Source organism: Syntrophorhabdaceae bacterium, from assembly GCA_035541755.1.
Classification (GTDB): Bacteria; Desulfobacterota; Syntrophorhabdia; order Syntrophorhabdales; family Syntrophorhabdaceae; genus PNOF01.
This window is the reverse complement of the sequence record DATKMQ010000167.1, coordinates 57,672-112,177: the sequence shown is the minus strand read 5'-3', so window position 1 is coordinate 112,177 and position 54,506 is coordinate 57,672. Positions and strand designations below refer to the sequence as shown.

Here is a 54,506-nt window from a genome sequence, read left to right as displayed (position 1 = left end):
GCCGATTAAGATAGGGGTGTGCGTGGGGGCCAGATGCTAATTGTTCTATTTCTTTGGACGTTTTACCTTTCATCATTTCTTTAAGCCTCTGCGCTGTGCTGTACTTCTTTCCATCCAATATGTAGGTACGTGAAAAATTCTCTAAATGATTATCGTTGGGATTTTTCTTTGCTTGAAATGGACTCACCTTATAACGCTTCAAATCACTCCCATGCAACCTTCGTATGCAATATTCAATCGTGTGTTTCTGCTTCTCCTTATCCACAGGTTTTTTATTCATAGAAAGATCAGTCTCTTCAGCCTGCATGATAAGCTTTTGTAGAAATTTAGGCCATTCCTCAAAGTTCCTTTTTTGCCAGTACGAAAAATATTCACTCAAAAGACCTGACTCTCTTTTTAGCGTATCTATAAAGCGTCTTCTCTTGCCAGGATACTCTTCAGAAATTGCATTTATAATTACCGTTTCAAATTGTTCTGCGAATTGTTCAGGATAGGCTGAAACAAATTCCTGCAATCGCGGCCATTCCTTTTCGTGTACCTCCATGTAAAGACTTATGGGTTCATCTTTAACTACGATGAAACGCTTTTCTTTTTGAAGTAATGCCACCTTAAAGGGGATAAGCATACCCCTAACTTTCATTTGTTTCTTTCTTGTTGGCCCTGAAATTTTACCGGGTACAATCCGAGATATTTTGGCTTTGTCAATTTTCATATCCGTTTCCTTTTTAATTTCTCGATACGAGAACGCATCTTCGTCCTTGTTTATCCGTCCGGTTCTGCCTCGCTTATTCTTTGCTCTTGCATAGAATCTTATGAAGTGTCTCAGCGTTTGATCCTGCGCTGATAGAACCCCAAGCACTCTCATGGGATTCGTTGGTCGCCATTCCATCTTTGTCGTATTGAATTATTGAGAGGATTCTAATAGCTTTTTCTCTGCAATTTATTTCGAACAAGATTTTCATTCTTGGCTTACTATCGGCGTCATTGGCTGTTTCTTCCCAGGCAATCACGTCGATGAAAGTCTCGTGGTTTGTATAGTTCTTTGCCTCGATTACAAAATACGGTGGCTGATACCCCTTGGCCAGCTTCTTCGCTGCTTTGTCTATGACTTCTTTCTTGCCTTCTATCCGGTGAAACTCGGAAAGGTTGGTGAACATTGTCGTCCACACCTTGATATTCTGGTTAGATAAACGTTCTATGCCTTCGGCATCGTAAAATCCTATCCCAAACTCGTCTTTTAAATGAGGCGCGCCTCCAAAGAATTTCCAATCCGTTGCATGTGCTTCTAAGTCACCAAATCCCGTGACTAAGAACACGGCTATCAACAAAGCAACTCTTCCCATTCCTAACCCCCTTGCGAGTTTCACTCTTCCATATAGGGCTTAATCATCTTATCCCATTCCGAAACTGAGTGGCACTCTATGTCTGATACGAGGCAGATAGTCTTATTGCCTTTCATAACAAATAAAGACAGGTCCTTAGGGTTTGTTCTATCAGCCCTAAAGATGCAATGCCCATACACTTTATTGTTTTCGTTAATATCCAAGAGGTCTTTATTGACCAAAGTAAAATCATTCTCGTCTTTTGACAAATAAATGATTTCCTGCAAGACGAGGCATTTGTTTAGTTTTCTATTATAATGATTTGTGTAATAAATAATCGTTGAAGACCCATCATCATTCTTAGCTACTGATTGCTCACCCCAAGTGTTTCGATACCACTCGATGGAACTTTTGTGACATCGTTCTTGTAATCCATATTCTTCCGTTTTCGATGCTGCGTGTGCCATGGAGAAGAAAATAAGAACCATCAATAGTACTCCTAGTCCCTTCATCCTCCACCTCCGCGAAGGTTGTCTACTTGACAGATATTCTATATCTGACCCTATGCAAAACAATACCGCTGCTACAATTTCCTCCCCATAACAATTACTAACGTGAACCACCTCCATGCAAACAATCAATATTTCTTATTAGTAACAAACTCATTGATCCATTTTTGCGAACCATCAACGTCCGGCTTCTAAAGTTGTATTGCTGGCTTAGGGACTCTTGGTAATGCAATACCGAAAATAGCCGCGATTATACCCACGACAAGGGAACCAAGAATAAGCAAGATGATAAACGCCGGAATAGCGGCAATCGCCCATTTCACCATAAATATCACCATGGAAAAAAAGGGCATTTTGATATCGACAACAGAGACCCTTTGATGATTGGCGAGATGTTGGGTGCCCTCATCGGGCCTACCACATTGATTGCAATACATTCCACCCTCTACCATGACCGCGCCGCATGATGGACATTTCTTTGGTTCATCCATAAAGCCCCCTTAATGATTAGGCGTATCAGTTTTTCTTTCCATTATCCTTCTTTCGGCGTCTCTCGTCAACATTTCTTATGGTGTTGAGCGTCTGACCGCAAGCGGCGAAGTAACCGTCTCAGGCGACAAGATCACCCTCACCGCCCCAGCGAAAAGCTTAGCCGCCACTCGTCCTGGCTGATCTCTTTACCACATTCCCCGCACATGTCGGGGTGGCCGTCTTCGGGATGTGGGGGGGGGTTGGAGACGCGGTCAGTTCCAGATGTGTAGTAGTGGTAGTGGTCGGGACCGACCGCGTCTCGGAGGGTTTGTGGGAGCATCTCCGGTACGGCGAAGATGCAACCGCGTCTAAAACGCTTCGAGGGTTTATGCCCTCTCAATACAACCTTTCATGATTTTTCCTCCACCATGAACGGACGGGATACTTCAATGGACCCCTGTATCAATATATTCGGCAGGGCGCAGTCAAACTTAACTGCCTTGCCCCTCCCTCCGCCTATTAAACCCGTTTCAGGGATAGCAAATCCAGGGGAAAAATTGTCGCTGATTTGCGTGGAACAACCAGAGAGAAGAATTAACTCACCGTTCTGATTCGCGTGATGAGTATTGGATTTACTCCTGAGAGCCTCTCCGATCGAGCCTTACGTATCGTGAGCCGAGCAATATATCCCATAGCGGAGTCGTAACACCAAAGTTGGTTTCGGCGTGGTAGTGATGGATGTGATGATTGGCCGCCCAGTTTCTGGCGAAAGCCTGACGGAATCGGTGGTGATGAATGCTGAAGTGGCTTAACCCATAGGTGGTATATCCTAACGCTATAGTGCCGGTCAGCAGAAACGCATAATTCGTGGGGACGATTGAGACACACATACCGATTATCCCCATGAGCATAAACGCGGGCAAAAAGAACGGCAGGCCGTCATAGTTCAAGGGGTTCTCGTGATGTGCGCGGTGACCCCGTACTATGAACTGCACCGATCCGTGGAGCAGCCGGCGGTGAATGAAATATTCAATAAAGGTAAAAAGAAACAGGCCCAGTAGGATGGTCAGAATAGCCATTGCGGAATTAAGGTCGCCATGATGGAGACCCGCGTAGATCAGCACCACGCCTAACGGAATATCAACAACGAATTCGGCCCAGTAATTGAGTGGAGTCTTTGACATCTTCAATATGCCGTTGAGCGCACTATCAGTCAGCTGCTTTATTGTGTGGCGTTGCACGGAAAACCTCGCTGTTGACTCGATTGTCACAAAAACATCATGACTCCCAAGAGACAATGGAAAAAGCCTCCCTTATTATGGGAGGCTTTCAGACACAATATGAGGTTCAGACCTTATAGCTTACGAACATCCGCGGCAGCTGGGCCCTTAGGGCCTTTGACAACCATGAAACTGACACGGTCACCCTCGGCCAGCGATTTAAACCCTTCTCCCTGGATGGCGGAATGATGTACGAATACGTCGTCGTCGCCTTCCCGCTCGATAAAACCAAACCCCTTTGAATCGTTAAACCATTTAACTCTTCCTTCTGCCATTCTTGTTCTCCTTTGTATGTTGGGTTCTCCGCGAACTCATTTACAGTAATGAGTATAATTACTCTTTTCGAAAATGCAAGGTTATTCTCCATTTGGGACTGACTTCATAACAAACACGTCCTCTTACCTGTGATTTCCAACGATCTGAAAGACTGTTGAATTTGGAAGGCTCGCCACGTGATGTTCAGGACACTGGCAAGCGTCGAGTTCACCTACAAGTCGCGCATTGGGTATGTGATAAAGAACTGAGGATTACGGGTTGAAACGTAGCTCAACACAGAGTTCACCCGCAAGTGTAAGGAGTTGCCTGCATGGTTAGGGTGATGGTTTACGCTTTTCATGTTGCCCACCGTCAATAGCTGCCCCGCTAGTACGCATGTACATAACCGGCTTTCACCACAACGGTCGAGAACCATAACTACTGAGCAGAACCTTACCATCTTTCAGCATTGTCAGCCTTACGCGCTTATCCTTAGCAGCACGATATTCTGTGGAGGTGACGATAAAGTCATCGTCCTCGTAAATGAACCTGTCGGTCAAACGCAATGTTTCAAGCACTTGCACCCGTGATTGGCCAGAACTAATAATTAACGGTGGAGTCTTTGGACCTTCCGGTATCACCGAGGCGTCCCTTAAGGGCACCCGTTTTACTGCTGTAAGTTTGTTATCCGTGAAAACGAAAACCCCAATCGTCCTGTCATCAAGTGGCCCCGCCTTGGTTACTGTGACCCAACATTCAGGCTGGGGATAATCCAAGATATGGAGATTCTTTTCTATCTGGCGTGGAAGAACAGTGAATCGATTGTGCCCGACAATCCGATCGGTGACTGAGACCGATTGAAACACCGCCTGTTTTGACATGCCTTTAGATATTGCTGTCGGTGTGTCGTTAGGGGCTACGGGACGAATCATCGCCTCACACAATTGTACTCTTTCATTAAGGTATGTCCTATGGACCTCTAATGACTGGTTTTGGTGCTCGGCAGTTGCTATTCGTCCCGTAGGGTCCAGCATAACGCCTACAATCCCTGAAGTGAGGAATGTTAACCCTACCTGTGCCATTACTGAATTTCCTACCATATTCGCAAGAGCCACCCGGTATTCGGGGAGTGCTTCCGGAAACCGTCCGTCGATGAATAGGATATCTGCCTTCGTACTGTGAAAGATACCTGACTGAGGACCGTTCTGAGCCAGAGAGATGGCGGCGTCAAGGTCCGCAAGAGCGCGCTCGGCCTCCCCGAGCCAGTTGTAAGCAGTGGCGCGGTTGAAATAGCCGACGGGGTCGCGTGGCCGAAGCCTTATGACATCAGCGTAGTCCGACAGGGCCGCAGTGAAGTCCGTCTGCCGATAGATTAGAGCTCGAAACTGGTAGGCATCCGCGTAATTTGGATCAAGTGCGATTGCTCTTGAGAATTCGCGCATAGCGTTATCGAACTGCCCTTGCGTAAAGAAGCGGAGACCCAGTTGGTGATGGTCCTTCGCGGTAACAGGGTTGTCCGGGACCGGCAGCCGGGTTGCACAGCCGGCAAAAAACACTGCGATGCACAGCATGGCAACACACCATGAAAGGAATGCGCTTCGAAAAAGTGTTGAGTTTATGTTTCTGGTCGTTATGATCTTCAGGTTCTTGGCGCCATCATTGCTGCCGTATTTATCCATCTTCCTCTCCTTCTGTCAGCTTGCCGTTGTGCCAGACGCGTATCTCGCCCAAGGTTGTCGTCTTGTCGGGTACCATCCTCTGGTCATGATCTACTGTCTACTGGTTGTCTCATGTCAGCAGTTGGCCGTTCGTCCCTTTACCCTAATTTCCTCCAAAACTGCACCAACTTTGTCGGGGTCCAGAGGCCAGTATGGTGATTTCCGGAGAGCCTCTATTAACGAAAGCCAATTCTGATGATTCCACAAGTAGCGGTGTTCTTCAACCCATTCTTTCGGCGCGCCTGAAGTCTGCCAACGCTGAAGGTTGCTTTCCTTGTCGTTTTCACCCGATGCGTGGGCTGGCTCGAATAGGTTTGTAGCCGGGGCCGCATAGCCTCTGTCTCGAAGTAACTCGTAGGTTTCATTATGCCCATTACTTAATGCATAGTCACGCGAAGCATAGTAAATCGCAGTATTACCTCTATTATCCTTTACGTCCATATCAGCACCTCCGTCCAGCAGAAGCCGCACTGTCTTGTTGCGACCTTGAATCGTGGCGACGATCAAAGCGGACCAACCCATATCTTCTCTCGCATTGATATCTGAGCCTCTATCAATCAACAACTTCACGGTTTCGTCGTGTCCTCCCATCGCAGATAGCATTAGCGCTGTACTATTATGGTCACCCCTTGCATTGATATTCGCGCCTTTGTCCAATAGAACTTTAACTGTTTCCGTGTGCCCATTCATTGCAGCAAGTATTATGATGGGATAGCCTTTGCCGTCCTTCACATTAACGTCCAGGCCTTTTGCGAGAAGCATATTAACCGTCTCGATGTTGCCCCCTCTTGCTGCAGATACCAAATCTGAGGGATGTATGGGTGCTTCTATTTGTTCCTCCGATTGTCCTGCTTTAAAGACCTCTTGGTCAATTATGGAACCATCCTTTTCTGGTTTCCATAAACCTTTTTTGAATAAATCGAATATTCCCATTTTCATCTCTATTGGTGATTAACGTAGCGTACGACAATTATCGTACGCTACCCTGTCTCCACTTTCGCGCAATGTTCCTGATCGAAAAAACTCCCTATTGAGTCCCGTTTCTTGAAACCCATTCTTGCCATTTGCCCTTTTCTTTGTTGCCATATGCTTCACCGGTAATCTTGCGAAGGGAATCGGCCGCCCACTCGCCGCCATCATCATCTAACTTGCTAATGAGATCGTTCACCGACCCGGCTGCATACGTGCCTAGGTCACCTAAAACCCGTGCTGCCCTTATCCATATCTCAGCGTCGTTATCCTTGAGAGTCTGACACAACGGGGAAAGGCCGACTTCTGCCATACGCTTCCGTGTGGTGTCATCACTTAGCCGAGCGATGTCTTCAAGAGCGCAAATCACAGGCATTCTGATGTCTCTCTTTTCGCTAAGACTGCGCACCAAGAATACGAGGAGAGCATCATCCAGAGCGAAAGGCGCTATTTTCTGGAGAGTCCAAAATGCTATTCTACGTAATTCGGTTTCTTTACCGCGTGTGTTTTCGATAATTGCGATCAAACTCGGAACAGCATGACCAGAGATAGCGGACAATCCGCGACTCGCACCGGAATGAAGAGTAGGGTGATTGGAAAACTGGATACTTTTGTCAATAATAGTCCCCAATTTGGTTAGAGAGCTTTCGCGCACTTGAATAGATGCGCCATCCGTAGCGGTGTCCAATAGTGACTGTGAAATAGCCATTTTATCACTCGTATCGGTGGCTTTTAAAAAAAGCGACTCAAGCTTGGTCAGCCCAGCATGCTGTTCATTGTATGAGGATGAAACGGATTGCACTTGCTTTACTGCGGCAATTATCGCGGGGTTTTTTGTCGGTAGTTTTTTCGATTTAAGAAATCTGTCAAATAGACCCATCTAGAATTCCCCTTCTCCGCACCCTTCGACAGGACAGAACTATCTCACAATCAGTTTTCTGGAGCCATCCGAGTTAACGACAACTGCCTCGGCTTTTGACCTAAATGTTCCAATCTCTTTCCGTTTTCCTCCATCCACCAAATATATTGTTGCCTTTATCACTGGCTGCGATTTGGGCTCAATTGAATATGTGCGCGGAAGGATAACGAATTTCTTGCCATCATACTGTTGCATGAGAAAGACTTCAAACTCCGGTATGTAGACCACAGCGAGACAATCGGGGACTGATTTAGCGGATATTTCCATTTGCTTAGGAAACAGGTGTTCCTGCGTGGCGCTAGTTATGATTACCTTCTTTGCTATGTTCCAGAAGTCTTCAGCTTTTTTGAAATTAGGATCGGTGTCAGTTGCGTAAACCGTTGCCAAAAAGACACAGAATAAATATGCCGCGGGCGCTATTACAAGCGATGCTCTTTTCATTCGTCTCCTCTTTGGTTTTTGTTCAACGAGCTAAAACAGTCACCACGCCATCTTTGACTCCCCGGTCCCCAGCGGAACGATGGGATCCAACGTCTATTTGTGGGGTGATTCTTCGCTTTCTGGCAGCCCGATTTCGATAATCATTTTCAACCATCCTCAAAGCTTAGCCTTAAGAATGTCAATGCTTTTTTGTGCATCGTTCCCTGCAGCGGTATCCCTGAACCTTGTAACAACTTCTTGATACTTAAATAACGCGTCATCAAGCTTACCCTTCACTTCAAGGCGAGCTGCCTCACTGAGTAAAGAATACGCATCTTCTTCGGTTCCGGAACCACAACGGATCCTTAGGTCCCGCATCTGTCGCTCGATCGGCCACTCACTTACGCCATATTTCACTAACATGGCTATGTTCGCGATAGGCACGAACATAAGCAGACTCATGCCCCCGGAATAGCGATAACCGGCTTTTCCGAAGATGGCATCGAAGAAGCCAACGACAAGGATAACGCCGATCAGATAATAAATGCCTCGTACACTCCCTTCAAGGACTATGTACACAAGACTTGAAACGATTAAAATGCCCCAACCCCAGTAAGACCACTTGCGCTGAAAGGCCAGGAATGCCGTTGGGCTACCCCACCTTTTCCTTTGCCATGCCCACTCGTTTCCCTTGATCCCCAGGATAATGGCCATTATAACACCGACCAGGGGTATCAGGGCAAGAAGACCCAAAAATACGCGATGCACAATTGCCCAGACTGGCGCTAAGAGAAAAGCCCCCCAATTCCACTGTCTGATTTCATCAGGAATAGCGACAGGTATAGCGACGTCAGAATCGTCTATCATCCTGATTCTCCTTGTGTATTTGGCTTATCTTTAAACTCATTGGCAATAATCAAGTATGAACAATTCTTCTTGGAAATGCAATATTATTTCCTGACAACCATGCGCAGAGATCAAACATCTGAAGTTCCGTAACTGATCACGCTCAAGGCCCAGGCAGAACACTCGGCCATGGCGTCTCGCATCTATACGATGCTGGAATACTGAAGAAGGATTGCGCATCATATCACCCTCCTTAGATTTCAATTTATCCAAAAATTTTTGAAGCCATTATTACCATTCATAAATACAATAACGGTACTTTTTTGCTGGCGTTGTCCTGTCACCAACAACAGCCTCATTTCTTCTTTCTTAGAATTAGCCCATAACTACTTCCCTCGTCCACGGTATATGCTTGACGAAGTATATATTTCTTCAGTACAGGGGACTGCGGTTGCGGCACTTCAATCGTCAGTTCATTTGTTGCCTTATAAGTATTGCTACATAGTACAATTTCTTCGTCATTGTTTGCTCTTAGGTCTATCTTTAAGTCTTTTGGCGTTTTGTCCATAAAATCGTAAAAACAAACCGACTTATCAATAGCAATATTCCCCTCAAGCACAATATGCAACGGAACGCAAAAACCTTCGGACTCTTTGAGGTATTCATATGGAGGCACCTTACCCCATGCAACATCAAGCGCTGCCGCAGTAAAACAGCCACTTTTTTCATGGTACCAAGCTAAGTGCCCTCCAAAATGGCTCCTAAGACCCTCAGAATTATCTTTGTAGGTTACTTGGTCGACATATCCCACTTCCACGTCACACGGCGTAACACAAACAGCGTTTGTCTTTTTCCCGTCAGCGAACATTGCAAATACAGGCGCGTTAGAAGGGTTTGATTCAATATGAACTTTCAACGTGTTTATCCTTTTGCTGTCAGCAATACCCTTTATATCAAAACCAAAAGAATCTCTCGCGCAAAATGCAGCTATAATAAACAGTACAATCAAGACATGTACAGTTATCTTCCTTTGTTTATCCACGTAATCAATAGCTAAAGGTGGTGGTCGTTTTGCCATAAATCTTCCCTCCTTTTCATGCTTAAAACTTCACTTAGTTTGGCCATACCTTATAATCACTCGTCTCTACAACAAATTTTGAACCGAAATCCCAGATATTAGCTATTACCATCCATTTAACGGTCTGTGGCCCTTATCTTATGAGATTCTCGCCTGCTCTTCTAATTGCCAAATCGAATAGGCAGGTATTTACCTAATCGAACGGTGAGGACAGTTTTGGACGAGAAATCCGCACTTACAACCATATCATCACCGGCCTTAATAGTGTCTTTAAATTGCATCATAGACATAGGTTTCCCGTTCTGGTCGACAAAGTCGGTCTTCTCGGTAAGTTGATAACTCTCCAGTGTCCCGGCAGGGTTCTTCACCTGGAGTGTCATATTTTCTATACTGACAAACTGTCCGAAGGCATGCGCCACCATCCCAACTTGGTTTTGTCCTGGTTTGGAAACTCCAGATCCCGTGGGTCTGGAAGCGCACCCGACTAACAGTAACGAAATAATACCGAGCACAATCCCAAGGTTTATCTTCTTATTTGTGAGATCCATTCTCCTCCCTCCTCTTCCGAAATTCACATCATTGTCTCGGGGCAGCCTTATAACCGCGAATCAGGCCTCGGTTGACACCGGCTACTTCTTTATCAATTTGCCGTCCTTGCTCACGGCCAGGGTTGTCCCCTGGTCATATGCGACCCCCTTGATACTAATTCTACCCTTGGCGATAATGATGTTCATCGAGGGATCGAGCTGGATGCTTTCGATATTCTCAGCACGGAACACAGACCCTTTGTTAAATTGCGTGCCGCGATCGGCTATCATCCAGCTTCCTTTTACTACCTTTACCCCCGAAGTTACTATCACTCCACCTTTCAACACTTCCACTAAGATTTCCTTCTGTCCGTCTTGCGAGAGCCTGATTGTGGCCGGATCAGAGGAGCTCTCCGTGCTTTTGGGGCTCTTCATTTTGATTGTCGGGGGATTCTCATCAGCCACAAGAGCTATGGGATAAAAAGTCACGTAACTCATCATAATGGTCAATACCAGGGTTAATAACACCACTTTATTCTTCGGACACATTTGCGTATCCTCCTTATATATTAATCGTTTTCGGGTCGCAACCCAGCTAAGATATAATACCAAACAGGACAGATGGCCATGCGTGTACCACTAATGATGAGGCCATCATAATAAAAGAGTAAAGCCGGCATAAAATTCTAACTTTCTCATCCGTTACATCACTCACGGTCCGGTCACGGGATTATCTCCTATATCACGGGGGCACTTGGGATTCCACTTTAATATGCATATGGCTGCAATGAGGGCATCTCAGCGAATCCAAATCACTCTCAGTAAATTGGTAATTGCATTTATCGCAGTATACTTTAACTGTTTTAAAAGCCTCAATGTGACTAGCAGGATGTGTGAAAGTGGAAAGTCTGGCAAGCAGAACATAAAATTCCTGAATTGGAATGGAATATATATAAGGAGCACCTTCAGGGTGATCAGCCGAAAACTTAGGCGCGCGCAGGAATGGATCCGCCTTCTTATTGACCCAACCATCATACGACACCGTTGCCGGAACATCATTATTGGCACAGCCGCAAGCCAAACACCGAAAGTTGACTACCCAGTTATCGGCCGAGCATGCCCCCTGGGTCCTCTGCAGATAGAAAAGGGTCGAGATCTGGGGGTCATTTTGATTCGCCACACTCATGGTTTCCGAATTAGAAGTATTAGCGACATGGAGGAAATTGCAGTTGCGGCACCAGAAGCATGTAAAAGTCTCGTAACGATCTAATACGTCGGCAACAAACGCCCCCCATGCATCTTCGCCACGAAAAATGGAAACCCGGCGGCCTGCTGAGTAGTAAACGCAGGCTGCGTCTTTCTGTATGGCTTCGTACAGAATCGAGTACTTCTTTTTAAGTTCGGGGTCGGCAGCTTTTTGCCGTCTGGCCTCTAAGGTGGCTGCATTCCGTTGTCTCTCTGTCTCAGAACGGATATCAACGGGGTTACCACATTTATAACACCGGGATACCATCTGTCCAAAGAGGGTCGCGCCGCAGCTACGGCACGTGTTTGTGCTCACGGAACAATCTCCCACGCAATCGAAAACTGCGTCATCGCTCCTCCGAAGTCACAAAATAAAAGGCTGTCATTTTGTGTCGCTTGACCCGGGAAATTAACGGTTGGTTCGCCGGTCTCTCAAATACTATGCTTTTGAAAGAGCAGGTGTCGAGGCCAATCGCTCGACAACTGATCATCAATTGAGAACGTTGAATTTCAGGAGGCATTTGCTATTTTATTAGCTCCCAGTCTTTATCCTTGGTGTACCTGTATGTCTTTTCTCCAACCATCAATTCCATCCCGGAATCTATGACCACGTTTGTTTGACTATCCAGGGTCACGCTTCCATTCCTGAAACTCATCGGGGGAAAGTCTCCACGCTTACTCAAGAATTTGAACAATGGATCAACCCAATCTGTCTTGAAAACGGGAGTGGATCCGCCAGAAGTTAAGAGCATTTCAAATTTGTCTTCTTGCTGGGAATAACCGGCTACAATTTGCGCGTCTATCAGGTTATATTTCTTGAAGACCGGGATTGCGTTTTCGCGCAGATAGTCGGGCATACGGTTCAACAGGAACAGCAACATAGTAAAATAGTCATTGGCGTACGACTTGATTTGAGGCTGTGTCACCGTCTTCGGGTCCGGTGTCTTCTGGCTGGTCTTCGGTTCAGAAATTGTTACTTCAGGGCCCGTAGCCCCATGATCGAGCAACACGTCTACAATCTTTACATTTTTTGAAGCAACAGCGGCCGCGAGTACAGACAAACCAGAATATCCCGGTTTGTTCGGATCGGCACCATTCTCCAAGAGTAGCCTCACGGTTTTCTCCTCGCCTTTGCTTACCGCCACATATAGAGGGGTAAACCCGTTCTTTGCTCTCGCATTTGGGTCAGCCCCTTTCGATAGGAGGATGCCAACCATTTCGGAACTGCCCGTGGCCGACGGCAAGATCAAGGCCGTATTTCCCGCGTTATCCGCCGCATTCACGGCCGCGCCGCTGCTTAATAGCAAGTTTACTACGTCTTTGTGCCCTTTGGCGGCGGCCCATATTAACGCCGTCCTCTCGTCAGAGTCTCTTGAATTCGGATCAACGCCCGCCTTAATGAATCGACTTACCGTCAAGGCATCGCCCCTCTTCGCGGCCTCGATGAGGCTATCTCCGCAGCATAATACTGGTATCAAGACCAACAGGACAACTGCTGCGAAGATTGCGGAATTTGTTCTCAACAGCCCTTCCTTCATCATCACGATTCCCTCCGTCGCATGGCTCGACCTGGAAGGTCTTTCCAACAGTTATTTGCGTTCTCCTCTATACTACATCCGTTCGCTAAAAGATGACAAGGTCTTTTTGTGGAAGTAAGATTCTCGATTACGAGTTGTAGAGTTGTATTCTCAGAAAGAATGCAGAGCTGAGGATTGCAGGAAGGAGTTCAGCACTAATCCGGATATGCGGAGGGGGGGACCTCCCCCCCCTTTTTTATGCCTTTTTTATGCCCGTAACAATGAACATAGTGAACTGTATTGGATGATAATCTGAATATATTAGAGACACGTAAAGCCCTGACAATCAACGTCATGCATTGACTATCAGGGCTTTAGGAATATGTGCCGTTTAGGACTGAAAATCCCCGTGTCAGTGGTTCAATTCCGCTCCTCGGCATTTCTTCTTGCCTAAAGTATCCTTCGTTAAGCCACCCAAGCCACGGTTTTCGTATTTTTTTCAACTTCTCATTCCTTTCGCAGGCAGCAGGTCGGTTGTGACTCGATGGGAACGCCCGTTGTCTGCGCCCCCGTTTTAGCTAAACCGGTGAAAGTGTTTTTTTGAGGATACGCAGTGCCTTTTTGGGTTCTGATCGGGCAAGTAAGCCCATGGCAAACATCACATAGTCTTTGTCGATGAAAAAATCGGCTGCCTTGGGTTTGAGCATGTTGCTCTTTGCGGGTCCGCCCACCACGGAGTCGAGTAGTTCCCGCGGGTTTAATGAACAGACAAGAGGCCCACCCGTACCGATCACCTTATTAACCGTTGTGAGGTCCTTGCCCGTCTGGACGGCCATCTCTCCGTGAGGTCCGTACATGACCTCCACCTTTCCCGTGTGTCTTTCAAAGGAAGTTTCTACCGCCGCGCGGGAGAGCGCCTGATCCAGGGCGAACTCCTGTTCGCTTGCGGGTATCCGGCTTGGCTCCGCGTGAAAGGCTGAGAAGATGTGCTCGTCGATAACGATACCTTTTCTAACGCAGAGCTCTCTTAACACGTCGATGTTATGCCTCACCCCGAGATCACCCTCTACCGTTCTCTTTGCATATGGCTCGGGGAGTCCCCGTAAGAGCACCATTGACGAAGACGGGTTCCCCCTTGCTATGGAGTATACGTCGGTTGTGGCGCCTCCAACGTCTATGACGATGAGCTCTCCTATGCCATCCTCTCCGTCAACCCCGTCGGCCAGAAGCGTGGCAGCCCTGAGAACCGCCGCGGGGGTCGGCATGATGATATCGCCTATGAGCTCTCGTGCCGTGTCGAGTCCTTTAGCCTTTATGATGTTCTCCATGAAGATTGCCCGGATAGCCTCACGGCACGCCTCAACCTCGAGTTTGCCTATCTCCGGCATCACGTTTTCCACGAATACGGCTGTCTTTGAAGCGTCTTTCAGCAGGTCCTCAATCGTATCGTACGCGCACTTGTTGCCGGCCACAACTACCGGCGCCTTAACTTTAGACTGACTGAGCATCGACGCGTTATGCACGATAGCTGTGTCGTTGCCCCCGTCGGTGCCGCCTGCCAGAAGAATAATATCGGGTGAAATATGCTCGATCTGTTCCAGCTCTTTTCTCGTGATGTGGTGACAGAAGTGCCCGACAATCTTTGCGCCTGCTCCGAGCGCCGCCCTTTTGGCCGCCTCGGAGCTGAGTTCAGGCATAAGGCCTATTGCAACCATGCGCAACCCGCCTGCGGCGCTGCTGCACGCTACGATTTCGCAGTCAGGTGTAAGCGGCCCGGTGCTTACCTCTATCCGCTTGAGCGTTTCTCTTACGCCGATCGTCACGTCGTTTTTGGCGGTTGTGGGGGTTCTGGCCGTGCATATGACGGTCTCCTGTGCGAGATCGACCGCCACCGCCTTGGTGAAGGTGCTCCCTATATCGATGAGAACCCGTATATCTCCCATATCCTACCCTCCGGCCCGCACGCCGCCGCGTGGAGACTGACTATTTTAGTCAGAGATTTTTCATTTTAATATGATTTACATCATGGCTGGCTGTATGAAGAATCTTTAAAATTGTTCGAACATTCGGGCAGCCGGTTCATGCATCTCATGAGAACCGGAGAAAAGCCGAGGGGAAAAGTGAGACAAGGGGTAGCCGACAAGAGACGGAGCGCGTCAGGGCCGCAATCGAATAGATCGGCCAAGGTGATGGAGCTTGCCTACGCGGTGAAGCAATATGTGCACCCGGGCATGTCCGTCCATCTCGCTTCCGGTATCGGCGGCCCTTGTGCAGCCATCTGCGAAATTATCAGACAATTCAACGGAAAGGAACCGGCCTTTACCGTAATCGAGAGCACCGTTACGGGACACGCCCTTAATCTTGTCCACTGTGGACTCGTGAAAAGGCTCATCTGTGCTGCTTGTATTGATATCTCGGCTTCGGCAAGGCCGAGCAGAATTATTCAAAAGGCCCTTGAAGAGAAGAAAATCGAACTGGAGAACTGGTCTCTGTGCTCCCTCCAGCAGAGGCTTATGGCCGGTGCTTTTGGCTTCCCCTTTATGCCCACGAGGTCGGTGGGCGGAAGCGGCATCGCTCTCGATAATAAAGAGGCGTTCAAGGAAATTAGAGACCCCTTCGGTTCGGATGTTACTGCAGGAGTCGTAAAGGCACTCAACCCGGACATCTCCATCATCCACGGGTGCGTGGGGGACGAAGACGGGAACATTATTCTGTCGGCGCCCTATGGCGAGGACCTCTGGGGCCCTCTCGCAAGCACAGGAGGCGTGCTGGCAACGGTTGAGAGGATCGTTCCTGCCGAGTTCATCAGGCGATATGCCGCGCTCGTCAAGATTCCCGGCTATCTGGTGAAATCCGTATCGCTCGCCCCGCTTGGGGCTCACCCCTTTTCGCTGACAAATCCCGGTATAGAAGAATTTGAGCCCTACGACAAGGATACGGCGTTCTTAAATGATCTCCATGATGCCTCGGCCGATAAGGAGATGCTTGACCGTTGGGTTGCAGATTGGGTCGCCGGATATCTGGATCACAAGGCCTATCTCGAGAAACTCGGGGAGCAAAGAATTAGATCGCTCAAAGAGGGTGCGAGGAAGAAAACCGGGGAGCTTAAGCCGCCGGCTGGCTCCGTATCCGGCGCCGAACCGGTACCCGATTTTACCCCAGAGGAGATGATGCTCATTGCGGTCGCAAGAGAGATCAGGAAATCTACCGAGGCTCAGGGTCACAAGACGATTCTCGCTGGGGCCGGAGTCGGCGCGTCAGCCGCATGGCTCGCTTACTATCAGTTGACCGCGGACGGGTACGAGATAGAGTTGATCACGGGCAACGGACTTATCGGATATTCGCCGCTCCCCGGCGAATCGGTCCTCTCCAGCGAGTCAGGGGTACGCAGCGCCAAAATACTGACCGATACCGTAATGACGCAGGGCGTGTTTGTAGGCGGTAGAAATAACAGGTGCATGAGTGTACTCGGGGCAGGCCAGATAGACAGATTCGGGAATATTAACTCCACAAAGACCTCCTCGGGAAAGTTTCTCGTGGGTTCCGGCGGCGCGAACGATGCCATGAACGCTCAGGAAGTACTGGTGGTTCTCAACCAATCGAAGGAGAGGTTTGTGGAGAGGCTCGTTTATGTGACGGGACGGGGTAGCGCTGTCACCACCGTGGTATCGACCATGGGTGTATTCAAGAACAAGGGGCCGGACAAGGGACTTAAGCTCGAGGCAGTCTTTCCCGGCGCCTTCGCGGCGAGCCTTAAGGAAAAGATAGAGGTGATTGAGAAGAATTGCGGATGGGCACTTGATGAGACTGCCCATGTCCAAGAGATTGAACCGCCTTCCCGGGATGAACTTAAGCTATTACGCTGGCTCCTTGCCGCCTCTCACGAATAGAGACGGACGAAGTGCATCGGGGGCGATGCACACGTGGGGCACTGAATCCAATAAAGGAGATGACATATGAGCGGTCCATTGAGCGGTTTATTAGTGATAGAATGCGCGGGTTACCTGAGCGCGCCCACTGCGGGCTATATGCTCGCCGACCTGGGCGCTCAAGTGATCAAAGTGGAGGACAGGGAAAAAGGCGATCCGTCACGGGCGACCGACGCGATTTTCGGGGCATCGATGTCCATGGCCAACGGCGAGAACCTTCTTTTTGAGACGGCAAACCGGTCCAAAAAGTCGATCACGCTCGACCTGAAAAAGGAAAAGGGCAAGAAGCTTCTCTACGACCTTATTGCCAGGGCGGACGTATTCTGCACGAACTTTACCCAGAAAACCATCGCAGCCCTAAAGATTGACTACAACACGTTGAAAAAATACAATCCGAAGCTCGTATACGGCGTTGCCACAGCATACGGACTTCTCGGTCCGGAAAAGGACAAACGTGCGTTCGACAGCGTGGCCCAGGCCCGGTCGAGTATCATGTACGCTGTGGGCGGTGAACCCGATTCTCCGCCGGCACAGATAGGGGGGCCCGTATTCGATCAGATGACGGGAACGCTCCTTGCTTACGCAATACTCGCTGCCCTCGTAAAAAAGGACAGGGATGGGGTCGGTCAACAGGTTGAAGTGTCACTCCTCGGGTCCGGTATTCACCTCCAGGCATACAACATCAATGCCGCCCTTCTCAGAGGTCGCCAAATTCCGAGACCTTCGAGGCAGGCTATGAAGAACCCCATGTCCAACCATTTTCAATGCGCCGACGGCGAATGGCTGCTTCTTTCAGAGGCACAGGCGGACAGGTTCTGGCCCAAGTTCTGCGACGTCCTGGATATAAAACATCTGGAAAATGATCCACGCTTTGCCACGACCGCTAAGAGGCGGGAGAACAGCAAGGATCTAACCCCCTTGATCGAGGATGTGTTCAAGAAGAAAACGAGGGATGAATGGATGAAACTCTTCGATGAGAAGGGTGGAGGCATGGCATATTCGCCGGTTCTTAGGCCGACTGAGCTTGCGAACGACAGACAGGCATTAGAGAACGGCTATATCGCTCAGTTCGAGCATCCTTCGCTGGGGCCCATCAAAATGGTGGGCAATCCGGTGAACTTCAGTGAGACGCCCGCTCAAGTGGGCGGTCATGCGCCTCAGTTCGGGCAACACACGGAAGAGGTCCTCCTCGACCTCATCGGATATTCTTGGGAACAGATTGAAGAACTGAAGAATGAGGAAGTAATATGAAGCGGGGAACCCTTTCCCCCATTACGAGAAGGGACTCATAAAGCGTTACTCGTCCGGGACGCGGCGCATGCCAACTCCCAAAGCGTGAAGAGCAGGCAATATGAGGAACTGAACACAGAGCCAAGGGAGGTATGAATGAAGATCGAAGTGAAACAAAAACGGATCGACGAAGACCAGTTCCTGAAGATGAGAAAGGATGTGCTCGCGTTGTGGCCCACAGGTAGCGAAGTCGATCTTGAAGAAGCGGTCGCGTACCAGAAGGGGTTACCCGACAGCAAGAATTTCATGAAGATTACCCAAAAGCTCCACAAAGAGGGTAGAACCGTTGTCTTTCCCCGGGCGGGTACCGCCCTCGTGGATGATGAGATAAGTCTTTGCCGGAAACTCGAAGAGACCGGCGTGCCCTATATTCCGGTCACCACCGATAGTTACACCCGTCTTGTACAGTTCAAGAAGGTGGAAGACGCCCTGGAAGAGACCCGAAGAACCGGAAGGACACTGCTTAACGGGTATCCCCTTGTCAACCATGGCGTCAAGAACACGAGAAGAGTGATTGAGAGCGTGAAAACGGGCGCTTTCGATCCGCGCATGTCCTACAAGGTGCAGCCTATCGGGTCCGAGATAGCCTTCGCCTCGGGCATGACGGGCATGTCAACGGGCCCCTTTATTTCCTGGGGTGCCTATGAGAAATTCGCGACCCTGGAAGAGTGCATAGCAGCCAGTCTTTACGTAGAAAGGCTTATAGGATACTACGCCGAAAGGGGGGCCATCATTACGAGCGATTTGCACGGCTGGATTCTCACCGGGGTCCAGCCCATGACGGTAAATCTGGCTGCCATGATTGCGGAGGCCTTGATGGCAGCTGAACAGGGAGTAAAGAGCATCGTCCCGCTCGTACACTTCATGGGCAATCTCGCCCAGGATCTCGCCTGGGTGCGGGTGCAACCGAGACTGATGAGGGAATATCTCGACAGATTCGGGTATAAGGACGTGATCATCCCCGGCACCTTTGGGTCCCAGACCCCGCTCTTTCCCATGCCCCAGGGTATGGGAGGCGCCTTCGCGTTTCCGGATTATTCGGCTGTTGTCGGTGCGTTGGGCAAGGTCGAGTCCGTGTTCTTGCGGACCATCGATGAAGCCCTGGGCATACCTACGGAGGAGGCACATGCGGTTACTTATGATTCCGCCAACTGGTTCTTCAATGTGATCAGGGGCCAGAACATAGAGCTTGATATGAAAGAGATTGCGGTGGAAGAGAAAATTGCGGAAATGGAGATTCGCTCCATGGTGGAAAAACTCCTCGAAATCGGCGACGGCGACATCGCTATCGGTTGTTTGCGTGGCGTAGATGCAGGGGTCATTGATTCGTCATTTAGCCCCAACAAGCAGGTAAAAGACAAAGTGATCGGCGTGAAGGACTGCCGGGGCGCATTAAGATGGGTGGAATTCGGCAACCTTCCTTTTCCCGCGGAGGTTAAGGAATTTCATCGCGAGAAAGTGGCTGAACGCGAAAAAGCGGACGGCACCAAAGCAGACTACGAGATGACTATTAGAGATTTCTGGGCCTTCAGTAAGGGGCAGTTGATCGGAAAACCATAACGTTGTGAGCGGCCTGAGACAGGCCGATGAGGTCGGTGAGACCCGCAAAAAGCTTGTATTAAAGGAGACCCTTATGAAACAACCGACGATCATTACCGGAACGGTAGGCATGGACGCCCACGTGATTGGAACGAAAATATTATCCCGCGCCTTCAGAGAGGCCGGCTTTAATGTGATCGAACTGGGCATCATGACGCCCGCTGACGAGTTTGTGCAGGTAGCGGTAGAGACGAATGCTGATGCCATCCTCATGAGTTCGCTCTACGGGATGGCCGAGCTCGACGTCAGAGGCTTCAAGGAAAAATGCGTTGAGGCCGGTTTAAGCCACGTACTGCTCTATATCGGCGGCATTCTGGGCGTGGGTAAGCACGATTTCAAGGATGACGAGGTGAAATTCAAAAACATGGGATTCGACAGGGTTTATCCCCCTGAAGCGGATCTTAAGGCCGCTATAGCCGATCTTAAGGATGACCTCAAAGCGCGAGGCAAGGCATAATGGAAAACGCAGCAGAAAATAGCGGTCTACTCAGCGGGTGCCGGGCCCTGGATCTTACCAATGAGAACGGGTTTCTCTGCGGGAAGATCCTTTCTGACCTGGGCGTTGATGTCGTCAAAGTGGAGCCGCCTGGGGGCGATCCGGCAAGAAGGATCGGGCCTTTCTGGCACGATATACCGGATCTGGAGAAGAGTCTCTACTGGTTCGCCTATAACTCCAATAAGCGGGGTATCACGCTGAATTTAGAAACGGCGGACGGAAGGGATATCTTTAAATCGCTGGTGAAAAAATCAGACTTCGTCATAGAGTCATTTCGACCCGGCTCTATGGAAAATATGGGGCTCGGCTATGACGTGCTCACGAGCCTCAACGAGGGCATTATCCTTACCTCCATTACTCCCTTCGGGCAGTCAGGGCCGTACAGGGACTACGAAGGGCCCGACCTCGTGGTCATGGGCATGTCCGGCGAACTCTATCTTACGGGCGATGCGGACAGACCCCCGGTCAATATCAGTATCCCTCAGGCCTGCCTTCATGCCGGTGCCGATGCCGGCGTGGGCAGCATGATAGCCTATTACCACAAACATCGTACCGGCAAGGGACAACATGTTGACGTATCCATGCAGCAGAGCACGGCCTGGTTTCTCGCCATGGCCATTCCATACTATGAAATGGCCGGGGTGATGATGAGCAGGGTTGGAACGTTCAGGAGCGGAAGCGCGAGTGGAACGGTTCAGAGACAGGTGTGGCCGTGCAAAGACGGTTACGTATTCTTCTTCATGCTCGGTGGCGCCCAGGGTGCAAAGACGTGCCGTGCACTCGTCAAATGGATGAACGATCTGGGATTGAGTAACGAGTTCCTGAATGCCTACGAGTGGGAGCAGTTCGATATGGCCTCGGCCACGCAGGACCTTATAGACCGTATCTCGGCGCCCATCGAAGAATTCTTCCGGACGAGGACCAAGAAAGAGGTGCTTGAGGCCGCCATGGCGCGCAACATCTCCGTCTGTCCCCTTTTCAGTATGCAGGACGAGGCAAACGATCCTCATCTCGCCTATCGAGGATACTGGAAAGAGATTACGCACCCGGAGCTAGACGTCTCCATCACCTATCCTAAGCAATTCGTACGCTCCTCCGAGAAAGAAATAGCCACGAGGTTCAGGGCGCCGCTTATCGGCGAGCACAATCGGGAAATCTACGAGGAACTGGGATTTTCCCCAATCAAGCTTGCGGCCTTGAAGCAGGCGGGGGTGATCTGATGGAGAAAGGTGAGAAACAGGTGAATCAAGTATTCTCAGGTCTCAAAATAGTGGCTTTCAGCTGGGCCATGGTGGGTCCGCTCACGCTTAAGTTTTTTGCCGATTATGGCGCTACAGTCATCAGGATCGAGACGAGCAAGCGTCCCTGTGTCACGCGTATATCTTCTCCATTCAAAGACGGCAAGGCCGGCCTCAATAGAAGCGGCTATTTTAACCACTTCAGCGCCAACATGATGAGCGTTTCCTTGAATATGGGGCATCCCCGGGGTATTGAGTTGGCCAAAGAACTTGTGGCCAAATCCGATGTGGTGATGGAGAATTTCACGCCCGGGGTCATGGACAGATGGGGTCTCGGGTACGAAGAGTTGAAGAAGGTGAAGCCGGACATTATCATGGTGCGCCAGAATGGTTTTGGAACGGAAGGTCCCTACCGGAACCTGGCCGCGTTCGGGATGATCCTCTCTGCCACCGCAGGCATACCCAATTTTATCGGCTGGCCTGACCGTGGGCCGTTGCCGGTCGGAGTCGGTGCGTATACGGATTGCATAAGCCCCCGTCTTGCGTCTGCGGCGCTTGTCGCGGCGCTCATCTATCGGGATAAAACGGGCAAAGGACAGCTCCTCGATCTTGCCCAGTATGAAACTGCGCTCTATTTTGTGCTGCCGGGCATTATGGACTACATGGTGAACGGAAGAGAACCCGAGCGAAACGGGAATAGCTCGCCGTCAGCGACCCCGCATAATGTGTATCAGTGCAAGGGCGATGACCGGTGGTGTACCATCGCTGTGTTCAGCGATGCTCAATGGGGCGCGCTCTGCCGTACGATGGGCAAACCGGAGTATGCCGCCGACCCGCGATTTGATACGCTCGTAAACCGTAAGGCCAACGAGCAGGAGGTAGACAGCATTATAGGGGCCTGGACGAGGGATCATAGCGCTGAAGACGTAATGGCTCTCTTGCAGAACGCACGCGTGCCCGCGGGGATCGTGGAGAATACCGCCGATCTTTATGCGGACCCCCAGCTACGCCACCGCAGGCTCTTGTGGCCACTCAATCACAGCGAAATAGGAACGTTCAGCCACCTGGGATCAAGTTTCGAGATGTCGAAGACGCCGGCCGAGGCCAAGTCGGCGAGCCCGCTTTTGGGTGAGCACAACGAGTATGTCCTGACCAAGATATTAGGAAAGACCGATGAAGAATTCGTGGACCTTCTTACGTCGGGCGTTCTGGAATAAGCCCTGGCTGGGTTTTTTGCGAGGGGTCTGTCAGAACAAGTAAATATATTTGGAGGTTTTCATGGGATATGAAACAATCTTATACGACAAGGAAGGACAGGTTGCATACATAACGCTAAACAGACCGAATAAACTCAATTCTGTCTCTCCCGATCTGGTTATCGATTGGACCAAAGCCATCACCGAGGCCGAAGAAGATGACGACGTAAAGGTGATCGTTTTCAGAGGAGCCGGCAGATGTTTTAGCGCAGGCGCTCCGCTCGACAAGGTGGGCTTCGTGTATGGCATGCAAGAGCCCAAGCCCGGAGAAAAGCCGCCCAAGGTGCCGCAGCGGGTAAAGTTGAAATTCGACAGAAACCTCTTCTACGATTTTCACCGTCGGATCCTGTATTGCAAGAAGCTTACCATAGCCCAGTTGCACGAATACTGCCTCGGAGTGGCTTTTACTCTCGTCATGCACTGCGACCTGCTCATCGCGAGTGAGGATTGCAAGATGGGCCATGTGGAGGAAAGACTGGGCCTCGGAGGGATGACCATCTCCCCGATTATGGTGCTCCGCTGTGGGCTCACAAGGGCCATGGACCTTTGTCTCACTGGCAAAATGATCACGGGGAAGCAAGCGGCAGAGTACAATCTCATCAACCGGGCGGTGCCCAAAGAGACACTCGAGCAGGAGGTCCGCGATCTTGCCAATGGTCTTGCCCTCTACCCCAAAGACGGAATCGCATTCGGCAAAGTAACGAGAGAGATGATGTACACGACGATGGGTGTGGACAGGGGTCTCATGGACCATTACGTGATGCACAGCTTCCAGACAAACAGGGTCTACGACCCCGGAGAATTCAACTTCTTCAAGCAGAGGAAAGATAAGGGTGTAAGAGACGCGGCACACGACAAGCACGACTACTTCAAGGCGCTTGATAAATAGGGAGGCATGAGCACGGAGGTATTTGAAAAAGTGCGAAGCCGTGATCGTGAGTCAAGCTCGTGACTAAAAAAAGGAGGAAGGGTTATGGATGCAGCGTATTTGTTCGCGCAGAATTTTAGAAAGGTTGCCTACGAAAATCTGCCGCCGGAGATTGTGGAGATCACCAAGAAGGAAGTGCTTGATACTCTGGCCGTGGCCGTGGCAGGCACCGGGCAGCCGGGGCCGCGAGAGCTTCTTGAATTGGTACGGGAATGGGGTGGAAAGAAAGAGGCCTCCGTTGTCGGTTGCAAACAGAGGGTACCCGCGCCGAACGCTGCACAGGTTAATGCCACCCTGGTGCACACGAGGGACTATGACGATGTTCATGAAATGGCCGTCATGCATCCCGGAGTCGTGACCGTGCCCGTCGCCCTGGCAATGGCCGAATTGAAAGGCGGTCTTAGCGGCAAAGAACTGATCGCCGCCATTGCTTTAGGCGTGGATATGATTTGCAGGCTGGGCCTCGCTACGCGGCCCGGTGTAAGCCCTATAAAGACGGGCTGGCATTTTACCACACTGTACGGTTATCCCACTGCGGCTCTCACTGCGGGGAAAGTCCTTGGACTTGACGAAGAGCAGATGGTCAATGCCTTCGGCATAGCCTATCATCAGTGTGCAGGAAACGGACAGTGCGTGACCGACGGGGCGCTGACCAAAAGGATGGGTCCGGGATTCTCCGCAAGGGGAGGCGTGACCGCTGCGCTGCTTGCTCAAAAGGGTGTGACCGGCGCTAAAAACTCTCTCGAGGGGGAGAACGGTCTGTACAGGGTATATCACCACGGCGAATACGACCGAGGCATACTGACCCGTGATCTGGGGTCCTATTTCGAAGGCATTAACCTCTCCATAAAACCCTATCCGTGCTGCAGAGGAATACACCCGTCGATAGACGCGGCACTCGCCCTCAAATCGAAATACAGTATTGACCCCAAGAAAGTCAAAGAAATAACGATCGCAACGGGAGAGGCGAATTATACCCTTCTCTGCACGCCCTTCGATGCGAAAGTGAAACCGAGAAATCCGGTCGATGCCCAGTTCAGTATCCCCTGGGGTATTGCCACTGTGATTGCCAAGGGGCAGGTGGCCATGAAGGACTACACGCCTGAAGAGATTAAGAACCCCATCATCCTGGAGCTCACCGGTAAGTTGAAGGCTGAAATAGATCACAGCCTGGACAACGCCAGGGGCATTGAACCTGCCCGCGTGAAGGTTGTGATGGACAACGGCGATACCTTTGTCGAACAGGTCCAGCTCGCCCTCGGAACGCCGAGCAGACCCATGTCTTTCGACGATTGTGTGAAAAAATTTGAAGACATTGTTTCCTTCGCAGGAAAATGGATGAAGAAGGACCGTATGAACAAGGCAATTGATCTCACTGCGAAGCTTGAGAAGGTGGAAAACGTGACTGAGCTCATGGCTCTTTTCACGTGAATCGAGTAGCGGAGGATAAACCGGATCGTGCACGTAAGGTCACTCACGATCTTTGCACGATCCATGTGCTGTCTCACACATAGCGCTATTGCAGTACTAAACGACTCGGGAGTGGAAATGATTTATAACGGCCGCTCATGTGGAGGCGTGTTAAGAGTGCTAAAATCGGCCATGTCGGGAGGTGTCCTGTGAAGGCTCTTGTGGTCGGGGGCACCGGTCCTACCGGGCCACTCATCGTAGAAGGGCTGCACAAAAGAGGGTATGCCGTCACCATACTCCATACGGGAAAACACGAGGTGGAGTTCCAGTTCCCGGTGAAACACTTGCATGGCCCGATTCACTTCCTCGATGCTCTGAGCGGAATCCTTGAAAGAGAGACTTTTGATCTTGTTGTCGGCATGTACGGACGGCTGCGATACGTGGCACAGGCTATTACGGGAAAAACGCCTCGCTTCATAGCAGCGGGGGGCATGCCCTATGAGACCTTCGTTTCCGGCAACGACGATGGTGCACCGGTTCCCGTGCCCGTGAGGGAAGACGCTCCACTGTTTCGCGACAAAAAGAAAAACAATTTTACCTATCTCATGACCGTGAGTGAAGAGACGGTCATGAAGGCCCACTCCGAGGGTAAGTACACGGCGACCATCCTGCGTTTTCCCATGATCTATGGTCCGCGTCAGGTCGCCCCCAGAGAGTGGTGCGTCCTGCGGCGCATCCTGGACGGGCGAAGCCGTCTCATCGTCCCCGATGGGGGGCTCAAGCTCGAACGCAGGGGATATATAGAGAACGTGGCCCATGCAGTCTTCCTCACGGTCGACAAGCCATCGGAGTCCTCAGGCCGGATTTATAACGTGGGAGATGATGCGCTCTTCAGCCTGAGAGATTGGATTGAGCTCATTGCAGCACATTTTGACTATCGGCTGGAGATGATAAACATGCCCTTCGAGATTGCCCGTCCCAGCCGTCCTTACGCAGGGCGATATTTTCACTGGGTCCCTGATATCGAGAGGATCAAAGACGAACTGGGTTATACGGATCAGGTCTCACCCGAAGAGGGACTCAAGCGCACATTGGCGTGGTACATGGAGAATAGACCTGGAAAGGGCGGTGAGCTTGAGATCGCCCTCGGTGACGCATTTGACTATGACCTGGAGGATCGGTTGATCACCCGGTACGAACGGCTCGTGGCAGAGTTAAGACAGGATTTTCCTTCGACCTATCGGTTCCAGCATGCCTACGATCATCCGAAAGAGCGCGAGGAATCGACGAAGCCCGATTTGGCGAGGCACGGCAAGAGGGAAGCGAGGAAGAAAACATGAAATCGCTTTTGATGGGAGAGACCCGCTGGAACCAAAGACAGAACCGCCCCATCGCATGGGCGCAAAGCGCAGGATACCTGCCTCTCACTGGGGTTGCTTCCACTATGTGCCGATGCCAGCGTGGAAGTTACGATCTCGCCACCCGTAATTTTATTGACATCTCGTCCCGCACTGATATAATAACCTATCGTGATATTAACCTTTCGTTACTATGCGGGTTGCCGGGCACGAAGAATATGAAGAACCCTGACAGGCAGTTAGCGAAAAGCTCCCACATCGACAAGGCTTTAGACGAGCTTCATTCCATGTACTTCTCGCGTCTCATGGCCCTCTCGGATATCGTTAACCGGTACGTGGATATAGCGCTCAAGGATGAGGTCAATTGGCTGAGATTGAGGGCGCTCGTGGTGCTCACGGGCCTCGGAAAGGGTGCGATCAACTCGAGCGAACTGGCCAAGAACCTGTTAAGGCCGAATCAGAATATCACGAGGATTGTCGATGATTTGGAGCGGGATGGATTAGTTGCCAAAGTTCGAGACCGGGGGGATAGGAGGGTAATCACCGTCAGGATCACGAGGACCGGCCTCGACTACATCAGCCAGTCACTCGACAGGATAGCCACGGCTGAAAAGGAATTGCGCTTCTGTCTTAATAGAAGAGAATTGGGATCTATCGCAACCATGCTTCCGAAGGTTAGGCGTCATCTGGCAGGTCTTTTATCGGACGGCCCCAACCGCTTGAGGACCCATGCGGGTGCCTCAGGTGAAAGAAAGAAACATGGGAATGCTGTGAAGAGACGGCCCGGACAAGACGCAAAGATAAGCCCGTCGTCGAAGAGAAGGGTTTCAGGTTGATACCAAAGTTTTCTTACGATTCGGGAGGAACATAATGTTAGCCCAAGTATCGCTTACTCCAACGGAATCAAAAAAGCTCATCGGCAAAGCGGTGGCCGTGATGGAGCCGGTAAAAAGCGCGCGTAAACGAGGCCTCGTCGTGATGCATCCGAGCAGCAGCACCTATTTTGTGGTGGAGGCCATCACCGGAGATGCGCCGCCAACGAACGTCTGGCTCTGCGGGGCCATCGTGCCTAAAGGAGCGTGCGGGGAGATAGGCATCCACATGGGTGGGCATTCTCTGTTTGATCCCTCGCGTGCTTCAGACGGGCCTGAGAGGAAGCGTGGAGCGGGCAACTTCCCGTTCTCCTGGGTCTTAAGAAAAGGCGCATGGGCTAAGCAGGAAACCTTGGGTGAACTCCTTGAGCAGATGGGGCCTGAGGATGTGTACATAAAGGGTGTGAACGCCCTCGACGCCTCAGGTAACGTGGGCGTGCTCTGGGGAAATGATATCGAAGGGGGCAGCGCCGCCCTGGTTATGAAGATGCAACGCAAAAGAGGTTTTAAAGTGGTGTATCCCACGGGTTTGGAAAAACTCATACCGGGGTCAATACAAGTGGCTGCGAAGAATGCAAAAAAATTCCAGTACGACTATGCTATGGGGGTTTCCTGCGGACTACTGCCCGTAAAGGGTGAAGTGCTTACGGAACTGAAAGCGATTGAGCTACTATCCGGTGCACAGGCAACGGTGATATCTGCGGGCGGTGTGGGAGGCGCGGAAGGCGCCGTGACCATGGTAATAAAAGGAGAAGAGCGCGCGGTGCGCAAAGCGGTGGAACATATAGAGGATTCAAAAGGGGCTAAGCTTCCCGCGGTACGTCTGGCAAACTGCGCGGACTGTCCGAATCCGCTTACGATCTGTACGTTCAGGCTTAGTGGCAAACCGTGGGTTCAATGGTGATCACGTTTGATAAGAGACTGAGGGAATGCCCGGCCGGTTCTTTGGATAAACGATAAGGCAGGTCGGAAGAACATATGATAGCACAAATCAATTTGACGCCGACAGAATCCAAGAAGCTCATGGCCAAGGCCATCGCTCAGATGGATCTGGCAAAGCATGCGTTAGCGCATGGCATGGTGGTCATCCATCCGAGCAGCAGCACCTATTTCCTCGCCGAGGAACTTTCAGGCAAGAATCCGAGATACGACAACTGGGTATGTGGAAGCATCATACCCAAAGGCCTTTGCGTAGAGATGGGTATCATGTCGAGCGCTCCGGCCCGGGATGAGAATAAGGCGCTTGACCCCGGAGGCTTCCCGTTTCAGGTAGTCATCAAGGGTGGGGAAGTTTCCACAGGTCAGCCGCTTGCGAGCCTCCTTGAACAGATGGGACCTGACGACCTGTATGTAAAAGGGGTGAACGCCCTCGATATGGACCGAAATGTAGGGGTGTTGATAGGCCACCATTCAGGCGGGGGAACAATTGGAAAGGTGCTTGCCGCTCACAGAAAGAAGTCTTTCAACATAATCTATGTGGCTGGTCTGGAGAAGCTGATACCCACACCCGTTGATGAGGCCTCAAAGGTGCTGAGAAGACGTGATATCGAATATGCCATGGGCATGGTCGTGGGCATGGTTCCTATCAAAGGAGGGACCGTAATCAGCGAGCCGGAGGCGTTCAAAATCCTGGCCGGCTGCACTGCCATACCGGTAGCAGGAGGCGGAATCGGCGGGGCAGAGGGTTCTGTAACGTTGATTCTGGAAGGCGACACAGAGTCGGTGAAAAAGGCCGTCGGTTATGCGGAACAGTCAAAGGGGGCGAGATTGCCCCAATTTCGCGGCCGTAGCTGTACGGGCTGTCCCAATGCCGACTGCCAGTTTCCGGTTGGAGCAAAACCGTGGGACTTGTAAGACGATAACGGAGGGTACTTTTGACGGCGTACGCCGTCATTCAAACGAATCGGAAGGAGGATTGTTATGAAAACGAGAGGACTCATAGGCGTGGTAGTGGTGTTGGCAGCGGCCGCACTTATCCTGTGTGCCGTGCCGTCTGCGGTTAGGGCCCAGCAGGCTCGTCCGATTGAGCTTACGTTCGGTTCGCCCTATGCAGCCGAGATGCCTGTTTCACAGCCGAATAAGGACTGGATGGAGAAGATGGAAAAAGACACAGGTGGACGGGTACACTTTAAGACGTTCTGGGGTGGAACTGTTATCGATGCGGCGGAGGGTCACACGGAACTTGCCCAGGGCGCCGCTGATGTGGGCGAAATATCGGTCATCTTCGCGAGGAGCGGATACTACATAGCCAAGGGCACGTTTCTGTTCAATTACGGCGCCCCCAATCAGCAGGTTGTGAGGCGTGCTGCGGAGCAGGTGCGGGCAAAGTTCCCTCAAATCGAGGCTGAATACAAGGGGCTCAAGCCCATGGCGTGGAGCGCGAATGCGGCAACCCATCTTATCACCCGGAAGCCTGTCCGGAAACTCTCGGACCTCAAGGGTATGAGAATACGGCCGCTCGGTGATTTTTCCAAGGTTTTCGCCGCACTGGGCGCCGAGGTGGTGCAGATGCCTGGAGCGGATTTGTATGTGGCCTTGCAGAAGGGCATAATTGACGGGGCCATGATGCCTGGTGTCGCATACGATAGCTTCCATCTCGATGAGGTGGCAAAGTACATTACCATGCTCAACGTGTATCAATCCTACACCGCTCAGAGGGCCATGAACCAGGCCAGCTTGAATAAACTGCCACCTGACATCAAGAAGATATTCGAAGGGAGTATTGACTGGTGGGGCGCCGATGCGGACCGCATTCTGAACAAGATCAGCGATGACGGTCTCCAGATCGCCAAGAAAGGAGGTGTTGAATTCATAAACCTCTCCAAGGAGGATATGCAAAAGTTCAATGACGCGGTAAAGGTTGAGGCCCTTAAGTCTGCGCAGGACCTGGATGCAAAAGGTCTGCCCGGGACACAGATATTCAATGAAACACGGCGCCTGATTGAGGCCGCCAGTAAATAGGAAAAACCGGAGAGACCGGCAGGGGATGGACTTGAGCGCATGAAGCGACAGGCCTTCCCGCCGGTCTTACGCAAGATGGAAGATTGGATAAGACAAAACCATTTGGGTGTAGAGAGGTGTGTCATATGGGTGCGTTAGAGAGAATCCAAAAGGTCATTAACAGGATTGGGGCACTGACGTCTGGTCTTGGAATTGTTCTTCTGGCATCGGTTGGAGTCGTACTCGTTACAGGCGTCGTGATGCGGGTCCTTGGCAAAGCGCTTTCGGGCGCTTTCGATCTCGTCCAAATTCTTATCGTGGGCGCGGTCGCTTTTGCCTTTGTGGACTGTGAACTCAGAAACAGGCATGCGAGGGCTGAAGTCGTGGTCGAGCGGTTAAAGCCAAAACTTCGGGCCTGGTTTGAAAGTCTCACAACGCTCTGTGCGCTTTTCTACTGGGTTGTCGTGTTTCTGGCGGGTGCGCAGCTTGCGTTAATGAAATACGCCGAACACGAAGAGACAGACATGCTTAAGGTCCCCATCGCTCCGTTCAGGGGAGCCTGGCTCTTCGGACTCGCCCTGCTATGCGTTGTCGTCTTCATCAAATTGATAAATCACGTCAAGAGAGGGGTGTCGAAATGAGTCCGGAGGTCATTGGGTTATTAGCGTTTGTCGTCCTCTTCGCGCTCCTCGCCATGGGCATGCAGATCGGCGTGGCAATGGGTTTCATCGGTTTTATCGGCATGTGTATCCTGTATCCTATTCCAGGTGCCATTGTAAAGATAGCGGTGACCCCTTTTGAGATCGCCTCCAACTATAACTTCGCCGTCATGCCCCTATTCATCTTCATGGCCCAGATCACCCTTGTCTGCGGGTTCGGGGCCGATCTGTACCGGGTTGCAGCAAAATGGCTCGGCCATCACCGGGGAGGCCTCGCCATTGCAAGCATCGGTGCGGCAACCGGTTTTGCGGCCTGCAGCGGGTCGAGCCTCGCCACTGCCGCCACGGTGACGGTTGTGGCCCTGCCTGAGATGAAGAAGTACAACTACGATATGGGACTCGCATCCGGGGCACTGGCGGCAGGCGGTACCATCGGCAGTCTTATCCCACCGGCCGGCACCCTGATTGTATATGCGATCCTTACAGGGGTTTCCATCGGTCAGCTCTTTGCGGCAAGTCTCATCCCGGCGGCGCTTACCGTTCTCGCATACGTGCTAGTTGTGCATGTCCTTTGCAGGATGAAGCCCAAGCTCGGCCCTCCGATACCGAAAGTGCCTTTGATGGAAAGGATCGCGTCATTAAAGGACTGCTGGGAACTGCTTCTGTTACTCATATTCGTCATAGGGGGCATGATCATCGGCTGGTTCACGCCTACGGAGGCCGCAGCGATTGGGGCCGCCGGTGCAACGCTACTCGCCGCCGCGAGAAGACGCCTTACCTGGGAGGCCTTTGTCAGAGCGGCAAAAGATACCATGACCACATCCGGCATGATTTACGTGATACTCATCGGGGCCATCGTATTCAATGGTTTTTGCGCGAAGACGCTCATCCCCATGGCTGCCGCAGACTGGATAGCTGGTCTGAAAGTAGCCCCCTGGCTCGTTATTATGGCCATGATGTTGATCTATTTTCTCATGGGAATGGTCATGGAAGCGCCCTCAATCCAGATCCTCACCCTGCCGGTCTTTTATCCCATAGTGGTTAACGCACTGGGGTACCACCCGGTTTGGTTCGGGGTAGTTCAGGTTCGTATGCTGGAGATCACAAGTATCACGCCGCCACTTGGCATGGTTGCCTATGTGATCGCCGGCATAGACAAAGATCTGACCCTGTACACGGTGTTCAGGGGTGTTATGCCTTTTCTTCTCATGGAGATTGTCACACTGCCCTTGTTCCTGTTCGTTATGCCCATTACCATGTGGCTTCCGAGCCTTTTGCGTTAAGGCATGATTATGAGGGTCAGCGGTGCTTAAGCTTAAGCGATTGATGCGGGCAGCAAGAGTGTTGAAGCCAGAGCTGAAAAAAGTTTGTGCGACGCGTAGAGATCCGAAATCATGTCTTACGGAACTGCTGCAAAAGACAATTTGGCCATGGCCAATTCTCGATAAGGATATTGCATCATGAATGAACCTCGATTAACAAAAAGGAATGAACCTCTCAAGGCAGATATGGTGGTCATCGGCGGCGGCGGCGCCGGTCTCTCAGCGGCAGTCTCCGCAACCGAGAGAGGGGCCAGTGTGATCGTTCTCGAGAAGAGGGGTGCTCCGGGGGGCAACACGGCTCTCGCCTCCGGCTTATTCGCCGCTGAGAGCCCTGCGCAAAAAAGGGCCATGATCGATGCATCGAGAGATGGACTCTTTCAGACCATCATGGACTGGACCCACTGGAAAACCAATCCCCGGATTGTGCGGGCCATGATAGACCGTTCCGGTGAGACCATTGAATGGCTCGAAGGACTTGGGTGCAGCTTCGCCGTCATGCCCTTCTATCCCAATCACGCCCCGGCAACTATGCACATACCCTCACGTCGCGCCGCGGTCACCGACGCACTTGTCAAGTACTGTAACGACCTCGGCGTAAAGATACTGACGCGCACCGAGGCAAAGAAGATCCTCACCGGAAAAAGGGGCGAAGTGAAGGGTATCCTGGCCACGATAAGAGGTCGGGATGTGAGCATCACCACAAATCGGATAATTATCTCCACGGGAGGGTACGGGGGCAACAAGGAACTCATCAAGAAATACTGTGCGTACTACCATGACAGTATGGGTCTTATCGGACTGCCTAACATGGGTGACGGTTTACGCCTTGCGACCGAGGCGGGCGCGGCAACAGAGGGGCTTGGCATGATCCAGATGGAAGGACCCTGCACCCCGAGGTCCGTACGCCTTATGATTGATATGCCCGATTCCGGTAAGCTGCCCGTGATGCTCGGCCAGATTGCTCTGGAGCCGCAAACCGTCTGGGTAAACAAGAGGGGAGTCCGGTTCATCGATGAAACCGCTGGTACGAGCCATTTTACAACCTCCAACGGCGTAGCGCGACAGCCCGAAGCGATCTGTTTTTCGCTTCTTGACAGCAGTATGGTGCGGGGGATTAGCGAAAAGGGTATTATCCTGGGCAGGGGACCTATGGGGCCGTTACTCGGAAGCAAGCTTCCTGGATTAGAACGGGAGCTTAAAGCTCAGGCAGAGCATGGCACCCTGTTCTTCGAACAGGTCGATCCTGAGAGTTGCAATGGCTGTGGCCTCTGCATCGATGCCTGTCCCATGTATCTCACGGGCCTCGATACTAAGGTGACCGACAGAAATGAATGTCCACCGTGCAGGGTGGCGTGCCCGGCAGGTGTCGATATGCGAAGCTATGTGTACCTCATGAAGTCGGGTAAGATTCGCGAAGCATACGAGGTGTTGAGAGAGTCCCTACCTCTCCCTGCCATAACCGGTCGTATTTGTCCTCATCCCTGTGAGTCGGAATGCGCGCGCAAAGAGGTTGATGAAGCCGTGAATATTAATTCGCTGGAGCGCTTCGTAGCCGATCAATGGCTTGAGGAAAAGGCAGAACCAATAGCGCGTATGCATGACGCCCGGGTAGCGATAATAGGTTCCGGCCCCGCAGGGCTTTCGTGCGCTTACTTTCTTACGAAGATGGGTTATGCCGTGACGGTATTTGAGTCCATGCGCGAACTCGGCGGGATGTTGCGGACGGCCATACCGGAATACAGATTGCCCCGGGATGTGCTTGACGCCCAGCTCGCATATATCCGTGATATGGGCGTTGAATTCAAGACAAACGTGACCGTAGGCAGGGACATAGCGTTTAAAGAACTCCAAAAGGACTATCAGGCTATTTTCGTGGCTATGGGAAGCCAGCTCAGTAGAAGAATCGAGTTGCAAGAAATGGCCCACGAGAACGTTCTCTGGGGCCTCGATTTTTTGCGTGATATTAACCTGAAAAAAGGTTCCCGAGTCAAGGACAATGTGGTAGTCATTGGCGGCGGCAACGTGGCGATAGATGTGGCCTTGACTGCGTTCAGAGTCGGCGCAAGACAGATTACGGTTGCCTGCCTCGAACAGAGGGATTCCATGCCGGCCTTCGAAGATGAAGTGCGAGAAGCACTGCGCGAGGGCATCCATCTTCAGGCGGGGTGGGGGCCTGGAAAGATTCTTTTGGACGGCAACGATGTGGCCGGCATCGAGCTCATACGATGCACAAGTGTTCTCGACGAGCAGGGAAAATTCAACCCGGTTCTTGATGAATCGACCGTTATGAAGATTGACGCAGACACGATTATCCTCGCCGTTGGGCAGGCAACAGACCTTTCAACCCTCCCGCATGATATGGCGACCTCCGATGGCCTGATCAAAGTCGATCCTTCGACCCTCGAAACAAATATTCCGGGGATCTTTGCCGGAGGAGAGATAACCTCCGGTCCATCGATGGTTATCGAGGCTATCGCAGCCGGAAGAAAGGCCTCCGTCTCCATAGACCGCTATCTTAAAGGGCAGGATTTGAAGGACGACAGCACGGTTCGCACGGGACGGGTCGAAAAGCCCCCTAAAGAAGGCATACCAACGCTACCGAGGCAGAATGCTCCTGTGTCCGGCGCCCAGGCGAGAAAGGCCGATTTTTCGGAAATTAAAACCGGATTTGACGAAGACATGGCTTATTTCGAGTCCCGGCGATGCATGACCTGCGGAAGCAGGGCGCTTCTCAACCCTGTGGAAGAGTGCCGGCTTTGCCAGGCCTGCGAACGAATCTGTCCGCAGAAGGCGCTCTCCATCCTGCCCGGGAAAATCGTGGAGCCTCTGGTAAAGATAGCCGATTCGTGGGATGGGATAGCGGCCTGGATAGGACTCGATGCGAGAACGCTCAAGCGTACCATCGACGACTACAACAGTGCCTGCGACGCGGGTCATGATCCGACTTTTGCAAAAGACAGAAGGTATTTGATCCCACTTGCTACCCCGCCCTTCTACGCAATCCAATGCGGGGCCGACTACCTCGATACCATAGGCGGTATCAAAATCAACGAACGTATGGAGGTTCTCAACAAAGAGGATGACCCTATCCCTGGCCTTTTTGCCGCCGGCATCGATACGGGCGGATGGGAGGGAGACACCTATTGCGCAAAACTCGCCGGGACAACCTTCGCTTTTGCCATTAATTCTGGCCGCATAGCCGGAGAGAATGCGGTCTTATCGCTACCCGGCAAAAAGAAGAAATGACGGCAAACGTACATATGATACGATGCTCAAGATAACCCTGTCTGGAGCCGGATTATTATTTCAGTATGATGCACATCATGGTCAGTCCTATGGCCGGTTTAGTAGGATCATTTGTCTCTACTGTTGCTCGTCAGGGGATTGCGAGGCATTGCGCAAGCTAAAGAGTTAGGAGGATTCATGGATGCGCTGAATCGTCTTGAAGAGGTGGTGAAGAGTCTTAAACGAAACCGGTTCGATGCGGTACTCGTTGAGAACGCAGATGAGGCCACACAGAAGATACTCGAAATAGTGCCTGTAAACGCTTCGGTGGGTGTGGCGAACTCGGTGACCATTCGTCAGCTTGGTGTGGTAAAGCGCTTGCAGGAGAGAGGAACCACGGTCCTCGATCCGGTGGCGCCGTCATACGGTCTCGCCGAGTTCAAAGAGGAGCTCATCATGCCCACGCTTCTCAAGGCTACTCTTGGCTCCGACGTGTTCATATCGGGCACCAATGCGCTTACCCGGGACGGCAAACTTGTCAACATCGACGGCCTTGGAAATCGAGTCACGGGCATAGTCTTTGGGGCGCGTACGTCCGTTGTGGTAGTTGGACGGAACAAGTTGGTGTTAAACGTCGAAGAAGCGCTCGATCGTATCAGAAACACGATTACGCCCACACTCACGAAGAGGAGGAATCTCCCTCTCCCTTGTGCAAAAGCGGGTAAATGCATGGACTGCAGTATGCCCGAGAGGGCGTGCAACGTTACCGTCATCGTGGAGAAAAAACCTCCCCTCACGGACATGAAGGTAATCGTGGTCAATGACGACCTGGGGCTTGGGTGGGACCCTGGGGCACCGCCTCACGAGATTGACAGAATACGGGCCAAGTATGAAGAGTTCGATTGGCCTTACGTGCCGGCATGGCAGGAATTCAAAGCCAAAAGGGGTAAAAAGTAGCGCAATAAATGGTAAAGGTCAAACATGGAAGAGAGCAAATATAGTAAATACGTGGTGAGTGAGCCTAAACCTCATCCCAAGGTGCAACCTGAGCTTGCCCACCATACGAAACGGCGCGATAAAGGGTACCTCGAAGGCTGGATGAGGCCGGCGGAAGGCCAGTTTCTGCCAACAGAGGCGCTCGGCGACTGCCGGATACGCTGCGTGATCGCACGGCAACTGGGTCTCCCTGATCCACAGCCCTTCCTCGATGCGCACACCCATGGCGCCGATGAAATCATCATGTTTCTGTCTACGACCCCTGACGGTACCCTCGGCGCGGATGTAGATATACAAATGGGGGAAGAGGGTGAACATCACAAATTCAACAAGACGACCGTGGTGTACGCGCCCAAAGGGCTTTTACATGGTCCGATCTGGTATAGCAATTTCGAGGAAGGAAGGGTTTTCTATCTCATCACGATCATGCTCCAGGCAGAATATGATTAGCAAGGAGGGCCCCATGACACTGGAAGACAAGAAGAATGTAGTACTCGCTTTTTTCAAAACCGCGTTTGAGGACAAAGAACCTGAGAAGGCGATCGAGCTGTACGTAGGTGATTATTACCGACAGCACAACCCTGGAGTTCCTGACGGTAAGGAATCGTTTGCCGCATACGTGAAGATGCGCTCGGCGAAAAATCCGGGTCGAAAGATCCTTCTCAAGCGCATAATCGCTGAGGGTGACCTGGTTATGCTCCACTCTCACAACATTTTCGCACCGGGTGACGAGGGCCACGCGCAAGCCCCTTTTGGCGTTGCCTCCATAAATATCTTCCGGTTGGAAAACGGGAAGGTCGTAGAACACTGGGACGTGAGGGAGCCGGTGCCGGGAAGTGCCGTTCATGCCAATACCATGTTTTAGAGGCGTATGAGCGCGCGAAAGGTGTATCTATTGCGCTATCGGCAAAGACAATAATGCTTGCACCCTTAAAGGCAGGTCGGGCATATAAAGAAGGGAGAAGATGATGAGGTTTCAAAAACTTCTTGAACCGTTTCATATTGGAAAAGTGCAGACGCGGAACCGGATAATTAAGACCGCCGCCGGCACAAGTTTCTGGGTCCCCGGAGAGCGCCGTGTCTCAGACAAAGCTCTGGCTTATTATGAGGCTGTTGCCAAAGGCGGCGCCGGCCTCATCATGATGGAGTCACCTATAGTAGAATATCCCTTCGATGAACCGGGAGATGTGCGCATGCGCATTGACGACGACAGGTTCATTCCGCAGTTGAGTGAACTAGTCGGGGTCATCCACAAACACGGTTGCCCCACATTTGTTCAATTCTATCATCGCGGTCCCTGGAACCAGCCGTACGCAAAGATGCGGCCCCGTTACGCAGCCTCCGCAGTGAAGCCACCCGTGTCCGAGTTCGATTTTCCGGTTGAGGGAGAGCCCCGGGAGCTGACCGTGGCCGAGATAGCGGAACTCGTACAACTTTTTGCGGAGTATTCGGAACGGGCGAGGCAGGCAGGCTTCGATGGGGTAGAACTCAACGCCGGGGGCGACCACCTGTTTTCCACGTTTTTGTCCCGCCGTAATAACAAGCGAACCGATGCCTACGGTTATGCAAGTATTGAGCAGAGAAGCCGTTTTCTCATAGAGATGATCAAGGCGATAAAATTGAGGTCAGGTCAGGATTTCCCCGTCAGCATTCTTATCAACGCCGTTGAGGGAGGCGCTGGAGATGAGGGCATGACCTTTGAGGAGAGTAAGGCCATTGCCGTGACCCTAGAAAGGGCCGGAGCAGATGCGCTCCATGTGCGATCCCACTGGTTCGGTCACCACCTCGGCTCTTATAACCAGGACAACCTTTTTTATCCTGAACCTTTCATCCCGCTTGCTTCATTCCCCGCGGGGCCTGACTGGAGTCACCAGGGCAAGGGTGTTAATGTCCCCGGCGCTGAGATCATCAAGAAAGTAGTCAACATTCCGGTCATCACGGTGAGTGGGATAGAACCGATGCTTGGCGAAGAGATCTTAAGAAATGGGAAGGCTGACTTTATCGGCATGTGCAGACCGCTCTTTGCAGACCCCGAGCTTCCCAATAAACTGGCGGCCGGTAGGGTTGAAGATATCGCACCATGTACCCGCTGCAGTACCTGTCAGAAAATGAACGGGCTTCCCAAAGAGTGCAGGGTCAACGCGGCGCTCGGCACCACCGACTATGAGATCGGCAGGGCAGCGACACCTAAGAAAGTGCTTGTGGTCGGCGGCGGACCGGCGGGTATGGAGGCGGCGCGGGTGGCTGCCTTGAGGGGACACGAGGTTACTCTTATAGAGAAGATGCACACACTGGGAGGCTCCCTACCCATAGCGGCCCTGGTTAAAGGCATGGACATCGAAAATCTGCCTAATCTCATTGCCTATCTCAAAAGACAAATCCGAAACGCAGGCGTCAACGTGGTAACGGGCCGGCAGTTCGATCCTTCCATGATCGATCGGTTCAAGCCTGATGTGGCGATAATAGCCGTGGGAGGCGTACCGTCTGTTCCAAAGATAGCCGGCATAGAGGGGCGTAATGTGGTCAAGAGTTCCGAACTCCATAACACCCTCAAGATCTTCTTGAGGTTCTTAAGCCCTGCAAGGCTCAGATGGCTCACCAGGTTTTGGATGCCCGTGGGGAAAAATGTAGCGATCATAGGAGGGAAGATAGCGGCCTGTCAGCTGGCCGAGTTTCTCGTGAAGCGGGGAAGAAAAGTGACCGTAGTCGATAACGGAGAGACGCTTGGAGAGGGCCTGGTTCCTGAGCGAAAAAATCGCCTGTTTTCATGGTTCAAGAAGAAAGGAGTCTTAGTGTATCCGGGTGCGGTCTGTGACTCGATCTCGGACAAGGGGTTGACCATCACCACACAGGGAGGAGAAAAACTTACCATTGCCGCGGACACCATAATTCCGGCTATAGCCCTGTCAACGAATCACAGTCTGGTTGAGGCACTCGGGAGCAGGGTGGCAGAAGTCTATGCCATTGGAGACTGTGAGAAATCAGGGCTCATACCCGATGCGGTCGCTGATGGATGGAAAATAGCAAAAGGCTTGTGAGTCTTGGCTGAAGACGTCATTTTATACGCAAGAAGCATCCCGTTTTGCGCGTCCGGCATGAGACATGGATGCTTAGAGGGCTCTGTACCACGCCGGACGCGGGATCAAAGGGTCAGCTTTTTTTGTGTTAGTATGATTTAAATCATGGTCAGTCTTGTGAACGGTTTAGTAGGATCATTTCTGCATGCGACTCGCGGGTTTTTGTTCTTTGCCGGTGGTTTCCATCTTTGGAGCGCAATACATTGCTCATAATTTCAGTGTCTGTCATGGAAAGTGGGGTTGATGAGGGGTGGCTTACTTAGTATACGAGCGAGTTGGGATCGTGATCACGTCGTTGTTACCCTGCGGTTCGCACTTAAGACGGGCGTTAATTCAGGTCTTTTCCGCACAGCACGACAGAACCTCTGTCAGAAACATAGTGAGAGAACAACCAGAAAATTGGGGTGGAGGAGCGTAAACATGATGAAGAATACCTGGACCATAGCACCGCTTATCCTTGGAACGGCGGTCAGAGACAAATCACAGACCCTTCTTTACCGGGATTATGGCGTTCCGCTTGCCGGTGCACTTCTTGCCTGGCTTCTCGTGAATGGCGATGAGAGAGTGCTCGTTGATGCCGGTGCATTCGGTCGCGTGGAGAGGCCTGAGGTGGCAAACCGTTATGACCAGACGCCCGAACAGCGGATGGAGCCCCAGCTCAAGCGGTTCAACACGTCTTGTGATCAGATACGGCTCGTGATCAATACCCATCTGCATCTGGATCACGCGGGAGGAAACGACTATTTTCCAAAGGCCACCTTCGTGGTCCAGAAGAAGGAGATGGAATACGCACAGAACCCGCTGCCAATTCACAGAGGGGCCTATGACGTGGATTTCTCAAATATGACTTTCGAGTATGCGGACGGCGATGCTGAGATCCTTCCGGGTATCAGGGTAGTATTTACTCCGGGGCACTCCCCCGGAGGCCAATCGGTGCTTGTCGACACGGAAAAGGGCCTCCACATCATAGCCGGCGATACGATAACCCATTTTATCAACATGGAGGTTCCCCCGGGTACTTCCTTCTGGCCAAACGGGATATATGTGGACTTGAGGGATTGCTACTGGAGCCTCGATCGTTTAAGAGACCTCGGGGGTTTTATTCTTCCCGGGCACGATACACTCGTCATGAAAAAGGAGCTTTATCCGTAAGCTGAAGAAGTGAAGGGAAACGAGAAACCCTACAACAGATAGTACCGGACGGCGCTGTGGGAGCATCTCTTAAGGTTCTTCGGGAAAGAAGTCTCCGAAAGTAGCCGTTCCGGAAAAACGAACAGGGAGGTAAGGGGAATGAAGAAAATAGGGAATGGTATCCTCTTGTTGGTTGCGATGTTTCTTGTCGTGGCCGGGTTTTCAGCCAACGCCGTGGCGCAGCAGAATAAGGTCATCGAAATAACCTACGGCACGCCCTACCCGGTTGATCACATGTTCAGTATCACCGATAGGAAGTGGATGGATAAAATCGAGAAGGAGACGGATGGACGGATAAAATTCAAACCGTATTGGGGCGGGGCAGTAATCGGCGGCCGCGACGCTGCACAGGAGTTGGTCCAGGGGGCAGTTGACATGGCCTTTGTCAACCCCACGACCTCGAAGAGCGGTTTTCCCATTACCAAGGCGAGCTTCATCTTCATGTACGGTGTAAAGAACCTCGAGGTGGGCGCCAAGGTCTGGAAGGAGCTTATGGTCAAGTTCCCCGAGATTGAGCAAGACTATAAGGGAATGAAGGTACTCTGCTGGGCCGGTAATATGAACCAGCTTCTTCTGAGAAAGCCGGTACGTAAGACCGAAGACCTGAGAGGCATGAGGATAATGGCATTCGGTGACGTTACGCTCGCGCTTAAGGAGTTAGGGGTAGAAGGCATGTCCTTGACTGGTTCTGAAATCTACGTTTCGCTGCAAAAAGGTATCTTAGACGGCGTCTTTATGCCGTCTGAGGCACTCGATTCCCTGAAGCTGGGCGAGGTTGCAAAATACGCTCTCATGATCAATTTTTACCGTTCCCGCACCGGCATGAGGATGATGAACCTCAATAAGTATAACAGCCTGCCTGCCGACATCAGGAAGATAATAGACAAGAATATAGATTTCTATGGCGATGAGACAGAAGCCGTGTTCAACCAGAGAGAAGCGAGCGGTATGGGCACGAACACGCACGGCGTCGAATTCATACGTCTCTCCAATGAAGATCTGGCCAAGTTCTATGCCCCGATTAAGGCGATGGCAGCCCAGAGGGCCAAGGAACTTGATGCGATGGGCCTACCCGGCACCAAGATACTCAACGAGGCGCAGCGTTTGATCCAGCTTTACAACAAGTAACGACGGACACGCGCTAGAGCGTGCCAAAGCAAACTGAGCAAAAATAAGGGGCGCCTGTCACGGCGCCCCTTTACCTCAACCGACAGGAAGGTAAAAATAGATTAGCGTGAACGAGGAGGAGATTAGCTATGGGTAACACAATAAATTTTCAGAAGCTCCTTGAGCCGGGTTACTTCGGCAAGGTTAAGACGAGGAATCGAATCATAAAAACGGCTGCGGGCACGCATTACTCAAATAGAGACCATATGCGCATGAGCCCGGAAACGCTGGCCTATTACGAGGGTCTCGCGAAAGGGGGCGTCGGTCTTATTATAGTGGAGAGTCCGTCCGTCCATTTGCCCGAAGCCGGACCCAGACACCGCCTCGACGATGACATATATATTGAGGGGTACAAGGGCCTCACCACCGTTATCCATAAGCACGGCTGTCCGGCGTTTATCCAGCTCTATCACGGCGGGCCTATGGGTGGCAAGGGGGCGGAGGGTCTGGTGGCCGCCACCGCGATGACTCTCGAGTCCGAGACCGACCTGCATAACGAAATGCCGCACGAGCTTACTATCGAAGAGATAGAAATGTTTATAGACAAATTTGCGAGCGCCGCAGTAAGGGCGGCCAAGGCCGGATTCGACGGTGTCGAGATAAACGCGGGAAGCAGCCACCTGTTTCACAGCTTCATCTCTCCCTTCTGGAACAGGCGTACGGATATCTACGGAGGTAGCATCGAGAACAGGGCAAGGTTCCTCGTGCAGACGATAAGAGAGGTTAAGAAGCGCCTGGGAGACGACTTTCCTGTGGGCTTCATTATCAACGGCATAGAGATAGGCATGGCCGCAGGTATCGATAACAGCAGGATGCTTACGCCCGAACTAAGCCTGGCCACCGCAAAACTCGTGCAGGAGGCGGGCGCAAATATAGTCCATGTAAGGAGCGAATGGACAGGAGCCCATCAGGTGGGATGGCTTCCCGAACTTCGCTTTTTTCCCGAGGCTCCCTTCCCCACAGACACGTTTCCCAAAGAGTACTACTGGCAGGACAGGGGCGCCGGCCCCAACAGGATGTTGGCCGCAACCTTTAAAAAGAACCTCTCCATGGCCGTTATGACCGTAGGCAAGATCAGCCCCGAGTTGGGCGAGATGATGCTTAAGGAGGGCATGTGCGACTTCATAGGCATGACCCGTCCGCTCAACGCGGACCCTGAGCTTCCCCGCAAGATTGCCGAGGGGAGCTTGAGCGATGTTCGGCCCTGCACCCGATGCAACACGTGCACAGGCGTTGCCGACCACAACGTGCTGCGCCGCTGCAGGATAAATGCCGCCATGGGCACGCCGCAATTCGAGGTTGAAAAGGCGGCGCAGAAAAGAAATGTTCTCGTTGTCGGTGGTGGTCCGGCGGGCATGGAAGCGGCCAGGGTGGCGGCGTTAAGGGGCCACAACGTCACGCTTTACGAGAAAGCATCGAAGCTCGGTGGCCTGCTGCCCCTCGCGTCCATGGTGAAAGGACTTGAGATCGAAGATCTGCCCGCCATTACGCGATATTTCGCTCACCAGTTTGACAATCTGGGTGTTAAGGTCAACCTCGGCAAGGAAGTCACCACTGAGATCGTCAAAGAGTTGAAACCCGACGCTGTGGTTGTGGCAGGCGGAGGTCTTCCGAACGAGATGAACATCCCCGGAAACAAGGCACGCAATGTGGTAAGTAGCCCCGCTCTGCACCGCATGCTGAAATTCTACCTGAAGTTCTTGGACCCCAAGACTCTGCGGTTACTGACAAAGCTCTGGATGCCGCTCGGCAAAAACGTGGTGGTTATGGGTGGCCCCCTCCATGGCGTCGAGCTGGCCGAATTCCTGGTAAAGCGAGGCAGGAAGGTTACCATTGTGGAAACGTCCGAGACGTTAGGGGAAGGCATACCCCCGATTATCAAGCCGTATGTTTTGCAATGGCTGCGAAAGAAAGGCGTTACCATGATAACCGGGGCCACCTATGACGGGATAGAGGGCAAGTACCTGACGATAACGACAAAAGACGGGAAGAAACAACGCCTCGTGGCCGACACGTTCGTGCCTGCTCTGCCCCTGAAGCAGAACACAGGATTAGTCGAGGCCTTGAAGAAGACGGGCGTCAAGGTGATTCCCATCGGAGACTGCGACAATCCTGGACTGATAGTGGACGCAATCGCCGCCGGCTGGAAGGTTGGTAACACAATTTAGCTTTGAACAGGGGATGGTGTTCCTGATCCAGTTCTACTTTCCAGGAATCGGCCATCTCATGCACGGCGTCGATGCTCTTTTCTTCTATAGCCACTGCGGCCACGCCGCTCTTTCCGAGGAGCAGATTCGTGAAATCGATTCTGGATCAGCCCCTGTTTACCATCAATGGAAGCGGCGGCAGATTTAGCATTCGAAAAAAATGCGGAGAATTCACGTCTCTAATCATCGAATCCGGAGTTCTTGAATAGAGTCCAGTTTACTTTCTTTCTCTGCTCTTCGGTCAAATACTCCGGAAGGACCTTCTGTGTGTTCACGGCAGCCTGATGAATCCGAAACATGATCCATGGACGTCTCGTATTGACGATCCTGTAAAATCCATGAGGCAAGCCAGTCGGAAGACATATAGCCGATGTCCGGTTGATCACGTGTTTTTCCATTTCGGGACCGAGCGATATCTCGACTTCTCCGCCCAGGTCGAACGGATTTTCGGGATCCGTACCAATGAGAAAGAGAATTTCAGGTTCCTTGTGCATGTGCGGTGGATGGCCTATATCCGTCTCGTGATGCTGCCTTTCGGGCGTTACCCAGTGCACAAAGTACGTGTTGCTTCCCGGGAATTCTTTTTGTGTAAGCACCTGAATCCATCCCTGGCCTTCCGGAAACGTGCTGTCTTCTGCGTTAATGATGTATTTCCCATACAGTGAATCGGCCATCTTCTCCCTCCTGCATTTTTTGCTCGACACTTATAATGTACGTTTTGATGTACACATTATGCACAGACGGAATCTGCAGTGCTCTTTGCCCTCACCCCTTCAACGCCTCCACACATTTTGAAAGCAGATACTAAGAAGTATCTAGCATATCTACGAAATTCTACTAAAGAACGAAGGTTACAGATATGATTTGAGTCATAATCGGTTCAAGAATTCTGATTAATTCCAGTACCCTAAGCAAATAGGATAAGTAAGGTAAAACGCTCTCGAAAAAGATATGCAAACAGTGATCTTCCAATGTCATATTACAACTCGTTGTTCAAAGTATGCAGATCTGTTGTTACTGTAACTTTGCCTTTGACACAGCGTCACTAGGGTAAACCGTGAAACGATACTCCGTGCTGGTCATTCACCTTCGTTGGCTTCCGCCCTTTGCTCCACCGGGGTAATTTAGCAACGGCGCACCGGCTTCTGCTCTTTTAATACGGTAGCAATCTGGTCTTCTGTGAAGCCTATTCCTTGCCTGCCGGCATCCTGCTTGAACCGTACGCTTCGTTATACGTTACCTCTATCCTCAAGGTGTACAGTTGGTCCATTAATCACATTCTTTCCTCTATATGATCCGTATCATAGTCAATGCTCGGAGCGTCTCGTTAAAATAGACAACTTGAGAAAACTGTCTTTATGTTCTTCTTTTCTTAACAGGTAAAGAAGCCAGGGAAAAAGAGAGGAGCGAAAATACCTTATTGAAACGTTAGTGCAACGTTAATTCCCCATAAAAAGGAGGTGTATGATGACGTTGGAGGAACTGGCAAAAAGGGTTCAGGCCCTTGAGGATATGGAAGAGATCAAGAAACTCCACCACGATTACATTTTCTTGCTCTGCGATAAGCAGTACGAGAAGATGCTCGACTTCTTCACCGATGATGCACGGGTGCAGATAAATACCCCTTACATGTGCAATGGAAAAAACGAGATAGCGAAATTCTTCAGGGAGGTTCTTGCCAAAAGGGGAGGAAAGAAGGGAGGATCAGTCCTCACCATGCCCGTCATAACTGTCGATGGTAACTCGGCCAAGGGCTATTGGACGATGCATAAACTATTTGATGATCGTGACGTCCCGGACATCATAGCCCCATCCAAATGGCTGCAGGGAAAGTATGATTGTGAATATGCAAAGCAGGATGGTAAGTGGAAGTTCAGCTACATGCGGTACATGGCCTGGCCCGTGCCATTGCCGGGATTAGAAGAGGACAACACAAAAAAACAAACAGAGAGGTAAGGGGAAATGAAAAGAATTGGAAACGGCATCTTATTGTTGGTTGCGATCAGTCTTATCATAACCGGATTCTCAGGCACAGCGGTGGCACAGCAGAACAAAGTCATCGAACTAACCTTCGGCACACCCTTCCCGGTCGATCATATGTTCAGCGTCACGGACAAAAAGTGGATGGATAAGGTCGAGAAGGAGACGAACGGACGGGTAAAATTCAAACCTTATTGGGGTGGGGCTGTGATCGGCGGAAGGGACTCCGCAGAGCAGCTGGTCCAGGGAGTAGTTGATATAGCCTTCCTCAATCCCACGACCTCAAGAAGCGGGTTCCCTATCACCAAAGCAAGCTTCCTTTTCATGTACGGGGTAAAGAACCTTGAAGTAGGCGAGAAGGTCTGGAAGGACCTTTTAACCAAGTTCCCAGAGATAGAGCAAGATTATAAGGGAATGAAGGTTCTTTGCTGGGCCGGGAACATGAACCAACTGATCACAAGGAAACCCGTACGGAGAACCGAGGAACTCAAAGGCATGCGGATACAGACGTACGGCGATGTCACGATAGCGCTCAAGGACTTAGGGATAGAAGGTCTCAGCATGTCGGGTGCGGAAGTTTACGTGGCCCTGCAAAAGGGCATCCTCGACGGTCTCTTCATCCCCGCTGAGGCGCTGGATTCCCTCAAACTGTCGGAGGTGGCAAAGTACGCCACGATGATCAATTTCTATCGTTGCCGTACCGGTATGAGGATGATGAATCTCAACAAGTTCAATAGCCTCCCCCCCGACATTAAGAAGGTCATCGAGAGTAATATCGATTATTACGGTAAGGAAACAGAGACTGCGTTCAATCAGAGAGACACATATGTTATGGGTTTGGGCGGTAAACTCGGTGTTGAATTCATACGTCTCTCGAACGAAGATCTGGCAAAATTTTATGCGCCTATCAAGATGGTGGCAGCCGAGAGGGCCAAGGAACTCGACTCAATGGGCCTTCCCGGTACGAAAATACTCAACGAAGCCCAGCGTTTGATCCAGCTTTACAACAAGTAACGATGGACACGCTGAAGCGAGTAAAAACGAACTAAGCAAAAAATAAGGGGGCGCCTGTTACGGCGCCCCCTTATGTTCGGGATCATATTTTAATCATGGAAACGGCCTGTTTAGGACAGACCACAAAACACGAGGCGCAACCGAGACATTGAGCCGCATCGACCATTGCCTTGCGATCCGACAGGGAAATAGCTATGCAGTGGCCGAGTCTAAGGCACCTGCCGCAGCCGCTGCATTTCTTAGTATCTATCCTCGCTACCGAGGGAATTATTTCGCATTCAGCCATGGAGGGCGCAACGTGATTCAGGGCTAAGCCCCTGAAATCGTCAAGGCTCTCGTAACCCTGTTTTTCCATATACGCAGAGAGCCCCTTGTTGAGCTTTTTAAGCGCCTCAAATCCGTGTATCATGAGTAGTGCGCAGAAAGAGACGGCCCCCGCTCCGAACATGATGGTTTCAACTACATCCGTCCACGTCATTAAACCACCGGTGGCGAGCACAGGGACAGTAAGCGTCTTTGATATCCTGGTTACGGCGTTTTGGCAATGGGGTTTTAACATAGCCCCGCTTAAAAGAAAGATGCCGCTTTGGGCGCAGGGAATAGCAGTCCTTCCGCCGTCATGAATATCTATTTTAAACGCGCCGTTCGTGCTCCCGATGGCATCGATGCCATCGATGCCTGCTTTCGATGCGACGATCGCCTGAGAGAGGATGTCTACCCCGTCGGGACTCAGCTTTGCGATCACCGGTACGTCGACGGCCTGTTTCATAATGCGAACGCCCTCCGATATCTGTGAAAGCACTTCACGCATGTACTCCCCAGTTTTTTCTGCGACCGCCGCCGCGTCAGTCGCGTCCTTATCCATCTTCTCCACGGCGGCTAGGTAGTTGGTGACCTGGGGTTTGAAGTTCACTTCGATGAAATCCGCGCCGGCTTTCACCGCCTCTTTTGCCCCTTCAGCAATGACGGCCGGATCGTATACGGGAAGATAGGGCATGCAGGCCCCGATCTTCATACTCGTTTCTTTCTTGGCAGCTTTTATAACCTCAATGCCCCCCGTGTAGCTCAATCTGCTCGCCCCGGCTGCTCCATACACGGTCTGCGCTTTTTCATCCACGAGCACTCGCATGACGGACTTGAGTTCGCTCGAGTCGTCCGGGAGCATGCCTTTCACGATAACAGCAGCAGCCCCGCATTGCTCCGCTTTCCTGATCTGCCCGACGCTTCGTCCGATATCGGCTGAGGCCACTACGAGCGGGTTTTTGAGTCGTATGCCCATAAAGTCTACTGCAAGATCGATCATATACCCTCCAGGGGAATCATGTTGTTCGTGAGCCCTTGTTAGCGCGGCCCATATGTATATCTGTAAAGCACCATTTTATTGATTGTTATATGATCTAAATCATGTAACAATATATTTACATGATATAAAAAAACGTAGTAATCGTTCCCGATGAGAATATGATTGGCTGAGGGCTCATTTTTCGTGAGTGGCAAGGTACAACCCGTGGATTTGGACTTTGGGGTAACCGACGAGATAATGTTCTATCAAGGAGGTATGGTCGTGAAAAAGAGAGGTTTACTTGGGATAATCCGTTTCCTGGAAGTGTTGGTCTGTTGTGCGGTACTTGTGATGCTTGCTGTACCTGCCTGGAGTGCACAGCCCAAGGCGACAGCCCCCCAAAATAAGGCTGTCTCTGCACCCCAGCCCAAAGTCACGCCGCATTACGGCGGTGTTTTAAGGATTACCCATGCCTTGGACGCGGATGACCTTGGAGACCCTGTTGCTCGTCCTATGAGTTCCACGGGCGTACGGGTAGCTTACACAGCGGTGGAGACCTTATTCCGCTACGACCAGAAAGGCATGCCGGTTCCGTGGCTCGCCTCTGGAGTGAAGGTAGCGAAGGACTTGAGTTCCATCACCCTTACCTTGAGGAAAGGGATCAAGTTTCATGACGGGACGGATTTCAATGCAGAGGCCGTAAAATGGAACCTCGATCGGTATCGGACATCGAACAATCCAGAACTGAAGTCAGTAGAATCGGTCGAGGTAATCGACAGCTCCACGGTTAAACTGAATCTCTCCAAATGGACGAGTACCCTGCTCGACAACTTTACCATGCACGCCGGCATGATGATCTCTCCAACCGCATTCCAGAAGAACGGGGCTGACTGGGCCAAGACGCACCCCGTTGGGACCGGTCCCTTCAAGTTTGTGAGCTGGCAGCGTGATACGAACGTCAAGTTTGAAAAGTTTGCCGGTTATTGGCAGAAAGGCAAGCCGTACCTCGATGGCGTGGAGTGGACGTTCATCACAGACATGGTGTCACGTACCATGGCCTTTAGAAAAGGAGAGATGAATGTTCTGTTGATTGTTGAGCCCCCTGACGTGAAAGATCTGGAGAAAGAGGGCAAGTATTACTTTAGTACAGGGGGTCTCTCCGGCCTCAATATATGCGTGGCGGGCGACAGCGGCCATGCGGATTCGCCCTATGCCGATATCAGGGTGAGACGGGCGATTGAGTACGCGATCGACAAGAAGGCCCTTGTGGATTCATTGATTCTTGGATACGGCAAAGTTTGTAACCAGTATGCCTACCCGGGTACATGGGGCGTCAACCCGGCAGTGAAAGGCTACCCCTATGACCCGGCCAAAGCAAAGAAACTCCTCGCGGAGGCGGGATACCCGAACGGATTCAAGACGACGCTTTACGCCCCTACCTGGGGAAATTACGTGTATCCACCACCGGCTATCCAGCAATACCTGGCCAAGGTGGGCATCACGGTCGAGATAGAGCCCGTGAACCAGGGGAGACACCAGCAACTCTTGAGGGGAGGTTGGAAGGGACTCATGATCCAGCAGTCACCCATGATCCTCCCCGACGCTACGAACAACCTTGCTGTGAACGCGTCCTGCAAGTCCTATCTCAAAGATTCGATCATGTGTGCAGACGATTATGAGGCGACCCTGGCCAAGGCGGTCAGTGCCCCGAATTTCGAGACCAAGAAGAAGCTCACGTGGGAGGCTCAGAAGCTTTTCATCGACAAGTACGCGCTCTTTCAATTCTTCTACACGCAGCCACGCATGAATGCCTTTTACAAGAATGTGCACGACACAGGGATCGGTATCACCATTGACACGCAGTGGACGCCAGAGGATGCGTGGATTGATAAATAGTCGGAGGTAGGTTTCGGTGGCGGCTTTTATCCTCCGCAGGTTGATTCAGACGATTGTAGTACTTCTCATCGTCAGCATCATCGGCTTTCTGATCATCCACTTGATCCCCGGCGACCCTGCCCTGACCATGCTTGGAGAGAACGCCACCCAGGAGCAGATCAACGCACTACGGACTCAACTGGGGCTCGACCAACCGGTGGTGGTCCAATATTTGCGATGGCTGATCAACGTGCTCCATGGCAACCTGGGCAAATCGCTCATGTACGGGGAGAGTGTGACAAGCCTTGTGGCAAGCCGCCTGCCCGTCACGTTTCACCTCGGCATTATCGCACTCATACTAGGCACACTGATCAGTGTGCCCGCAGGAATCATCGCCGCGGTTCGCAGAGGGGGCGTCCTCGATCAGCTCATCACGGTCTCAGCCAATCTCGGCATGGCCATTCCCCTCTTCTGGCTCGGCATCCTCGGGATCTATCTATTTTCTCTGAAACTCGGCTGGCTTCCTGTTCAGGGTTATACCTCTCCTTTTGACAACTTCTCTTTGAATTTGAAACAGATCATCATGCCGGTTATATGCCTCGCTGTGGTTCCCCTGGCGTCGCTCACTCGGCAGACGCGTTCTTCCATGCTGGAAGTAATCCGACAGGACTATATTCGCACGGCCCGCTCCAAGGGCCTTAAGGAGCGGGTGATCATTTTCAAGCACGCCTTGAGAAACGCCGTGATCCCTGTGGTCACCCTGCTCGGCATTCAGGTCCGAAATCTCGTGGGTGGGTCTGTGCTGGTAGAGACGGTTTTTAACATATCAGGCATCGGGCGACTCATGGTTAAGTCCGTCTTTGACAAAGATTTTCTCGTTGTGCAGGGTTGTGTCCTCATGATTGCCTTCGTGGTTGCCCTCGCCAACCTTTTGGTCGATCTCTCCTATGGATGGCTCGACCCCAGAATACGTCAGGAAGAATAGGAAGGAGTTTGCATGATGAGCCCATCGACCACCGAGGAACTTCTTGAGCTCCCTCCAAAAGCCAGTGAGTTTAAACGATTCGTAAGGGTTTTTTTTGGACGGAAGGTCGTTATCTTCGGTACGGTCGTCATTCTCCTGTTTTTACTCACCGCGGCCTTCGCGCCGCTTATTGCCCCGTATGATCCTTATGCCCAGAATTTAGGCAAGGCGCTTGAGTCTCCTTCTCGGGAACACATGCTCGGCACGGACCCCTTAGGGAGGGACGAACTCAGTCGCATTATCTATGGAACGCGTATATCGCTGGCCGTGGGCATCATCTCCGTGGGTATCGCAGCTATCATCGGCATGGCATTGGGGCTTTTCGCCGGCTATTTCGGAAAGATCACCAATACCGTGATCATGCGCTTCATAGACGCTATGATGGCGATCCCGCCCATTATGCTTGCCCTTGCCATTGCAGCTGCCCTGGGCGGGGGCCTCTGGAACGTGATCATTTCGCTCGGGGTCGCGCTCATTCCCACCCAGGCAAGGCTCATGAGAGGCCAGGTTCTTTCGGTGAAACAGGCCGATTACGTCACCGCAGGGGAGGTCATCGGAGCGAGCGACTTGAGGATTATGACCCTCCATATAGTGCCTAATTGCCTGCCGCCTCTCATTGTGCTCATCACCCTGAACCTCGGCGTGGCGATTCTTTCGGAGGCATCGCTTTCGTTCCTCGGCGTAGGTATCAAGCCACCTGCCGCGGCTTGGGGAGCCATGGTCAATGACGGCTATCGATACCTGCTGAGTAATCCCGTTCTCTCCTTTGCTCCGGGGTTCTGCGTCATGCTTATCGTGATTGCCTTTAACCTCGTGGGAGATGGTTTGCGTGACGCCCTTGATCCGAGGCTGAGAGGTACGCTCTGACCATGGCGCACCTTCTCGAGGTAAAGAATCTTGTAACCGAATTCAGAACGGACAGGGCCACGGTGAGAGCCGTAGACGGCGTTTCTTACTACATTGACGAGGGAGAAGTAGTAGGGCTTGTCGGCGAATCGGGTTGTGGGAAGTCTGCAAGTCAGCTCTCTGTATTCCAGCTCATTGCCTCTCCTCCCGGCAAGATTGTGTCGGGTGAGGCCCTCTTCGAAGGCGAGGATATCCTCAAATACAAAGCGGACAGCGAGAAGATGCGCGAGATACGCGGCGGGAAGATGGGGATGATCTTTCAGGAACCCATGACCTCGCTCAACCCTTCTCTCACCATAGGCACGCAGATTATGGAATCGGTCATGCTCCATCTCAAGATGGATAAGCGGACGGCACGGGAATTGGCCCTCGAGCTCTTGCGTCTCATGGGAATTCCTGATGCAATTGAACGATTCTATCAGTATCCCCACCAATTCTCGGGCGGGATGAGGCAACGTGTCATGATAGCCATTGCTCTTTCCTGCAATCCCAAACTGCTCGTGGCCGATGAACCAACCACCGCACTTGACGTTACCACGCAGGCTCAGATTCTGGAAATCGTCAAGAACATGGTGAAGAAGAGCAATACAGCGTTACTTGTCGTGACCCATAACCTCGGCGTTGTAGCGCGTTACGCCGACAGGATCTACGTCATGTATGCGGGCAGGGTCATAGAATCAGGAAAATCCAAGGATATATTTGCAGCCCCGCGCCATCCCTATACCGTGGGCCTTCTTAAATCGGTGCCGAGACTCGATGAGCCCAAGGGCCGAAAGCTTGTGCCCATCCCGGGGCTGCCTCCGAGCTTAAGCAGCATGCCCGGTCACTGCGCGTTTTATCCTCGCTGCTCCTACAGGGTAGACGCATGCAAACAAAAGCCGTGGCCCGAGCTGCGGAACGTCGGGGACGATCATTATACCGCATGCGCCCTTGATATGAGGTGAATTCATTGGCAGATGAACCTACTACAGACCGTGACCGCAACATCCTTGAAGTGAAGGACCTCAAGATGTATTTCCCTATCGTAAGAGGTTTTCGCCGAAGGGTTGTGGCCCATGTTCATGCGGTTGACGATGTGGGGTTTGCGGTGAAAAAGGGAGAAACGCTCGGTCTTGTCGGGGAGTCAGGCTGCGGGAAGAGCACGGTGGCGCGCTGTATTCTTCGCCTCTACAAGCCTACCCAGGGTCAGATCGTTTTCAACGGACAGGACATTGCAGGGCTCACAAGAAGTCAAATGAGGCGGTTGCGCCACCAGATGCAGATGATCTTTCAGGACCCATACAGCTCACTCGACCCGCGGCAGACGGCTGGCAATATCGTTGGCGAGCCCATGAAGGTCCACCGGCTTTTCACGACCAGGCATGAGTACCGCGAGCGGCTCGCCGAACTTTTTCGGATGGTAGGACTTGACCCGTCCATGGAAGATCGTGTGCCCCATGAGTTTAGCGGTGGGCAAAGGCAGCGGTTGAGCATCGCCAGGGCGCTTGCCACCGATCCTTCCTTCATCGTTTGTGATGAGCCCATATCCGCCCTGGATGTCTCTATCCAAGCGCAAATCATCAACCTGCTGCAGGAACTGCAGGAGAAGCTCGGCCTGACGTACCTGTTCATTGCTCACGATCTTGCCGTGGTTCGCCACATAAGCGACCGGGTTGCCGTCATGTATCTCGGGCGCATCGTGGAAATCACGCACTGGAAAGACCTCTATGAGAACCCTCTCCACCCTTATACCAGGGCCCTGCTTTCGGCGGTTCCGATCCCTGACCCCACCATAGAGGAAATGCGGGATCATATCATTCTCAAGGGCGACGTGCCGAGTCCGCTTAATGCTCCACCCGGATGCGCTTTCCATCCCCGTTGTCCGTCGGCGAGAAAGGAATGCAGAGAAACGGTCCCCGTGATGAAGGACGTCACCGGGACCCACAAGGTTGCCTGTGTTCTGTTTTGATGCACACGCGCCTCCACCTGCTCCCTTATGCGCAAGAGAGAAAATACAAGGACATTACCGGCGAGGTCGGGGATCTCACAACCGCGTGATAACGATGCAATGATAACAATAGCTGATAGGGAGGCACATATATGGCATCATCAAAGAAACTGACAGGGGCGAAACCCGGATACGATATTGCAGTGGTGGGAAGCGGCGGCGGCATGGCTGCAGCCGTTGCTGCTGCAGAAAAAGGGGCCAA

At 51.7% G+C, this 54,506-nt stretch carries 49 protein-coding genes (1 of these 49 only partly in view); 31 read left to right on the top strand and 18 right to left on the bottom strand.

The genetic code is table 11. The features are described from left to right. The 16 genes from VMT62_16475 to glmL all read right to left on the bottom strand — a co-directional run. On the bottom strand, nucleotides 1-712 hold a 712-nt coding region (locus VMT62_16475), incomplete at its 3' end, for a hypothetical protein (GenBank protein HVN98027.1). Between the two features lie 73 nt (nucleotides 713-785). Beyond that, nucleotides 786-1,343, bottom strand: coding sequence for a surface-adhesin E family protein (locus tag VMT62_16470; GenBank protein ID HVN98026.1), 558 nt, complete (start codon nucleotides 1,341-1,343; stop codon nucleotides 786-788). A 20-nt stretch (nucleotides 1,344-1,363) separates the two neighbouring features. Beyond that, nucleotides 1,364-1,834: a hypothetical protein gene (locus VMT62_16465; GenBank protein ID HVN98025.1), complete on the bottom strand. Its 471-nt coding sequence runs from the start codon at nucleotides 1,832-1,834 to the stop codon at nucleotides 1,364-1,366. Nucleotides 1,835-2,022: 188 nt separating this feature from the next. Beyond that, nucleotides 2,023-2,322 carry a hypothetical protein gene (locus VMT62_16460; GenBank protein HVN98024.1) on the bottom strand — a complete coding sequence of 100 codons (300 nt, stop codon included), beginning with the start codon at nucleotides 2,320-2,322 and terminating at the stop codon, nucleotides 2,023-2,025. Between the two features lie 612 nt (nucleotides 2,323-2,934). Continuing rightward, entirely contained in the window at nucleotides 2,935-3,543 is a 609-nt protein-coding gene (locus VMT62_16455) for a sterol desaturase family protein (GenBank protein ID HVN98023.1), read from the bottom strand. Nucleotides 3,544-3,656: 113 nt separating this feature from the next. Next, the gene (locus tag VMT62_16450; protein HVN98022.1) at nucleotides 3,657-3,857 is read right to left on the bottom strand and encodes a cold shock domain-containing protein; all 201 of its coding nucleotides are present in this window, start codon (nucleotides 3,855-3,857) and stop codon (nucleotides 3,657-3,659) included. A 393-nt stretch (nucleotides 3,858-4,250) separates the two neighbouring features. Further along, nucleotides 4,251-5,516 (bottom strand): tetratricopeptide repeat protein, encoded by a 1,266-nt coding sequence (locus VMT62_16445; protein ID HVN98021.1) that lies wholly within the window; start codon nucleotides 5,514-5,516, stop codon nucleotides 4,251-4,253. Nucleotides 5,517-5,630: 114 nt separating this feature from the next. After that, nucleotides 5,631-6,488 (bottom strand): ankyrin repeat domain-containing protein, encoded by an 858-nt coding sequence (locus VMT62_16440; GenBank protein HVN98020.1) that lies wholly within the window; start codon nucleotides 6,486-6,488, stop codon nucleotides 5,631-5,633. 94 nt (nucleotides 6,489-6,582) lie between these two features. After that, entirely contained in the window at nucleotides 6,583-7,404 is an 822-nt protein-coding gene (locus VMT62_16435; protein ID HVN98019.1) for a hypothetical protein, read from the bottom strand. 39 nt (nucleotides 7,405-7,443) lie between these two features. Next, complete coding sequence (locus tag VMT62_16430) at nucleotides 7,444-7,884, bottom strand: hypothetical protein (GenBank protein HVN98018.1); 441 nt, start codon at nucleotides 7,882-7,884, stop codon at nucleotides 7,444-7,446. A gap of 156 nt (nucleotides 7,885-8,040) precedes the next feature. Next, nucleotides 8,041-8,730, bottom strand: coding sequence for a hypothetical protein (locus tag VMT62_16425; protein HVN98017.1), 690 nt, complete (start codon nucleotides 8,728-8,730; stop codon nucleotides 8,041-8,043). Nucleotides 8,731-9,064: 334 nt separating this feature from the next. Then, complete coding sequence (locus tag VMT62_16420; GenBank protein HVN98016.1) at nucleotides 9,065-9,787, bottom strand: hypothetical protein; 723 nt, start codon at nucleotides 9,785-9,787, stop codon at nucleotides 9,065-9,067. Nucleotides 9,788-9,948: 161 nt separating this feature from the next. After that, nucleotides 9,949-10,335, bottom strand: coding sequence for a hypothetical protein (locus VMT62_16415; GenBank protein HVN98015.1), 387 nt, complete (start codon nucleotides 10,333-10,335; stop codon nucleotides 9,949-9,951). Nucleotides 10,336-10,416: 81 nt separating this feature from the next. Next, a complete protein-coding gene (locus VMT62_16410) occupies nucleotides 10,417-10,863 on the bottom strand; it encodes a hypothetical protein (GenBank protein ID HVN98014.1) in 447 nt (148 codons plus the stop codon). A 1,220-nt stretch (nucleotides 10,864-12,083) separates the two neighbouring features. Beyond that, nucleotides 12,084-13,100, bottom strand: a complete 1,017-nt coding sequence (locus VMT62_16405) for an ankyrin repeat domain-containing protein (protein ID HVN98013.1) — start codon at nucleotides 13,098-13,100, stop codon at nucleotides 12,084-12,086. A 554-nt stretch (nucleotides 13,101-13,654) separates the two neighbouring features. Beyond that, the gene (gene glmL, locus VMT62_16400; protein ID HVN98012.1) at nucleotides 13,655-15,019 is read right to left on the bottom strand and encodes a methylaspartate mutase accessory protein GlmL; all 1,365 of its coding nucleotides are present in this window, start codon (nucleotides 15,017-15,019) and stop codon (nucleotides 13,655-13,657) included. A gap of 177 nt (nucleotides 15,020-15,196) precedes the next feature. Between glmL and VMT62_16395 the strand changes: the two genes are divergently transcribed. From VMT62_16395 to VMT62_16285, 23 genes are all read left to right on the top strand, one after another. After that, nucleotides 15,197-16,966: a CoA-transferase gene (locus VMT62_16395; protein ID HVN98011.1), complete on the top strand. Its 1,770-nt coding sequence runs from the start codon at nucleotides 15,197-15,199 to the stop codon at nucleotides 16,964-16,966. 66 nt (nucleotides 16,967-17,032) lie between these two features. Further along, nucleotides 17,033-18,256 (top strand): CoA transferase, encoded by a 1,224-nt coding sequence (locus VMT62_16390; GenBank protein HVN98010.1) that lies wholly within the window; start codon nucleotides 17,033-17,035, stop codon nucleotides 18,254-18,256. A gap of 135 nt (nucleotides 18,257-18,391) precedes the next feature. Further along, entirely contained in the window at nucleotides 18,392-19,855 is a 1,464-nt protein-coding gene (locus tag VMT62_16385; GenBank protein HVN98009.1) for a hypothetical protein, read from the top strand. Between the two features lie 73 nt (nucleotides 19,856-19,928). Next, on the top strand, nucleotides 19,929-20,351 hold the full coding sequence (gene glmS, locus VMT62_16380) for a methylaspartate mutase subunit S (GenBank protein HVN98008.1): 423 nt from the start codon (nucleotides 19,929-19,931) through the stop codon (nucleotides 20,349-20,351). Then, nucleotides 20,351-21,610 carry a CoA transferase gene (locus VMT62_16375; protein HVN98007.1) on the top strand — a complete coding sequence of 420 codons (1,260 nt, stop codon included), beginning with the start codon at nucleotides 20,351-20,353 and terminating at the stop codon, nucleotides 21,608-21,610. Before glmS ends, VMT62_16375 begins: the two co-directional genes overlap by 1 nt. Then, a complete protein-coding gene (locus tag VMT62_16370; GenBank protein ID HVN98006.1) occupies nucleotides 21,610-22,845 on the top strand; it encodes a CoA transferase in 1,236 nt (411 codons plus the stop codon). The genes VMT62_16375 and VMT62_16370 overlap by 1 nt, the downstream gene beginning before the upstream one ends. A gap of 61 nt (nucleotides 22,846-22,906) precedes the next feature. Further along, nucleotides 22,907-23,773 carry an enoyl-CoA hydratase/isomerase family protein gene (locus VMT62_16365; protein HVN98005.1) on the top strand — a complete coding sequence of 289 codons (867 nt, stop codon included), beginning with the start codon at nucleotides 22,907-22,909 and terminating at the stop codon, nucleotides 23,771-23,773. Between the two features lie 84 nt (nucleotides 23,774-23,857). Further along, a complete protein-coding gene (locus VMT62_16360; protein HVN98004.1) occupies nucleotides 23,858-25,243 on the top strand; it encodes an MmgE/PrpD family protein in 1,386 nt (461 codons plus the stop codon). A gap of 188 nt (nucleotides 25,244-25,431) precedes the next feature. Next, the gene (locus VMT62_16355; protein ID HVN98003.1) at nucleotides 25,432-26,562 is read left to right on the top strand and encodes an NAD-dependent epimerase/dehydratase family protein; all 1,131 of its coding nucleotides are present in this window, start codon (nucleotides 25,432-25,434) and stop codon (nucleotides 26,560-26,562) included. After that, complete coding sequence (locus tag VMT62_16350) at nucleotides 26,559-27,416, top strand: MarR family transcriptional regulator (protein ID HVN98002.1); 858 nt, start codon at nucleotides 26,559-26,561, stop codon at nucleotides 27,414-27,416. Before VMT62_16355 ends, VMT62_16350 begins: the two co-directional genes overlap by 4 nt. 34 nt (nucleotides 27,417-27,450) lie before the next feature. Then, on the top strand, nucleotides 27,451-28,356 hold the full coding sequence (locus VMT62_16345; protein HVN98001.1) for a hypothetical protein: 906 nt from the start codon (nucleotides 27,451-27,453) through the stop codon (nucleotides 28,354-28,356). A 74-nt stretch (nucleotides 28,357-28,430) separates the two neighbouring features. Then, nucleotides 28,431-29,306: a hypothetical protein gene (locus tag VMT62_16340; GenBank protein ID HVN98000.1), complete on the top strand. Its 876-nt coding sequence runs from the start codon at nucleotides 28,431-28,433 to the stop codon at nucleotides 29,304-29,306. Between the two features lie 66 nt (nucleotides 29,307-29,372). Then, complete coding sequence (gene dctP / locus VMT62_16335; protein HVN97999.1) at nucleotides 29,373-30,413, top strand: TRAP transporter substrate-binding protein DctP; 1,041 nt, start codon at nucleotides 29,373-29,375, stop codon at nucleotides 30,411-30,413. Between the two features lie 125 nt (nucleotides 30,414-30,538). Next, on the top strand, nucleotides 30,539-31,033 hold the full coding sequence (locus VMT62_16330) for a TRAP transporter small permease (protein HVN97998.1): 495 nt from the start codon (nucleotides 30,539-30,541) through the stop codon (nucleotides 31,031-31,033). Then, a complete protein-coding gene (locus VMT62_16325) occupies nucleotides 31,030-32,334 on the top strand; it encodes a TRAP transporter large permease (GenBank protein ID HVN97997.1) in 1,305 nt (434 codons plus the stop codon). The genes VMT62_16330 and VMT62_16325 overlap by 4 nt, the downstream gene beginning before the upstream one ends. A 177-nt stretch (nucleotides 32,335-32,511) precedes the next feature. Further along, on the top strand, nucleotides 32,512-35,619 hold the full coding sequence (locus tag VMT62_16320) for an FAD-dependent oxidoreductase (GenBank protein HVN97996.1): 3,108 nt from the start codon (nucleotides 32,512-32,514) through the stop codon (nucleotides 35,617-35,619). A 177-nt stretch (nucleotides 35,620-35,796) separates the two neighbouring features. Further along, on the top strand, nucleotides 35,797-36,555 hold the full coding sequence (locus VMT62_16315; protein HVN97995.1) for a lactate utilization protein: 759 nt from the start codon (nucleotides 35,797-35,799) through the stop codon (nucleotides 36,553-36,555). Nucleotides 36,556-36,579: 24 nt separating this feature from the next. Beyond that, nucleotides 36,580-37,044: a hypothetical protein gene (locus tag VMT62_16310; protein ID HVN97994.1), complete on the top strand. Its 465-nt coding sequence runs from the start codon at nucleotides 36,580-36,582 to the stop codon at nucleotides 37,042-37,044. A gap of 13 nt (nucleotides 37,045-37,057) precedes the next feature. Beyond that, nucleotides 37,058-37,459: an ester cyclase gene (locus tag VMT62_16305; GenBank protein HVN97993.1), complete on the top strand. Its 402-nt coding sequence runs from the start codon at nucleotides 37,058-37,060 to the stop codon at nucleotides 37,457-37,459. 100 nt (nucleotides 37,460-37,559) lie between these two features. Beyond that, a complete protein-coding gene (locus VMT62_16300) occupies nucleotides 37,560-39,632 on the top strand; it encodes an FAD-dependent oxidoreductase (protein HVN97992.1) in 2,073 nt (690 codons plus the stop codon). A gap of 459 nt (nucleotides 39,633-40,091) precedes the next feature. Beyond that, on the top strand, nucleotides 40,092-40,823 hold the full coding sequence (locus VMT62_16295; protein HVN97991.1) for an N-acyl homoserine lactonase family protein: 732 nt from the start codon (nucleotides 40,092-40,094) through the stop codon (nucleotides 40,821-40,823). A 138-nt stretch (nucleotides 40,824-40,961) separates the two neighbouring features. After that, nucleotides 40,962-41,990, top strand: a complete 1,029-nt coding sequence (gene dctP, locus VMT62_16290) for a TRAP transporter substrate-binding protein DctP (GenBank protein HVN97990.1) — start codon at nucleotides 40,962-40,964, stop codon at nucleotides 41,988-41,990. A gap of 128 nt (nucleotides 41,991-42,118) precedes the next feature. Beyond that, nucleotides 42,119-44,197, top strand: coding sequence for an FAD-dependent oxidoreductase (locus VMT62_16285; protein ID HVN97989.1), 2,079 nt, complete (start codon nucleotides 42,119-42,121; stop codon nucleotides 44,195-44,197). A 218-nt stretch (nucleotides 44,198-44,415) separates the two neighbouring features. Here VMT62_16285 and VMT62_16280 read toward each other — a convergent pair whose 3' ends face one another. After that, nucleotides 44,416-44,910 carry a hypothetical protein gene (locus tag VMT62_16280; GenBank protein ID HVN97988.1) on the bottom strand — a complete coding sequence of 165 codons (495 nt, stop codon included), beginning with the start codon at nucleotides 44,908-44,910 and terminating at the stop codon, nucleotides 44,416-44,418. A 790-nt stretch (nucleotides 44,911-45,700) separates the two neighbouring features. Between VMT62_16280 and VMT62_16275 the strand changes: the two genes are divergently transcribed. Together VMT62_16275 and dctP (VMT62_16270) are read left to right on the top strand one after the other, a co-directional pair. Next, nucleotides 45,701-46,192: a nuclear transport factor 2 family protein gene (locus tag VMT62_16275; protein HVN97987.1), complete on the top strand. Its 492-nt coding sequence runs from the start codon at nucleotides 45,701-45,703 to the stop codon at nucleotides 46,190-46,192. A gap of 6 nt (nucleotides 46,193-46,198) precedes the next feature. Beyond that, nucleotides 46,199-47,230 (top strand): TRAP transporter substrate-binding protein DctP, encoded by a 1,032-nt coding sequence (gene dctP / locus VMT62_16270; protein HVN97986.1) that lies wholly within the window; start codon nucleotides 46,199-46,201, stop codon nucleotides 47,228-47,230. An 82-nt stretch (nucleotides 47,231-47,312) separates the two neighbouring features. Here the strand turns inward: dctP (VMT62_16270) and VMT62_16265 are convergent, their stop codons facing one another. Further along, nucleotides 47,313-48,533: a hypothetical protein gene (locus tag VMT62_16265; GenBank protein HVN97985.1), complete on the bottom strand. Its 1,221-nt coding sequence runs from the start codon at nucleotides 48,531-48,533 to the stop codon at nucleotides 47,313-47,315. Between the two features lie 261 nt (nucleotides 48,534-48,794). Between VMT62_16265 and VMT62_16260 the strand changes: the two genes are divergently transcribed. The 6 genes from VMT62_16260 to VMT62_16235 all read left to right on the top strand — a co-directional run. Then, nucleotides 48,795-50,408 (top strand): ABC transporter substrate-binding protein, encoded by a 1,614-nt coding sequence (locus VMT62_16260; GenBank protein HVN97984.1) that lies wholly within the window; start codon nucleotides 48,795-48,797, stop codon nucleotides 50,406-50,408. 16 nt (nucleotides 50,409-50,424) lie between these two features. After that, nucleotides 50,425-51,372 carry an ABC transporter permease gene (locus tag VMT62_16255; protein ID HVN97983.1) on the top strand — a complete coding sequence of 316 codons (948 nt, stop codon included), beginning with the start codon at nucleotides 50,425-50,427 and terminating at the stop codon, nucleotides 51,370-51,372. A gap of 12 nt (nucleotides 51,373-51,384) precedes the next feature. Beyond that, complete coding sequence (locus VMT62_16250) at nucleotides 51,385-52,278, top strand: ABC transporter permease (GenBank protein HVN97982.1); 894 nt, start codon at nucleotides 51,385-51,387, stop codon at nucleotides 52,276-52,278. A gap of 2 nt (nucleotides 52,279-52,280) precedes the next feature. Further along, entirely contained in the window at nucleotides 52,281-53,261 is a 981-nt protein-coding gene (locus VMT62_16245; GenBank protein HVN97981.1) for an ABC transporter ATP-binding protein, read from the top strand. A 5-nt stretch (nucleotides 53,262-53,266) separates the two neighbouring features. Next, complete coding sequence (locus VMT62_16240; protein ID HVN97980.1) at nucleotides 53,267-54,265, top strand: ABC transporter ATP-binding protein; 999 nt, start codon at nucleotides 53,267-53,269, stop codon at nucleotides 54,263-54,265. Nucleotides 54,266-54,396: 131 nt separating this feature from the next. Beyond that, nucleotides 54,397-54,506, top strand: partial view of an FAD-dependent oxidoreductase gene (locus VMT62_16235; GenBank protein ID HVN97979.1) — the 5' end (the start) only. It continues 1,333 nt past the right edge of the window; 110 of the gene's 1,443 nt are visible here — the first part of the coding sequence; the start codon lies at nucleotides 54,397-54,399; its stop codon lies off the right edge, out of view.

Bases quoted from the DNA above. Each gene is read 5' to 3' on its own strand.
- VMT62_16470 (HVN98026.1), bottom strand. From the start codon at position 1,343: ATGGGAAGAGTTGCTTTGTTGATAGCCGTGTTCTTAGTCACGGGATTT.
- VMT62_16465 (HVN98025.1), bottom strand. From the start codon at position 1,834: ATGAAGGGACTAGGAGTACTATTGATGGTTCTTATTTTCTTCTCCATG.
- VMT62_16460 (HVN98024.1), bottom strand. From the start codon at position 2,322: ATGGATGAACCAAAGAAATGTCCATCATGCGGCGCGGTCATGGTAGAG.
- VMT62_16450 (HVN98022.1), bottom strand. From the start codon at position 3,857: ATGGCAGAAGGAAGAGTTAAATGGTTTAACGATTCAAAGGGGTTTGGT.
- VMT62_16445 (HVN98021.1), bottom strand. From the start codon at position 5,516: ATGGATAAATACGGCAGCAATGATGGCGCCAAGAACCTGAAGATCATA.
- VMT62_16440 (HVN98020.1), bottom strand. From the start codon at position 6,488: ATGGGAATATTCGATTTATTCAAAAAAGGTTTATGGAAACCAGAAAAG.
- VMT62_16435 (HVN98019.1), bottom strand. From the start codon at position 7,404: ATGGGTCTATTTGACAGATTTCTTAAATCGAAAAAACTACCGACAAAA.
- VMT62_16430 (HVN98018.1), bottom strand. From the start codon at position 7,884: ATGAAAAGAGCATCGCTTGTAATAGCGCCCGCGGCATATTTATTCTGT.
- VMT62_16425 (HVN98017.1), bottom strand. From the start codon at position 8,730: ATGATAGACGATTCTGACGTCGCTATACCTGTCGCTATTCCTGATGAA.
- VMT62_16420 (HVN98016.1), bottom strand. From the start codon at position 9,787: ATGGCAAAACGACCACCACCTTTAGCTATTGATTACGTGGATAAACAA.
- VMT62_16415 (HVN98015.1), bottom strand. From the start codon at position 10,335: ATGGATCTCACAAATAAGAAGATAAACCTTGGGATTGTGCTCGGTATT.
- VMT62_16410 (HVN98014.1), bottom strand. From the start codon at position 10,863: ATGTGTCCGAAGAATAAAGTGGTGTTATTAACCCTGGTATTGACCATT.
- VMT62_16405 (HVN98013.1), bottom strand. From the start codon at position 13,100: ATGATGAAGGAAGGGCTGTTGAGAACAAATTCCGCAATCTTCGCAGCA.
- glmL (HVN98012.1), bottom strand. From the start codon at position 15,019: ATGGGAGATATACGGGTTCTCATCGATATAGGGAGCACCTTCACCAAG.
- VMT62_16390 (HVN98010.1), top strand. From the start codon at position 17,033: ATGAGCGGTCCATTGAGCGGTTTATTAGTGATAGAATGCGCGGGTTAC.
- VMT62_16385 (HVN98009.1), top strand. From the start codon at position 18,392: ATGAAGATCGAAGTGAAACAAAAACGGATCGACGAAGACCAGTTCCTG.
- glmS (HVN98008.1), top strand. From the start codon at position 19,929: ATGAAACAACCGACGATCATTACCGGAACGGTAGGCATGGACGCCCAC.
- VMT62_16375 (HVN98007.1), top strand. From the start codon at position 20,351: ATGGAAAACGCAGCAGAAAATAGCGGTCTACTCAGCGGGTGCCGGGCC.
- VMT62_16370 (HVN98006.1), top strand. From the start codon at position 21,610: ATGGAGAAAGGTGAGAAACAGGTGAATCAAGTATTCTCAGGTCTCAAA.
- VMT62_16365 (HVN98005.1), top strand. From the start codon at position 22,907: ATGGGATATGAAACAATCTTATACGACAAGGAAGGACAGGTTGCATAC.
- VMT62_16360 (HVN98004.1), top strand. From the start codon at position 23,858: ATGGATGCAGCGTATTTGTTCGCGCAGAATTTTAGAAAGGTTGCCTAC.
- VMT62_16350 (HVN98002.1), top strand. From the start codon at position 26,559: ATGAAATCGCTTTTGATGGGAGAGACCCGCTGGAACCAAAGACAGAAC.
- VMT62_16345 (HVN98001.1), top strand. From the start codon at position 27,451: ATGTTAGCCCAAGTATCGCTTACTCCAACGGAATCAAAAAAGCTCATC.
- VMT62_16340 (HVN98000.1), top strand. From the start codon at position 28,431: ATGATAGCACAAATCAATTTGACGCCGACAGAATCCAAGAAGCTCATG.
- dctP (HVN97999.1), top strand. From the start codon at position 29,373: ATGAAAACGAGAGGACTCATAGGCGTGGTAGTGGTGTTGGCAGCGGCC.
- VMT62_16330 (HVN97998.1), top strand. From the start codon at position 30,539: ATGGGTGCGTTAGAGAGAATCCAAAAGGTCATTAACAGGATTGGGGCA.
- VMT62_16325 (HVN97997.1), top strand. From the start codon at position 31,030: ATGAGTCCGGAGGTCATTGGGTTATTAGCGTTTGTCGTCCTCTTCGCG.
- VMT62_16320 (HVN97996.1), top strand. From the start codon at position 32,512: ATGAATGAACCTCGATTAACAAAAAGGAATGAACCTCTCAAGGCAGAT.
- VMT62_16315 (HVN97995.1), top strand. From the start codon at position 35,797: ATGGATGCGCTGAATCGTCTTGAAGAGGTGGTGAAGAGTCTTAAACGA.
- VMT62_16310 (HVN97994.1), top strand. From the start codon at position 36,580: ATGGAAGAGAGCAAATATAGTAAATACGTGGTGAGTGAGCCTAAACCT.
- VMT62_16305 (HVN97993.1), top strand. From the start codon at position 37,058: ATGACACTGGAAGACAAGAAGAATGTAGTACTCGCTTTTTTCAAAACC.
- VMT62_16300 (HVN97992.1), top strand. From the start codon at position 37,560: ATGATGAGGTTTCAAAAACTTCTTGAACCGTTTCATATTGGAAAAGTG.
- VMT62_16295 (HVN97991.1), top strand. From the start codon at position 40,092: ATGATGAAGAATACCTGGACCATAGCACCGCTTATCCTTGGAACGGCG.
- dctP (HVN97990.1), top strand. From the start codon at position 40,962: ATGAAGAAAATAGGGAATGGTATCCTCTTGTTGGTTGCGATGTTTCTT.
- VMT62_16285 (HVN97989.1), top strand. From the start codon at position 42,119: ATGGGTAACACAATAAATTTTCAGAAGCTCCTTGAGCCGGGTTACTTC.
- VMT62_16280 (HVN97988.1), bottom strand. From the start codon at position 44,910: ATGGCCGATTCACTGTATGGGAAATACATCATTAACGCAGAAGACAGC.
- VMT62_16275 (HVN97987.1), top strand. From the start codon at position 45,701: ATGATGACGTTGGAGGAACTGGCAAAAAGGGTTCAGGCCCTTGAGGAT.
- dctP (HVN97986.1), top strand. From the start codon at position 46,199: ATGAAAAGAATTGGAAACGGCATCTTATTGTTGGTTGCGATCAGTCTT.
- VMT62_16265 (HVN97985.1), bottom strand. From the start codon at position 48,533: ATGATCGATCTTGCAGTAGACTTTATGGGCATACGACTCAAAAACCCG.
- VMT62_16250 (HVN97982.1), top strand. From the start codon at position 51,385: ATGATGAGCCCATCGACCACCGAGGAACTTCTTGAGCTCCCTCCAAAA.
- VMT62_16245 (HVN97981.1), top strand. From the start codon at position 52,281: ATGGCGCACCTTCTCGAGGTAAAGAATCTTGTAACCGAATTCAGAACG.